We start from the raw sequence: 57,671 nt of genomic DNA, 5'->3' as shown, positions 1-57,671 counted from the left end.
CGCAACCGTACCGTTTGCCAAAGCTACGGCATATTGAGTTTCTGCAAAAGCGGCAAATTCTTTTTCAAATTCACGGCATTCTTGACCCGTCCAATAGTTTACTTTATTTGACAGTAATACTTTTGATACAGCATCTGCCTCTTCTTGCGTAAAGCTTGGCCACGGTTCAAATGCAGTGTTTAACATATCTCTTTCCTAAATTGATTTTTTAAAAATCTTTATTTCTTCTCTAAAATTCGGGCTGGATTACCTACAACAGTAACACCTGCGGGAACACTTTTAGTCACGACTGCCCCCATACCAACCACAGCACCTTTACCAATCACTAATGGTTTGTCTGGGGTACCTTGTTTGATCACCGCACCAGTACCAATATAGGCATGATCTTCAATGTGAATATTGCCATTACATTTTACACCAGGTGCAAATGTTACGTAATCACCAATGATGCAATCGTGTTCAACATAGCTATATAAATTTGCGTGAAAACATTTACCAATTTGAATATTTGAAGTCACTGTCACAAATGGACTTAATGCCGCCCCTTCAGCAATATCTATATTATCCATAAAGATCACGTTATCCGCTGAGATTGACCACAGAAAAACATTATCTTGAGCGAGTTTATTGGCAATTTTTTCACGAATAGCACTATTAGCAATCGCAATTTGTACGTACTTATGGGCAGCGGGTTGGCTTAGAAATTGTTGATAGTTCATTGCACGATGACCATTGACCAAAGTGATTTCTGTTAATGCATCATCAATAAATACAATTTCAGCATTATTGTTTTCACGCAGCAATTGTTGCCGCGCAACTGGTATAAGGCTACGCCCACAACCTGAAGCTCCATAAATGGCGTATAGCTTAGTCATGTTTGGAATCCGGTGTCCCTGTAAACTTGGTCATAGTTGCCTCACCTTCGGCACTAATATCATCTTTAGCAATGACTTTATGTACGGTTTTAAACATAATTTTAAAATCAAGCCATGTAGAACGATTTTCAACATACCATGTATCAAGTTTAAATTTTTCTTCCCAGCTAATGGCATTACGACCATTGACCTGAGCATGACCTGTCATACCGGGGCGTACATTATGACGTTTGGCTTGTTCTGTATTATATAAAGGTAAATATTCCATAAGTAATGGACGTGGCCCAACTACGCTCATATCACCTTTTATGACATTCCAAAGCTCTGGCATTTCGTCCAAACTTGTTGCACGCAGCATTTTGCCAAATGGGGTTAAACGCTCACTATCTGGCAAGGGGTTGCCATTGGCATCTACAGCATCTTTCATGGTACGAAACTTAATCATTTCAAACGGTTTACCATGTAAGCCTGGGCGTACTTGGCGAAATAGTACGGGAGAACCAAGATTTTTTTTCACTTTATAGGCAACAAAAGCATAAAGTGGTGAAAGTAGGATAAGGGCGATGGAGGCAATAATAATATCGAGAAGGCGTTTTAGCATTTAGATCAGACCCATTTCTTGCATCATATGTGCATTTACCTGATGTACATCATATTTATGAAGTGCGATTTCTCGGGAGCGACTTCCCATTTTAGCGATAAGCTCTGGCTGACCAATCAGTTTCTCCATTGCTTTTACTAAACTTTCCACGGATTTTACTTCAACCAGAAAGCCGTTATCGCCATCGGTAACAGTTTCACGACAACCTGGTGCATCCGTGGTAATAATTGCTCGGCCCATTGCCATAGCCTCTAAAACTGTACGGGGTGTGCCCTCGCGATACGATGGCAACACATACACCGAGCTTTCTGCAATTGCAGGACGAACATCGGATAGTTTCCCCCAGTAGTTTAATGTATTACTGACCACCCATTGATCCAATTCTTGCTGGCGAATGGCCGAAGGATTTTCATCAATCCAGCCCACCAGATTAAATTCCACATGCGGATACTTATATTTGATAATTTTTGCTGCTTCGGCATATTCACGGACACCTTTATCTCCGAGTAAACGTGCAATCAGCAAGAATGATATTTTAATTTTTTGATCAGCAGTTAGAGGCAAAGGCAATACATTAAAGTCGGCAACATTAACCCCAGAACCGTTCACTACTACTGTAGGCGTTTGAACGGTTAAAAGCTTTAAATCCTGAAAAAGTTTTAAGTCATCCGGATTTTGGAAAAATGCCTTATGACTGCGCGACAATGCCTGCTGGTATAAACCATGAACCAGTTTCTGGAAAATACTACGCTTAGTCTGAGTTTCTACATTTTGAAATGCATAGCCTAAACCTGTAATTAAGGCATACCGATTCGGTACTTTTGCGAGCCAAGCGGCCAGTGTTCCATAAATCACTGGCTTGATCGTATAAGACAGAACATAATCAGGTTTGATTTTTTTTATGAGCGTATACATGCTTCCTAAAGTTTTTAAGTCTGCTACAGGATTAGTGCCTGTGCGTTGCATGGAAACTTCATGTACGTAATAACCTAAATCTAGGAGTTTTTCATGTTCAGTAGGGAACGAAGGCAAATCAGGTGCAATAATATGGATTTCATAACCTTGCTGATGAATCGCTTCAAGTAACTTTCCACGAAAGTTTAAGACTGAAGGGAGAAAGCTAGATACTATTAAAAAGGTTTCTTTCATTACTTTCTTACCAGTTTTGTGTTAAAAACGAATAGCAAGGCTAATAAAAATAGAATATTAGGTATTCTATTTTGTAAGAATAAAGCAGGATCAGAATTAGACAACATATAGGTAAATGAAGTTACTAAAACTGCATAAAAACCTAATAATATAGGATTATTTTGATTTTTTGGATCAAAAATAACGTCAAAAAACTTAAAAAAACAACCCAAAATAAAACCATGAATAATAACGCCCAGAATACCAAATTGTATGTAACCAAAAGCTATCCCACCTGGAGGAATCTCACTATCCCAAACCCCATGAACAATAAATGTATTATAATAAGATATAGAATCAGGAATATCAAAACCTAGAAGCTTAAATGGTTTAAAAATCCAATAAGCATAATCACCAAAAAACCTAAAGCTATAATCATATTGCATAAAATTAACTAAAGATAAATATTGATGACTAAATTCAGAAACAATAATATTGTATGAATTACTGATGGTTAATAAAAAATTATTATCAATAAAATCATCTTTATCAAAGTTCTCATTATTTAATGCGAATAAAAAAGTCTTTCCAAACAAAATATACAAAAAAGAAAAAATAGAAAAAATAGAAACAGTTAATATAGGAATTTTTTTATAAACAGCTAAGTATATTACTAAAATAGAGATTAAAAATGTTATTCCTGCCTCACGTCCTGCACTTAAATAGATTGAAAATAAAGTTAATAAAGTAAAAATAAATAATAATAAATAATCAAAACTAGATATTTTCCTATTAATCATCCAGAAAGATAGCATAATAAAAAAAGATAAATTTATATACTTAGAAAAGCTACTTACAAAAGCTGCCAAATAGTTTTTATTATCATCTGTTCCACTTCTTATTTGGGACATATTAGATAATACATAATCTAAACCACCATAAGTGTATATAAAAAATGACAAAGAAATAAAACCAATTATGAACAAAAACAAAGTAGTCCTTCTAATCAAATTTTCATTAGCTTCTAATTTAAATTTAAAGTCCACTTTATCAAAAAGATTTAAACCAAAAAACATTGATATAAAAAAAATAATAATAACAAATAATGGAAATATAGATTCAATATCATAATAATTTCTTAAAAACCTAGGGCTTGCCACCTCATAATATGAAGTAACCAATGCTAAAGGAGCTAATACATATATGACTATAGACCATATAATAGTCATAAATGTTAAACTTATTCCATATTTTTTATACTCCTTAATAGACCAGGCAACTAAAAATATAAAAATAAAAATACTAATCAAAATAAACATTAAGTATAAATCCTATTTATTCTATTAATATACTCATCCATCGAAAATTTTCTAACTATATCTATGTTTCTTCTACCTTCTTCAACTAACAAAACTCTATCATTCAATAGAGTGATAATAGCTCTACAAAATCCATCAACTTCATTTTGAATAAATAATTTTTTTTGTATAAGATATTTACTATCACCAACATCTCTCACGATAGCAGTCAACCCCAATGCCATCGCTTCACCTAAAACATTAGGAAATCCTTCAGTCTTAGAATGTAAACAAAAAATGTCCATCGCTTTCAAACAATACGGAATATCTTCACGCTGCCCGAGCAACCTAAAACTATCAATTAAATTATATTCTCGAAGCCACCCCATTAATTCATGATTATCAACCGTGTTATCACGACCAACAAGCATAAATATTAACTCAGGATTAGTTTTAACTAATTCTCTTGCAACTTCTACAAAAAATTTTTGATTTTTTACAATATTAAAACGACCAACTGACCCTACTACTATAGCATCTTCTGGAATATTCACTTCCTGACGAATTCTATTTCGGTCTTCTTCTGTCGCAACTAGTTTGTCCAGCTCAAATCCATTTGGAATTACATACATTTTACTGGCATCATAACCCACTTTAATGTGAACATCTTTTGATACATGTGCCGCACATACAATATGAGTTGGAACCGAATAGGATAATTTCGCACAAATTCTACGTAAACCGACAGTTAACCGAGAACCGCCTTGCGTTACATCAGTCGTACGTATACCCCAGATAATTTTTTTTATGCCTTGTCTTTTGGCAGCCAATCCTCCTAAAAAATCTGCATGATACATCCAGGTTTGCACAACATCTGGTGTCAGTTTTTTTAATAACCGGCTTAACTTAAAATAGGTTTGAAGCAGTGAAAAAGCTGAACTCATGCCCAGCACATGTACAGGAATACCCTGTGCCTGTAAATCAGCACCAATAACACCCAGTTCTGTTAATGAAATAACCTCATGGTGAAAATTTCCTTTTTTTTGGCTATGCAAAACTAAACGCTTCAGCATTAATTCAGCGCCCCCCACATTCAAACCAATTATGATATGTACAATTTTTTTCATTGAATCTTCAACCAACTAGATACTTCAAGATCAGCTTCTTCGCTGCTAAATTGTTGAGTTGCGCCACCTGGGTAAAAAGTAATTTCACCGAATTTTATTTGACCATTTAAATTATAAAGATCTACACGGCAAAAAATAAAGGGATTTGAGATTTTTTCTGCATATTCAATCATTAAATCTAAATTATCAGGCTTTTGAACAAGATTCGTATCGAAGTTTTCTCTGCCAACGGTAAAGTTCATAAGATTGAAGTTTGTGTCATAAATATTTCTTTTAGCATGCGGATTATGACTGCCATCTTCAGATGCTGTATCTATATCCACAAAAATCATTTTGACTTTGCCATGGAAACAAAAAAATCTAAAATCTAATAATGGCTCTTCTGTTTCTAAAAAATTTTCAACTAATATTTTAGGCTTAATATTTTTATAATTCCATTCTCTAGATTGAAAATAATAGTTCATATGTAAAGCAGAATTAAACTTTTTATTAAATTTTTCTCTATTAAAATTTTGAGTATTATTACTGTCAAATATAGCATTAATACCAGAAACATGATTACACTTTATAAAAAACTTACCTTTCAGATTTTCAAAAGGAATATCTTCTGCTTTCCCATAAACTCCATAGATATCTGTCAGCAAATTGTCTAATTTTATAGAAGATAAATACTCTCTAACTTCCACTTTATCACTACATTGAGTCATTAATGTATTTCTATTATTAATTTTTAGCCACCATAGCTTTTCATTAAAGTACTTTGGATTATCTAAATTTAATTTTTTTCCAGTATTTTCTTTATATTTAACTTTAGCAAAAAATTCATCACTTATATTGTAAGTTAACTTTATTTTCAATGAATTGAAAAAGATATAAATACTTTTAAAAAAATCACTTTTATTAGATAAAGTTCTAATATACTTTTTAATGGTGAAATACATAAAATTACGCCTTAGAAATCAAAAAACTTTTAGAGCTTAAGTAACAAAAAATAAATCTAACCAACCAGGTCAACATAATTCCTAATAAAGCTCCAATTGCCATATAAAGATATGTTAAAACCGTCACAAAAACAAAACCAGCAATAGAGGTAATAACTGTTATATTTCTTAGTACTTTATCTTTCCCAAGAACACCTAAACAATTTATTCCATATGAAATCATTAGTGCGTAAATAAAGGGTGCTAGCAACTGAATATACATTAACTGCCTTGCTAAGTCTAAGTTAGCATCGAATACATATGATAAACCATATTGTATAAATACATAATTCAAAACTAATAAAGCCACACTCCCTACAATCATCACTCTCAAAAATTCTTTAAATTTATTTATATTTTTAGCTAAAACTGGGAAATAAACTTTAGAAATAATCCCTAAAGTTTGCTCTGAAACATTTAGTACTTTTCGGGCTATATCATAAATACCAACGTGTATTAACGTTCCAAAAAATCCCAATATTAAATATGAATATATGTTATAAAAATTTGGGAATAATATATTAATAAACATATCCCAGTCTTTATTTAACTTTGAATAAATATCTTTAAAACCAATAAAATTAACTTTAGAAAAATTTATATAACTTAAAATAAAATATATATATATTATTAAACTAAAGACTTGACCTACAAGATAAAAAACCGGTATTAGATAAATATCACTTTTATTTTCAACAAAGAATATAATTAATAAAAAAGAAATTACCTTACCTACCACCTCACCTATAGCAATTTTTTTCATATCTTCTAGTCCCTGGAAAAACCAAGATGGACATAAAGATAAAACAATCACATTAAATGAACTTAATAATATAAGGACAATATTTTCTTTTATAAAATCCGCAAAATTAGAGGAGATTAAAATAACTAAAACCCCCATTAAAGATAAAAATAATTTACATATAGTAATATCTACTAATAACTGTGTGTTTTTATATTTATTAAAATTATTTTGTGCAATTTCTCTAGTGCCAGTATATGCAAAACCATAGTCAATTAATGTATTTAAATAAGCACAAATTGCTGTTACTAACGCTAGAAGCCCCATAAGCTCCAAGCCAATTGTCTTTATTAAATGAGGAATAATTACTAAAGGCAGCAGTAAAGTTGTCCCTTTAACACACCCCAAAGAAAGAAAATTTTCTAAAATTTTCTTTCTTCCTGCTACACTTAAAAACTTAACTATTTTTTTTTTCATTTTAAGGTATTCACATACCAACCCATCGCTAATTTAATACCTTGATTAATTTTTTTGGTTGGCTCATAGCCTAATAGGCTTTGAATTTTGTTTATACTAGCTTGTGAATGTCGTACATCCCCAGCCCGAAAATCCCGATATACAGGATTTTTCGTATAAGTCACACCATTTTCTTTTAATGCAGCTTTAATGGCATTAAACAAATCATTGAGCGTGGTACGATCCCCTACTGCAACATTATAAACTTGATTTTTAGCTTCATCTTGCGATGTTGCTGCTAAAATATTGGCTTGTACGGTATTGTCGATAAAACAGAAATCACGACTCGTTTCACCATCACCATTAATGAAGACATCTTCATCATTGATCATCGCTGCTGTCCATTTTGGAATCACCGCTGCGTAAGCACCATTTGGATCTTGGCGTTTACCAAAAACATTAAAGTAACGTAAACCAATCGCTTTAAAGCCATATGCGCGTGCAAAAACATCAGCATATAGTTCATTGACATACTTGGTGACGGCATACGGTGACAATGGATTACCAATATTTTCTTCTACTTTTGGTAATGCAGGATGATCACCATAAGTTGAGCTACTTGCTGCATATGTAAAACTAGATACATTTGCATCACGTGCAGCAGTCAACATATTCAAAAAACCGCTAATATTGGTGTCATTGGTGGTGATCGGATCGGCAATTGAACGCGGTACAGAACCAAGGGCAGCTTGGTGTAGCACATAGTCCACACCTTGGCAGGCGTTTTGACAATCTGCAAACTCACGAATATCACCTTCAATGAATCTGAATTTCGCCCATTGCTCAGCAGTGACCAAGCTTTGCACCTCATCAAGGTTATGCTGATGACCCGTGGCAAAGTTATCCAAACCCACCACAGTTTGGTTGAGCTTAAGTAAAGTCTCTAAAAGGTTTGAGCCAATAAAGCCAGCCACCCCCGTCACCAGCCATATTTTTGGCTGATTCTTAAGTTGTTCACAAACATTCTTATATTGGCTCATCTTTGTTACTCTATTAATTAAAGGCGGATATCAGATTCAGCTTGAGATAACACGTACTTCAAGTCATAGAGTACATGATCCTCTTTACCCAACGCACGGATCGTTTCTACACCCATGTCTTTAAATTGTTCATGCGCGACTGCCAAAATCACAGCATCATATTCACCTTGTGCTGGTGCTTGTACAGGCCGAATTCCATATTCATGTTCAGCTTCAGCGGCATCTACCCAAGGGTCATATACATCAACATTGACATGATATTCTTGCAGTTCTTTCACAATATCAATGATGCGGGTATTACGGATATCAGGGCAATTTTCTTTAAAACTTAAGCCTAAAATTAAGACTTTAGCCTCTTCTACTTGAATGCGTTTTTTCAGCATGGCTTTAACTAGCTGAGTGACCACATAAGCACCCATACCATCATTTAAACGGCGGCCCGCTAAAATAATTTCAGGGTTATAGCCAATCGCTTGCGCCTTATGGGTCAAGTAGTACGGGTCAACACCGATACAGTGACCACCAACTAAACCCGGACGGAATGGAAGGAAGTTCCATTTGGTACCTGCTGCTTGTAATACCGCTTCAGTATCAATGCCCATTTTATTGAAGATCAATGCCAATTCATTAATTAAGGCAATATTCACATCACGCTGGGTGTTTTCAATCACCTTCGCTGCTTCTGCAACCTTAATGCTGGCTGCTTTATGCGTGCCTGCTTCAATAATCAGGTTATAGACTTCATCAACATAATCAGCGATTTCAGGTGTTGAACCAGAGGTGATTTTTAAAATATTGGTGACGCGGTGCAGTTTATCGCCCGGGTTAATACGCTCAGGGCTATAGCCTGCAAAGAAATCTTGATTGAATGTTAAGCCTGAGTTTTTCTCTAAAACAGGAATACAGACTTCTTCAGTTGCACCTGGATATACCGTTGATTCGTACACCACGATATCGCCCTTTTTCAGCACTTTTGCAATGCTTTCTGAAGCTTTAACTAATGGAGTTAAATCCGGCTGCTTAAATTCATCAATTGGTGTTGGCACAGTAACAATAAAAAAGTTACAAGATTTAAGATCTTCTAAATTTGCGCTATATGTTAAATGTGTAGATTGTACTAATTCTTCCGGAGATACCTCGAGCGTATGGTCCTGCCCTGAACGCAGCTCATCAATTCGTTTTTGGTGAATATCAAAACCCACTACAGGTACTTTTTTACCAAATTCAACAGCTAGTGGTAAACCCACATAGCCCAACCCAATTACAGCAATTTTTAGTTCCGAGAGTTGCAACATTCCAGAGCCTTATAATTTATGATTTAATCATGTGAAAAACGCCTCATAATATAGCAGAAATCGCCCTTATATTTTTCGGGAATTATTATTTTTCGTAATCGAAAATTATAACTGCAAAATTAAACGTTTATTTTTTAACCAATATATTAATATTTGATTTTTAACACCAATTACTTAAATGAATTTATTATGCATTCATTAACAAATATGTGTTTTATTTCACACAATAATCATTACACTGTAGCAACACATTTTGACAGCAAATCCTAGGATGTTTACTTTACATAGTATAAAATATTCCGTTATATATTTTAAAAATCAGGCGATTGCCTTTTTTACAATTCAATTATTTTTATAAGTAGGATTTCGAGTGAGTTACTATCGTTATAGCTTCTTGTTAGCACTCAGTTTAGGTATGACGGGTTGTGCAATCACATCAGGTCTTCAAACATATGATTTACCAAAAGAAGGTGTTTTCCAAACAGATCTAGGTTCAACTGTAAATGTCATCAAATTATCACAAGACAATTTAGCAGCCGTTCAACCCGCACAGATTAATCAACAAAATTTTGCTCACCTTTTCAATCAACAACAACAACAATATCGATTAAATTCTGGTGATATTTTATCCATTTATTTATGGGCATATCCGGAAATAACGCCACCTACAAATACCATTAGTAATGAAGAGGCGATAAAATCAAACGGTTACCAAATCGACCAAAATGGTTATATTCAATTCCCTATTATTGGCCGATATAAAGCTGCCGGAAAATCCCTAACAAAAGTTAATCAGGAGTTACGTAGCCAACTTGCCCGCTATTTAAAAACCCCAGATGTGATTGTTCGCGTTCTTTCCTACCAAGGCCAGCGTTATTCTGTCCAAGGCAATGTAATGAAAGGTGGTCAATTTAATCTCACCGACCAACCTACCAGCGTATATACTGCACTTGGTCTTGCTGGCGGTGTGAATACGCAATTTGGCGATAATACGTCTATTACCTTGGTACGCCAAGGACAAACTTACAACTTAAATAGCATTCAGTTAGAAAAGGCTGGCTATTCACTACATAATCTACTCATACAGCCTAACGATACAATTTATGTCAATTCACGCGAAAATCAGAAAATTTATGTAATGGGTGAATCTGGTAAAAATCAATCCCTACCAATGCGTGATCAAGGAATGAGTTTAAGTGATGTCTTGGGCGAAAGTCTTGGGGTAAACTCGCTTTCTGCAAGTCGAGGCAAAATCTACGTAGTACGTAGTGATATGAATAGTCCGATGACCGAAATTTATCATTTGGATTTAACCAGTATTGGTGACTTTGGACTCGCAAACCAGTTCAGAATGCGTAGCAACGATATTGTATATGTTGATGCATCTGGCTTGGCACGTTGGCAGCGCGTGATCAATCAGGTGATTCCTTTCTCAAATATGATCTATAACATCGACAGAATGGGTCAATAATGTTATTTAAAAATATTCTGGTGGTGTGTGTAGGTAATATTTGCCGAAGTCCTATGGCAGAATATCTTCTGAAAAAGAATCATCCCGATCTGAATATTTATTCAGCGGGAATCTCAGGCATGGTTGGACATCCAGCAGATGAAAAAGCTCAATACTGTATGCAAAAAATTGGCATCGATATGAGTGGACACATTGCGCAAAAATTAAATGCTGAACTGATCAAGAAATCAGATTTAATTTTAGTCATGAGTTCAAATCAACAAAAGCATATTGAACAAACATGGCCATTTGCAAAAGGAAAGACTTTTCGTTTAGGCCATTGGCAAGGTAAAAATGTGCCTGACCCATATCAGCACGATCAAGCTTTTTTTGACCAGACCTCAGAACTGATCCAATCTTGCGTTGCAGATTGGACTAAACAAATTTAACTTTTGATGTACGATTATGAGCCAAAATACCAATACAGAAGATACAATTGATTTAAAGGAATTATTTTTCTCTCTGATTGCACAGTGGAAGTTAATTGCATTATGTGTAATTTTAAGTCTTGTTTGTGCCTTACTTTATCTTAGAACTACCCCCGACACTTATGCAGTCAATGCTTTAGTACAGGTCGAAGAGAATAAAGGGGCTTCTGCTGCCTTATTAGGTGATCTTTCTAATATGATTGATCAAAAACAACCAGCGCAAGCAGAAATTGAGATTCTTAAATCACGTTTAGTTCTAGGCACCGTGATTCAAAACTTACATCTAGATTTAAAAATTTCGGGTACTGAAAACTCTTTCACTGATCGCTTATTTTCACCGCATGAATATGCCACCGAATATAAAAATAAATCTGTCATTTTCAAAGATAATGAGAAAAGTTTTGAAATACGCCAATTTGATATTCCTGCACAATATCGTGACAAGAACCTTGGTCTCCAATTTCAAGAAAATAAATTTTCTTTAATTGACCTTCAGACTGAACAAACAATTTTAACAGCACCATTGAACCAAAAAAGCTCTTTACGTACAGCAGAAGGTCTTTGGGAAATCTCAATTTATAGCAAAGATCAATTCAAAGATGACTATTTAATTCAAAAACAGTCTTTACCTGCTGCAGTTGACAGTATTTTGGCAAATTATTCTGTTGCTGAAAAAGGTAAAATGACGGGCGTGCTTGGCCTTAACTATCAGGGCCAAGATAAAGAACATATTACAAAAGTTTTAAATGCCATTTTAGCAGCCTACAGCCATCAAAATATTGAAAGACGTTCGGCTGAAAGTGCACAAACATTAAAATTCCTAGACGAACAACTCCCTGAATTAAAACAGCAGCTTGATGTCGCAGAACGTGAATTTAACAAATTCCGTCAAGAGTTTAATACCGTCGATGTAACCAAAGAATCTGAACTATATTTAACTCAAAGCATCACTCTTGAAACTCAAAAAGCTGAATTAGAGCAAAAAGTTGCTGAAGCTTCTGCGAAGTACACTAGTGAACATCCAGTGATGCAGCAAATGAATGCTCAATTGGGTGCAATCAATAGCAAAATTGGTGAACTAAATACCACCTTAAAAAAATTACCAGACTTACAACGTCGTTATTTACAGCTCTATCGTGAAGTTGAAGTGAAACAACAACTTTATACAGCGTTGTTGAATTCTTACCAACAGCTTCGTATTGCCAAAGCTGGTGAAATTGGTAATGTCCGTATTGTGGATACTGCCGTAGAGCCTATTGAACCAATTGCACCAAAAAAACTACAAATCTTGATACTTTCAATTTTTCTTGGTGGTTTCCTCGGTACATTACTTGCACTACTACGTAACATGCTACGCTCAGGAATCAAAGATTCTTCAGAAATTGAGAACACCCTTGATCTTCCGGTTTATGCCACTGTGCCACGTTCCCCTATTCAGGAAAGTCGCATCAAGTTACTGAAGAAGAAAAAGACCATTCCTGTACTTGCTGTTAAAAATAGCGATGACATTGCGATTGAAAGCCTACGCAGTATGCGGACTGCCATTCACTTTGCACTGACATCCGCAAAAAATAACCTGATCATGATTTCAGGGCCTGCACCAGAAGTCGGTAAATCATTTATTTCAACCAACTTGGCAACAATTCTTGCACAAAGTAATAAACGCGTTTTAATTATTGATGCTGATTTACGTCGTGGTTATTTAAACAAATATTTCAATCATGACAACCAACCAGGTCTTTCTGAATATTTAAATGGTCAGCGTGATCTAGACAGCATCATTAAAACCACTGAAATTCCAAATTTAAGTGTGATTACCCGTGGTAAGAGCCCTTCTAATCCATCTGAACTTTTAAGCTCTGGGAAATTCAAAGAATTCTTAGATTTAATTTCACCGATGTTTGATCATGTGATCATTGATACCCCTCCTGTACTTGCGGTGACAGACGGTATCATTATTTCGCAATTTGCTGGCGTGAATTTGGTGATTGCTCGTTATGCGAAAACGCAGTTGAAAGAGTTAGAGTTAACCGTTAATCGCTTTGAACAAGTGGGTGTGAAGGTCAATGGTATTATTCTAAACGACATTCAACGTAGCTCAGCAGGCTATGGTTATGGCTATAACTATTCCTATGGTTATAAAGCTTCAAAAGACCAAGACTGATTCAGCGCGTTGTAAAAAAAGCCACCGAATACGGTGGCTTTTTTATGTGCGAAATTTATGTTGCATGCCTCTTTCTGTATAAAAAATGTTTTATATATTCATACCGTTATAGTATAAAAATAAGAACATGACTATGATAATCTTTCCTGCACCTTACCTGATCATAGAGATAGGTAAGCGCTGAACAGGAAAAGTCTGCTAGAATTTCAGCAACTTTTTACATATAAAATAATTGTGGGAAAATATATGAGTAAGGCCCTACCTATCGCTGTCGCTGTATTACTCGGCGGTGCCGCACTTGTTCCTGTTTACTATGCAACTAAAACACCTGCTACGCAATCAGCAACATCAACTCAACCAGCTGCAAACGCTTCGGCTGTCGCTAAAATCAGCTATGCTCTAGGTTATGAAGTTGCCCATCAAACGCCTCCAGAATTAGATATTGATAGCTTTGTCACTGGCGTTCGTGCAGGCCATGCTCGTGCAAAACCTGCATATACTGAAGAAGAATTACAAAAAGCATATGCTGAGTTCCAGCAAGAAATGCAAAACAAGCAGCTCGAAAGCAATAAGCAAGCACAAAGTAGCAGCGATAATTTCTTAACAGAAAACAAAAGCAAAGCTGGGGTTAAAACTACAGCTTCTGGTTTACAGTACCTAACAACGAAAGAAGGTACAGGTAAACAACCGCAAGCCACATCAGTTGTTAAAGTCCACTACACAGGTAAGTTAGTAGATGGCACAGTATTTGATAGTTCAGTACAGCGCGGCGAGCCAATTGAATTTCCGTTGAACCAAGTAATTCCGGGTTGGACTGAAGGTCTGCAGTTAATGAAGGAAGGTGGCAAAGCTACTTTATATATTCCCTCAAACCTAGGTTATGGTGCTCAAGGTGTTCCAGGAACGATTCCACCGAACAGTACTTTAATTTTTGATGTAGAACTCATTGAAGTTAAATAATAAAACCGGTACAGGAGAGCTTTTCGCTCTCCTGCTTTATTTTGAGACTCGGTCATGAAATTACAGATCAGTATGTTGTGTTTGGCACTCTGCTCAAGCACTGTATTTGCCAAAGATGTCAGTAATAAAAGTAGTGCTGCAGAACAAGTCGGTTATAGTTTTGGTTATTTAATGGGACGCAGTAATGCTGAATCCATTAAGGATTTGGATATTGATGCATTTGTTGCAGGTTTAAAGGCAGCTTCTAAAGGTCAAGCTTCGTCATTAACAGATGAAGAAATGACTCGTGCTTTAACTCAATATAAAAAGCAAACCGAAGCGAAACAACTGATTGAATTGAAGCAAAAAGCGGACGCAAATGCGACTATTGGCACTGCGTTTCTTGCTGAGAATGCCAAAAAACCAGGTATTCAGGTCACGAAATCTGGCCTGCAGTATCAAGTCATTCAAGCCGGCAAAGGTAAGTCACCCAAAGCCAATTCAACAGTGAAAGTTCACTATGAAGGGCGCTTAATTGATGGCACTATTTTTGATAGTTCAATTGCACGCAACCAACCTGCGATGTTCCAAGTGAGCCAAGTCATTCAGGGTTGGACAGAAGGTCTACAGTTGATGAAAGAAGGTGCAAAATATCGCTTCTTCATTCCTGCCAATTTGGGCTATGGTCAAATTGGTTCAGCAGACGTCATTGAGCCAAACAGCACACTGATTTTTGATGTAGAGCTCATCGAAGTTCTCCCTAAATAACAACACTCCCTTCAGGAGCATCGACAAATCTCGTTGCTCCTCAATATTTCCTCGTACCATTATTTTCTTTTACAATTTTTTTGATTGATTTGACTTAAAATTCACATTGATATCTTATATTTATTTCACAAAACCAATTTCCATTTATTTTAAATCTTCATTAACTGCGTAGCCGCACATAAGGATTTGACCATGACCGTTAAAATTAAGACTCGCGAAATTCAATATACAGCAGCGGATGGAACTCAACTTTTTGGCTATTTTGCCGCACCAGAGTCAGACACTGCGATCGCAGGTGTGTTAGTTGCCCCGGAATGGTGGGGACGCAATGAATATACCGAACAACGTGCGCGCGAATTGGCAGAACAAGGCTATGCTGCTTTCGCTTTGGATATGTATGGTGACAAAAAAGTCACCACTGATGCCAAACAAGCTTATGAATGGATGATGCAGACTTTTGATCATGCTGACACCATCGTGACCCGTGCGTCTGCTGCATTAAACACTTTGGCACAGCAAAAGGAAGTAAATGCAGATAAACTCGCAGCTATAGGCTTTTGCTATGGCGGAAAAGTCGTGCTGGATTTAGCGCGTTCAGGTGCTGCATTAAAAGCTGTGGTGACCTTCCATGCAACACTTGCTACAGCGACTCCTGCACAAACAGGACAAGTTCAAGCAGAGATTTTAGTGCAACATGGTGAGCTCGACTCGATGGTGAGCTTAGAAGATGTTGCGACCTTTAGAAATGAAATGGATGCTGCCCAAGTGAAGTATCAAATCAATATTTTTGAAGGTGCAAAACATGGCTTTAGCAACCCGATGGCGGATGAACGCGCCAAAGCCAACGGCGTAGATTTAGCTTATAACGCTACTGCAGAACAACAAAGCTTAGCGGCCATGTATGCCTTGTTAGCACGCCAGCTTGGTTCTTAAAGCGCTAAGAACCAATACCAATATTTAATTTATAAAAATGAGGAGAGCACAATGACAGATCTCAATTGTCCATATTGCAATTTTGACGAATATGACGTTATTGCAAAAAATGATTTTGGAGTTGTACTTCCTGAACCACACACACTGTCTAAAGGACATGCTGTCATTGTCCCGCTACGTCACGTTGGTTCTTTTTTTGAAATTACTGATAAAGAACGTAAAAGTTTAATGTCCTTACTTGAACAAGCGCGTAATGAATTAAATTTACGCTATCAACCTACTGGCTTTCATATTGGGTTTAATGATGGACAAGTTTTTGGCGAAGCTACTGAACATGTGCACATTCACATTATTCCACGTTATGAAAACCAAACGTTGGCGCTTGATTCCCGCTGGGGCTTTAAAAGCTAAAATTTAAAAATTGACCCTCACTAAGGAGCTTCGGCTCCTTTTTTGATAGCTGCTATTTTGGCATTTCCCCTGATATACAGATTTCGTTTTGAACAAAAAGAATACCTATAGAAAGATGTATACTAGGCAGGTTTTTTCAATTTTGACTGTATTGCATGTTTAACTTTTCTGATGCCCTTCTCGACTGGTTTGATGTCCATGGTCGTCATGACTTACCGTGGCAAGTGAAGGATGACCCTTACAAAGTATGGGTTTCAGAAATTATGCTACAACAGACTCAAGTCAAAACCGTCTTACAATACTTTGATCGATTTATTCAACGGTTTCCGACTGTTGAAGATTTAGGCCATGCCTCTTGGGATGATGTGGCACCCTATTGGGCTGGCTTAGGCTACTATGCACGGGCTCGGAACTTACACAAAGCCGCAGGCATTGTTGCACGTCAGGGACATTTTCCAAGCAATCTTGAGCAGTGGATGGAACTACCCGGCATCGGCCCATCTACCGCAGGTGCGCTGATGTCTTTGGGTTTAAGACAATATGGCGTGATTATGGACGGCAACGTCAAGCGAGTATTGTCTCGATTCTTTGCTATTGAAGATGATTTATCGAAACCTGTACATGAAAGGTCCATGTGGCAACTGGCGAGTGAGCTTTGCCCCACGGTACGTAACCACGATTATACCCAAGCAATTATGGATCTGGGTGCAACCATTTGTACGCCGAAAAAGCCGCTCTGTTTATATTGTCCTATGCAGCAGCACTGCAAAGCACATGCTCAGGGTTTAGAGACTGAATTACCTTATAAAAAGCCTAAAAAGCCTGTTCCAGTGAGAGAGGCCCAAGTCATGCTGATTCAATCTGCAGGAGAATGGCTTTGGATACAACGTCCGAATAGCGGTCTATGGGGCGGTCTGTGGTGTTTACCTATTTTTGATCAACCCCATGAGTTTCAATCCCACACTCAGCAGCTTGGACTGAAACCTACCACTACTCAAGTGCAAATATCTCATAGTTTTACCCACTTCACTTGGCTTTTAGAAGCTACTGTATTTACTGTTGCTGCCGATCAAAAAGAGCATTTAGCCATTGAATGCAACGCACAGTGGTATACCCCGATACAAGCCACTGCACTCGGTATTCCAACCGCCATGAAAAAACTCATTTCTACGCTAGAACTCGAAAGCCATTCTATGCCATAGTTTTTAACTGCTCATCAATTGTATAGGGACAAATGTGACTCAAGGATTTTTTCAGCTTCGCAAAGGATTGTTCGGCGGTATTGGTTTTATTTTGCTTTTACTCAGCGCCTGTACGTCGACTCCACCCAAACCATCAGGCAGTACATTGCCTGCTCATGAAGTGAAAAAATTACAAAACATGCGTTTATCCAATCAATTGCCTGTTCCTGTTCATCAAGTCAAACGAAGTGCGCTCAAGGATACTTGGGGCGCAGCGCGTAGCCAAGGACGAAGCCACGAAGGCATTGATATTATTGTTCCACGTGGAACAAAAGTTCTCAGTACTACAGAAGGTTTAGTTGCTGACTTACGTAATAACAATTTGGGTGGTAAAGTGATATGGATTATGGGGCCCGCAGGTTCTTGGCATTATTATGCGCATCTTGATGGTCATAAACGTGGCTTAAACGTCGGCGACTATGTCAAAAAAGGTGATGTCATTGGCTATGTAGGTAATACTGGCAATGCTCGACATACTGCACCACATTTGCATTATGGCATTTACTTGGGTGGTAAAGGTCGCAATGCCGTTAACCCCTATCCGTATTTACGTTAATTTTAGGAAACATACATGTCAGAAGCGTTGATCAATCGTCTGGTGGAATTTGCAGAATCTGGTAATCAACAAAAAATCAGCCTCAATGGACAGTCTTATCAGGGCTGGATCATGGAGATCACTGAAGAAGCATTACTCATCAGCACCGGCTACGCAGACAAATCAGGTAAAGATGTATGGATCCAATTTGCCGATCTCGATCAAGCGGAACTGTTGTATTGGGACAATAAAAACGATCAATGGACTGTCTTTAAAATTTAAGTCAAAAGGAGCATTCAACATGACGATACAACGCTGTGCTTGGTGCTCCGAAGATCCTTTGTATATTGCCTACCACGACACTGAGTGGGCTAAACCTAGTTTTGATGAGCAGCATCTCTTTGAAATGCTGTGTCTTGAAGGACAACAAGCGGGGCTGTCTTGGATCACTGTGCTGAAAAAGCGGGCCTGCTATCAGCAGCATTTTTTTCAATATCCCATTGCCGAAATCGCAGCGTTGAGTGACCTACAATTACAAGAAAAATTACAAGATTCAGGTTTGATTCGCCATATCGGCAAACTCACTGCCATTCGTGATAATGCAAAAGCATGGCAACAGTTAAAAGCCCAAGGGATTCATCCTGTGGAATTTCTTTGGAATTTTGTCGAAGGACACATTGCCAATAATGATGTCATTGAATATCGTAGCGCCCCTGCACAAACCGCTCAAAGTCAGGCCATGTCCAAAGCATTAAAAAAGCATGGTTTTAAATTTGTAGGCCCAACGACTTGCTATGCTCTGATGCAAGCCATCGGCATGGTCAATGATCATGAAAATCACTGTGACTTTAAATACACGCACGCAGAATGACCTCAAAACATAAAGGATAGAATAATGAGTGACAATACAATCCACGCCTATGCAGCAATGAACAGTGGTGAAGCCCTTGTTCCCTACCAATTTGATGCAGGTGAATTACAAGCCCATCAGGTTGAAGTCAAAGTCGAGTATTGCGGTCTTTGTCACTCAGATATTTCTATTATCCAAAATGATTGGAAATCTTCGGTTTATCCTGTGGTCCCAGGACATGAAGTGATTGGAACCATTACCCAACTCGGCAGCGAAGCAAAAGGACTCAAAGTCGGACAACGTGTAGGCATTGGCTGGACAGCAGAAAGTTGTCAACACTGTGACTCGTGTATCGATGGTCGCCAAGTCCAATGTACCGGAACCAAGACAGCGACGATCGTCGGTCATGCAGGTGGCTTTGCCGACAAAGTCCGTGCTGGCTGGCAATGGGTTATTCCGCTTCCAGATGATCTCGACCCAACCAGTGCTGGCCCTCTGCTCTGCGGCGGGATTACGGTATTTGATCCCATCTTACAGCACCAAATTCAGGCCATTCACCATGTTGCCGTGATCGGCATTGGTGGTTTAGGTCATATGGCGATTAAATTGCTCAAAGCTTGGGGCTGTGAAATTACCGCATTCAGTTCAAACTTAGATAAAACCGATGAACTTAAAGCCATGGGTGCTGACCATGTGGTGAATAGTCGTGATCTTGCCGCGATTAAAGCGCAGCGTGGGAAATTCAATTTGATTTTAAGCACGGTCAATGTGACGTTGGATTGGCAAGCCTATCTTTCAACTTTGGCACCGAATGGAAGCGTTCACATGCTTGGCCTAGCACTTGAGCCGATGCAAATTCCCGCAGGTATGCTGATCAGTGGTGCTAAATCAGTTACAGGCTCATCAACTGGCTCTCCTGCGGCACTGCGTGAATTACTTCGATTCGCTGCACGTCAAAATATTGCACCTCAAATTGAAATTTATCCCATGTCTCAGGTGAATGAAGCGATTGAACGTTTGCATTCAGGAAACGTGCGTTATCGAATTGTGCTGAAAGCTGATTTTTAACGGCAAAAATCTAAGCCAAGAAAGCCTGCCGCATGCAGGCTTTTTTGTGTCCTTTATACACTCATCAAAATTAGACGGTATTTGAGTTTATGCATTCCTTACGTACCCAATCTGCAAGCAACAAAATGGCCTGCTGAATATCTACAGACAACTCATGCCCGGCATTTAGACGAATACAGTTGTTATAACGATTGTCCTCACCAAAAATTAAACCTGGCACAATATTGATACCATGTTTTTGCGCATGGTAATACAGCGCCAAACTGTCTATTTGTTCAGGCATCTGCAACCACAGTGCATAACTGCCTTGAGGCCGATTTAGACGGATATCAACCCCTTGAAAAGCATCGTAAATAAACTGACGATACTGCTCGACTTGCACCATTAATTTAGGACGCAATTCAGCAAGATGTTGGCGATACGCACGACTAAAAATCAAATCGGCAAGTCCTAACTGCAAAGGCGTATTCACCGAATCATTTTGCAAAAGTAATTTGGGACGTAAATGTTGCAAATGTGGTGGAAGACAAAACCACCCCACCCGATAAGAAGGCGATAAAGATTTTGAAATCGACCCACAATAGATCACATAGCCCGCCCGATCCCAATATTTGATAGGCAATGGTCGCTTTGCATTGAAACTACACTCAGCATAAATATCATCTTCAATCACATAACATTGATATTTTTCAGCCAGTTGTGCAATTCGTTTCTTATCTTCATTACTTAAACAAAAACCCAAAGGATTTTGAAAATTTGCAGTCAATAAGCATACTTTCGCGCCTGAATCCCGCATCGCCTGCTCTAAACGATCTAAATCAAAACCTTCCGTATTGGCAGGAATTTCAACAATTTTCCGCTTCAATAAAGCCAATAATTGCAATTGCCCGTTATAGTTCGGCGTCGGGACAATGACACTCTCCCCTTCCGCACTCAGATTTTGTAACATCACTGACAAAGCCGGCATACAACCATTGCTGATGTAAATATCATCCTTAGGCATATAAAAACCATCTTCAGCCCAATGTGCCGACAAAGCTTCACGCAATTGTGGATGTCCTTGCCGATTGTTATATAAAAAATCTTCTGGTTTACAATGCTTTAATGCCCTTTGGATTGAACGTCTGATTGCTTCAACAGGAACAAAATTGGGGGACAACTGAATTGAACCCAAATGAATCAGGCGACTATTTGCAGATGCTTCATGGATCTGAATTTGTAATTCTAAATTCGAAATTTCACGAGGTCGGGAATCAAAATCAGGATGATTCGGCACGGCAATTTGCTGGGCTTTCTGTGAGGATTGTACAAAATAACCAGACTTTTCTTTGACATAAATGAGGCCTTTGGCTTCAAGTAATTCATAGCAGCGTTTCGCGGTATTTAAACTGATCTGATGCTGCTGTGAAAATTGACGTAGCGCATACAGACGCTGCCCTGCGGCCAATTCACCACTATAAATTTTCTGTGCCAACTGCTGCGCAAGCTGCTGATATTGAAAAGCCATCTGTACCCTTTTTTTAATCATTCTTGTATCTGTACCCATTAAGTTAACAGATTTAAGCTGAATGCATCAGGTTGATATCTCAAAAATAACGATAGGGGGAAAATTAAATGAATGACTTCACACAGCTTCGAGCGGGTCTAATCATCATCAGTACACTCACGCTTATGGCGTGCCAACCCGAACAGCACACTCAAGCTCAAAGCCAGCAAAATTTTATCTGTAAATCTTTAATTCAAGGCTTTTTAAGTGCCCAAAAACTGACGCAATATGAGCTTGAGCAGATCCAACCGATCACCAGCGGCGGGTTACATCAGACGCTATATATTTATAAAGCCAAATCTGAAAACGGTATGAATATGATGCCGCAGCAAGCCAAACTTCGCTTTGCCTGTGAACAAATGACCGCGCGGCAATTTCAAATCAAGTTACATCCGCATCCATTTCTAGAACAAACCTTACTCAGTATCGAACTTCCAGAAGCACAGCACATGCAGCAGTTGACGGCATTTCGTCTGCCTGATCAGCAAAGTCATTGATCGTTCATATTGAACTAAATCATTGCTAAGGCTTATTTTAAAATTTCGGGAAAGGTCGCAACAGTTTTGCTTTTACCCAGCTGCACTTTCATTTTTTGTAGCATTTGATAAGGCTGTTGCTGCACAAACATATTCACGAAACTGAGCGGAATGGAGCCTTCCGGATTTGCATAGCCATAGGTCGACACTTTAACTTTTTGATTGCCTAAACGCTGGAAGGTCCAATCGCCCTCATAGTCGGTTAGGCGTACATAATTGGGATTGATCGGATAACCTTTTTTAACTGCTTTATTTTGGATGCTAATGATGCCTTGTGCATCTTTACGCATTTTGCCTTGTACCACTAAATCACGGTCTTTCAAGGGAAAAGGAAAATCCAGCACCATATATAAACTGAATTCACCTTTCTGGTCATCGCGGGATAAGACTTTGACACTGCCCATATAAGGGACCCAATTCACTGCATTTTCCACATCTAAAATCAGGGAAACCGCTTTTTCGATGGGCACATCAAAACTGGTTTCAGCTTTGTATTGAAAGACAGGATTTTGAGCATTTTGGTAGGTCCAAACCTTAATATTATTTTTATTAATCGTGAGTTTGGCATTATCCATAGTTTTCGCTTGTACTGCCGCAGTGAATGCGACAGCACAGGCCATAAAGATGACTTTTTTCATTCCATTGATCGTCTTATTTTAATTTTATGCTGTTGTTATAACGGATTTTAACGCGCTTTTATACGTCAATATCGTTAAAACCCAGTACATCTTTCATATCGTACTTACGTGCTTCACGACCAACTACCCATGCAGCTGCACGTACTGCACCAGAGGCAAAGTTCATACGGTTGGTCGCTTTATGGGTAATTTCAACACGTTCGCCATCCGCAATAAACATCGCAGTATGTTCACCGACAATGTCACCACCACGAATCGTTTGGAAACCAATGGTTTGACGTTCACGTGGACCCGTATGACCTTCACGGCAATACACAGCATCTTGTTTTAAGTCACGTCCTAAAGCACCGGCAATGGCTTCGCCCCACATTAGCGCTGTACCTGATGGTGCATCAACTTTATGGCGATGATGAGCTTCAATCACTTCAATATCTACAGTATCGCCAAACACTTTTGATGCCAATTCAAGAAGTTTGATTGAAACGTTTACACCGACAGAATAGTTCGCTGCATAGACCACTGGAGTTTCTGTTGCTGTTTCATCGAGATAAGCTTTTTGCTCATCATTCATACCTGTGGTACCAATGACAATCGCAACGCCTGCTTCACGGCAAAGTTTAAGATGCTGTGCCGTTGCTGCAGGTGCAGTAAAGTCGATCACGACATCACAATCTTTTAAAACTTCAGCAAGGTTACCAACAACCTTTACGCCAACCGCGCCAATCCCTGCAAGTTCACCGGCATCCGCACCAACCAAACTACTTTCAGGACGTTCTACCGCAGCAGCCAATTGATAACCAGCTTGCTGAACCGCCTGAATTAAGATGCGTCCCATACGACCGCCTGCGCCCAAGATACCAATACGTGGAGCTGCTGACATAACATTTTCCTAATGTTGATTCGAAATTGGTCTTACTATATCAAAACTCCATGCGCAGGCTAAGTTACAAACAAAAAAATCCTGTATTTTCCGAAAGACTTTTGCAAATCAAGCTCTTCGACAGACGCTGACTATTCCCTCACCAAGTTTGGGCATTTTCACGGTATGATAGGCGCGTTCTATTGATCTTGAATATTCATGAAAACCCTATTGTATCTTTGTGCGGCAGTCTGTATTGCACTGGCATGGCTGATTCCGATTCATTACCGACCTTGGGCCACGTATACCGGTGAGCTTTATACCTTTTTTGCCCTGTTTGCCTTAGCGGCAACGTTCTTTAAAGAAAAGCTCATGGTGGCAAAAATTTCCTTGCCCCTGTTGCTCTTAGCGCTGATTCCCTTCGTCCAATTGGCTTTTGGGCAGGTGTATTATTTTAGTATTGCCTTGCTCTGTATGCTGTTTGTGTTCAGCTTCTGGCTGTGTATCAATCTTGGTTTCAGCCTCTCGCAAGGTACGGAAAAACGCGAAAAAACCTTCCTATACCTAAGCTATACCTTTGTTGCATCTGGGGTCATGACGGGACTCATCGCAATATGTCAGTGGTTAGATTTCGACTCGTTTCTTCCTTTTGTGATGAAAATTAGTGGAACTACGCGCCCATTTGCAAACTTTGCTCAGCCAAATAACATGGCCACGTTTCTGCTCATGTCCTTGTTAGCCTGCTTATATGTTTATGAACAGCAAAAAGTTAAAACCCGCTATTTGGTCGCTTGTGCAATTCCTATTTTAATTGGGGTCGCGCTCAGCCAATCTCGCACCTCTTGGGTGGCAAGTATCTGTGTCCTAGTCTATTTGGCTTATGCACAGTACAAAGATTATATCCGTCTTCGCTGGTTTTACAGCTTGGCCTGGTTTATCGGCTTTGTGGCACTGATTGTATTGATGCCAAAATTAAGTCAAATCATGAGCCAAATATCCGACATGAATATTCAAGAAAGTCGTGACGTAGCTGAACGTGCTGGTGGCGATATGTCTCGTTTAGCCATTTGGCAACAAATGGCGCATGCCGTAGCTGCACAGCCTTGGTTTGGCTATGGTTGGCATCAAACCAGTAGCGCTTTTGTCTCGATCTCTGACACGGTACAAGGGCCTGTATGGATTCGTAGTTCACACAATTTTATTTTGGATTTCTTATTGTGGAATGGCGCTATTATTGGTGTGCCGTTCTTGGCCTATTTCGCCTATTGGGGCATCCAATTACAAAAGTTAGCTAAGTCTGCATTATCTGTCATTGGCCTATTGATGGTCGGTGTCTTCGTTATTCATGCCATGTTAGAGTTTCCGCAAAACTACGCATATTTCTTACTGCCTGCGGGCTTTATTATCGGGATTCTTCAAGCGGCCAAGCCACAGGCGGCTACTTTGAATCTGTCTCCGTGGTTTATCCGCATTGTTTTCGGGATTGGCGCCGTGCTGATTACGGTGATTTATCGTGATTATGCCAATGCAGCGATTCAGCTGGGTCAGGCATCAAAATATGAAAAAACGCCAGAGAAAATCACCAACCATGAGCCGATCTATTTGCTGACGGAATTTAGGCATCGGGTGGCGATTATTCGTTTAAATCCGTACTCCATCGTTTCTGAACAAACCATTCAGGATACTGAAAAATTGGTTCGCAGCTACCCAGCGAAATATCACATCATTAAATATGCACGTTTATTGGCATTTAATGGTCGCGAGGCTGAAGCACGTCATCAGCTACAGCGTCTTAAAAATATTTATCGGCTCGACATGAGCTATGAGAGTTTATTAGCGCCTATAGCACAGCCGAAACCTTAAAACGCTCAATAAAAAAGCCTGCAATTATGCAGGCTTTTTTATAGCTAAGTTCACATCACAGCGAACTCAAGCAAATCATTTCAATTAATCAAACAAACGGTCGAAGAATGATTTTTTCTTCGGAGATGATTTATTGTCATCGCCATCCATCGTGTCTTGTAACTCTTTCAACAATTCACGTTGACGAGCCGTTAAGTTCACAGGCGTTTCCACCACAATACGGCAGAGTAAGTCACCGGTCATGCTGGTACGTACAGGTTTCACACCTTTACCACGTAAGCGGAACAACTTACCAGTTTGAGTCCCTTCAGGTACTTTCAAGCTCACACGACCATCGAGAGTCGGAATTTGAATTTCTTTACCCAATGCAGCATCTGCAATGCTTACAGGCACATCCATATACAGGTCAGCGCCATCACGTTGGAAGATTTCGTGTTCACGTACCACCACTTCTACATATAAGTCGCCTGCTTGGCCATCACGGATCGCCTCACCTTTGCCACTTAAACGTACGCGGTCGCCATTGTCCACACCTGCAGGAATGGTCACTTCTAAAGTTTGCTGACGGTCAGAAACCCCTGAACCATGACATTTATTACATGGGTTCTTAATAATTTTACCTTGACCACGACAGGTGCTACAGGTTTGCTGCACAGAGAAGAAGCCCTGTTGCATACGCACTTGACCTGCACCATGACAGGTTTTACACGTTTCGACGTCGTTTGGATTTTTAGATCCTTTACCATCACAGGCATCACATGGCGCTGGCGCAGTAAAGGTAATGGTTTTTTTCACGCCTTTTACAGCTTCCTCAAGGGTAAGCTCCATAACATAGCGTAAGTCTGAACCACGGCGTGCACGTTGCTGACCACCACGGCCACCACCGCCAAATGCGCCACCGAATATGTCACCAAACTGACTAAAAATATCTTCTGCGCTAAAACCACCACCGAAGCCACCGCCGCCGCCCATGCCGCCTTCAAAAGCTTGATGTCCCATACGGTCATACATACTACGTTTTTCGCTGTCCGATAAAACTTCATATGCTTCTGCAGCTTCTTTGAATTTTTCTTCAGCTTCTGGGTTATCTGGATTACGGTCAGGGTGATACTTCATCGCCAACTTACGGTAGGCTTTTTTAATTTCATCATCACTTGCGGTTTTAGATACACCTAAAACCTCATAATAATCACGTTTAGCCATGTCTGGCGATGCTCCTCACGGAATTTAATTTAATACTTAACTGTGGTCTGAAATTGGGGAATCAAACCATTTTTTCAAGGGGTAGGCAGGAAAAAAATAAATCGACTTAGAAAACAGCCTTATTTTTAACGAATTTGGATAGACCTTGGATCCATGCATTTAATAAATACAAAAAGGCAATCGCAGCAAAGACCACACCAATTACCGTGCATGCAGTCACCCAAAGATAGGTGTCCCAATAATAGAAAAATAAAGGAATAAACCACAGTGCGGCAAAAATGGCCATCATGGAATAAATCACGACGGTGCGCATGACCCAAAGCGCTTGGGCTTGTAGCCAAACTTCTGCAGAATCGATTTGAGTGACTTTGCGTGCAAAGCCGTAGGCAAATACACCACTAATCAGGGTAAATAAAGCGAAAAACATGAAGACATAAGAAATCGCAACATAACGGCGATACTTAGCTAAACTCTCTGCTGTCATCTGTGATTCAACCCCGTACACCACAATATGCCGCGCTGCACTTGTGGTTGTTTTACTTTTTAAAAATGTCTTTGTAGATCAGGTGCTACTATAGAGAAAAATTCAATATTTCGCACCCAATATTATGACACTTTTAAGGATTCTGCTGAGTTTTTTTCACTTTAAACCACTGTGCATATAGCGCAGGTAAAAAGAACAAGGTCAGCAGGGTCGCCACGATCAATCCACCCATAATCGCCACGGCCATTGGACCGAAGAAAATACTGCGAGAAAGTGGAATCATCGCCAATACAGCAGCCAATGCAGTCAACACAATTGGACGGCAACGACGCACAGTTGCATTGATAATCGCATCCCAAGCCGACTCCCCAGACTGAATATCTTGTTCAATCTGATCAATCAAAATCAGTGAATTGCGCATAATCATTCCTGACAGTGCAATCGTGCCGAGCATTGCCACAAAACCAAAGGGTTTATTGAACAATAACAGGAATAACACCACGCCAATAATGCCCAAAGGTGCTGTTAAAAATACGATCATCGCCCGTGACATGCTGCGTAATTGAATCATCAACAAAGTCATGACAACTGCGAGAAATAATGGCATGCCTGCATTTACAGAAGTTTGGCCTCGTGCTGACTCTTCCACAGTGCCGCCTACTTCGAGTAGATAACCATTCGGCATCTCTGCACGTAAATGATCAAATGAATCTTTTAACTCACCCACCACCGTTGCAGGTTGCAATTTACTGCGAATATCCGCGCGCACAGTAATGGTCGGTAAACGGTTACGATGCCAAATCAAACCTTCTTCAAAGCTATACTCAATTTTCGCAATCTGCGCCAATGGCACTGAACCACCATTGCTGGTCGGTACAGCCAAACTGCTGAGAGAACCGACATCCAATCGCTCCGCTTGATCACCACGCATCCGAATTTCAATCAGCTCTCGTTTCTCACGATACTGATTAATCACCGCACCACTGATTGAACTATTCAGGAAATTGGACAGATCTAGACTGGAAACCCCCATTTGACGTGCGCGATCTTGGTCGATGTCCAGTTTAATGACTTTGCTTGGCTCACCCCAATCCAAATGCACATTGGTGGTGTTCGGGTTTTCACTGACTTTTGCAGACACACGTTGTGCCCACTCACGCACTAAGCTTAGATCTTCACCCGACACGCGGAACTGCAATGGATAACCCACAGGTGGCCCATTTTCTAAAAGTGAAACCCGTGTACGTACTTCAGGTAAAAGCTTACGGATTTCTTCTGCTAATGACTGGCGGATCTCATTACGATCATCTAAAGATGAAGCCAATACCACAAACTGAGCAAAACTGGCTTGAGGTAACTGCTGATCTAGAGGTAAATAAAACCGCGGTGAACCTGTCCCCACATAAGCCACAAAATTATCAATGCCCTGTTTTTTCGACAAGAACGCTTCGACTTTTTTTACGGCCGCTTCTGTGGCTTTCAGAGATGCACCTTCCTCGAGCTTTAAATCCACTAAAATTTCAGCACGGTTTGACGGTGGGAAGAACTGCTGTGGTACGGTTTTAAACATTAAAATCGATAACACAAAAATGCCAACCGTCGCTGCAATCACCGTCTTGCGATAAGTCACACAAGTGTCAACCCAACCACGGAAACGTTGATAAAACGGCGACTGATAAGGATCGTGATGTTCGCCGGCATGATGCACCATCGGCTGAGGTTCAGGTTGTTTGCGCAAACGTGCCCACAGGCGCTGATACCAAGGGGCTTTTTGTACCAAATCTTCGTTGAAGTCGGGTAGTAATGTATCCCCCAAATAGGGTACAAACAGCACTGCTGCAAACCATGACACCACCAATGCAATGGTGACCACTTGGAAAATCGAGCGGGTATATTCGCCTGTGCTCGATGCGGCTGTGGCAATCGGCAAAAATCCTGCAGCCGTAATTAGCGTGCCTGTCAGCATTGGAAATGCGGTGGTGCGCCATGCATGTCCGGCGGCTTGTAATCGGCTATAGCCCTGCTCCATTTTGATCGCCATCATTTCGACGGCAATAATCGCATCATCCACCAATAAACCGAGTGCGAGAATCAATGCTCCCAAAGAAATCTTGTGCAAACCGACATCAAACATCTGCATGCCAGCAAAAGTCATGGCCAAGACTAAGGGAATGGAAAATGCCACAACCAATCCTGTACGGAAACCCAAGGAGAAGAAGCTCACCAATAGGACGATAATCACCGCCTCAGCGAGGACTTTCATAAACTCATTGACGCTGCGCTTCACGGCTACAGGCTGATCAGAAACTTTTTTCAGTTCCATACCCAAGGGCAAAGTTTTTTGCAAGCGGGCAAATTCTGTTTCTAGGTTTTTACCCAAAGCCAAAATGTCGCCACCTTTACGCATCGACACGGCAATACCTAAACCATTTTCGCCCATAAAACGCATACGCGGCTGTGGTGGATCACTAAAGCCCCGATGTACATCAGCCACATCACCCAATTGAATCGTTCGTCCATTCACCAATAAGGGCATCTGACGCAGTTCATCAATGTTTTGTAAATTGCCGCTGACACGCACCTGAATACGGTCTGAATTGGTTTCAAAAAAGCCGGCACTGGCAACCGTATTTTGCTGCTGCAAGGCTTGTTGAATCGCCGTCACGGGTATGCCCATTTGCGTGGCTTTGGTGTTGGAAATTTCAATCCAAACTTTTTGATCTTGTAGACCAATTAAATCCACTTTCGCAACGTCTTTGACTCGTTGTAACTGGAGCTGTAAACGGTCGGCATATTCCTTCATGGTGGCATAGTCAAAGTCTTTACCGGTGAGCACATAGATATTGCCAAAGGTGTCACCAAACTCATCATTAAAGAAAGGACCTTGCACCCCAGCTGGTAATTGATAGCGAATATCATTGACCTTTTTACGCACGGTGTACCAAACATCAGGGACTTGCTGCGAACGTAAACTGTCCTTGGCCACAAAGGTCACCATGGATTCACCCGGACGTGAATACGCCATGATGCGTTCATACTGCCCCGTAGTCATCAGTTCTTTTTCAATTCGATCGGTGACCTGTAGCGAAACTTCTTTGGCTGTTGCACCAGGCCAATAGGTTTGAATCACCATGACTTTAAAGGTAAATGGCGGGTCTTCACTCTGCGACAATTTGGAATAGGAAAATATCCCAACGATGCCCAGCAGAATCATAAAATAAAGGATTAAACCTTTATTTTTCAGTGCCCACTCAGACAAGTTAAAATGCATTATTTAACTCCTGTCTGAATGTTTACCGCACGATTTTCACGATCAACGGGTTGTATTTTTTGTTTTTCGCGGAGCAAATGCACGCCGCCAACCACAACAAAATCCCCTGCTTGCAGACCACTAAGTACGGGCACGCTGTCACGTCCGTATTCGCCTAAACTTACTGGAACTTTACGTACCGTATTATCTGCATTGACCACCATCACATACGCCTGCTGACCACTCGCAGACACACTCGATAACGGCACATGCAAAACATTCTGCTGTGCTTTGGTTAAAAATACCCGTGCACTTTGCCCCAGTTGAATGGCACTATTGCCTTCACGCAATGCCACTTTGACACTATATGTACGAGACTGATCGGCTGCAGGACTAATTTCACGCACATAGCCTGCAAATTTTTCCTGTGGTTTCGACCACAAAGTGACCCATGCATCCTGCCCTGTTTTAATTTCAGTAACCGCTTGTTCAGGCACACCAATGACCACTTCACGTTCACCTGCAATCGCCAATTGAAATGCCGGTTGTCCTGCTGCAATCACTTGACCAATCTCAATATTACGCTCAGTAATGACCCCATTTTTATTGGCAATTAATTGGTTATAACCGGTCTGATTACGACTCACATCATAATTTGATTGGGCTTGCTTTAAGTTCGACTGTGCTGCTTTATATTGGTTTTCCACTGCATCATACTGCGAACGACTCACGGCATTGACTGGCAATAATTGCTTAAAGCGTTTTAGTTCATCTTCAGCAATTTGTACAGCGGAACGCGCACTTTCAAGCTGCGCTTGTGCTGCATTCAGTTGCAACTGTGCATCTTTGACATCTAATTTTGCCAAGACTTGCCCGACTCGGACTTGGTCTCCAACATCGACATAGCGCTCAGTGATTTGGCCGCCAACCCGAAACGCCAAAGCCGTTTGCTGGCGTGCTTGTACATCACCCGCATAACTTTTTTGTTCAAAATGTGTGGCGCCCGGCTGAGTCACCATCACAAATGGCACTTCCTGTTCCGTTTGGGCTTTATCCTTGCTGCATCCCCATAAGGTCACACTACAAACGATAATCATGCTGACAACTGTGGTCTTAATCGTACTCATGAAGTTCGCTCTTAATAAAAAGTCTTTTTTAGGGCAGAATATTATTCAATTAATTTGGTTATTTTTTAATTAATAAACCATGCGGTACATTAATTAGATTAATTATCCGAAATCAATGACCTTTTCGCCTTTTTTGGAATTTTTTCAGCAAATGAATGTCGGCCGCCCGAAAGACTTAGAAAAACGACAACGGATTTTAGAGTCTGCAAAACAATTATTTTTAGAAATGGGCTATCACGGTTGCAGCATGAATCAGATTGCGCAACATGCAGGGGTCACCAAACTGACGGTCTATAATCATTTTCAGGACAAAGCCACCTTATTTACCAGTGCAATTGAAGATACCTGTGAATATATTTTAAATACTCGCCCGCGACATCTGCACAGCGAAAGTCATTTTATGCAGGCTTTCGTTGAAATTTGTGAGTTGGGGCTGAACATCATGAATTTGCCAGAAGCCATTAAACTGGATTTATTACTTTTGGAGTTGGCTGCCGAACACAGTCCCTTGGTCGACCAGTTTTTCCGTGCCTCACATTTGAAAATGCGCCAAGTCTGGGAGAATTTCTTTCAAGACGCAGCGGCTTTAAATTTCATTCAGCAGGATAATCCTGCCCGACAAACTGAACTGATTGTGTCTCTACTGATGGGACTACGCCATCAAGAAGTCTTATTGGGCATGCGCCCAGTACCTGAAGCAGCAGAGCGACAGGCCATTATTCACTCTGCCATCGACATCTTTATGTTGAAATATCAACTCGGCACGCAGAGCTAAGCATTTTCTGAAATATTTCAACGCTAAACTGAAACAAATGGCATAGCTATTGCTCATTTACCTAGAAAAGTCATCCGACTTTTGTCTGTACCCCCTTTTGCCACGGCACTTTCGGGGTATAGTCGAGACAGGAATACGCGGAGAAATAACAAATGATTCAACAAATTGATGCTCCATTACGTGAAGACGTGCGCTTACTGGGCAATTTATTGGGTGAAACCCTAAAACAGCATGCAGGACAAGATTTGTTTAATCAGGTAGAGCAAATTCGTGCTTTGTCTAAAGGCGCGCGCGATGGACAAGTTGAAGCTGAAAAACAGTTAGAACAATTATTTTTAAATTTAAAAGATGAAGAAATTCTGCCACTGACCCGTGCATTTACGCACTTTCTCAACTTTGCCAATATTGCCGAACAGTACAATGTGGTGCGCAGCCGTCGCCAAAGTGAGTTTGATGAGCAAGCACCTTCACCGAATCCACTCGATCATTTATTTGAAAAATTTAAAAGCAATAACATCAGTTCGGACCAACTGTTCCAACAAATTTGTGAATTAAAAATTGAATTGGTACTGACTGCACATCCAACCGAAGTCAGCCGCCGTACCTTGATCCAAAAATATGATGGTATTAATGATTGCCTGTTTAAAATGGATCAACAAAAACTTACGCCACGCGAACGCAAAGCCGTACTGGATGATTTAAAACAACTGATTTGCTCGGCATGGCAAACGGATGAAATTCGTCAACATCGCCCGACGCCTGTCGACGAAGCCAAATGGGGCTTCACGACCATTGAACAGACCTTGTGGAATGCTGTACCCAAATTCATGCGTGAATTGGATGGCATGGTTCAAGATCATTGTGGCAAGACCTTGCCTTTAAATGTTGCCCCTGTGCGCTTTGCGTCATGGATGGGCGGTGACCGTGATGGTAACCCAAACGTCACCCATAATATTACTCAAGAAGTGCTGTGGCTTTCACGTTGGAAAGCTGCCGACTTGTATTTACGCGATATCGAAGACCTGCGCTGGGAACTTTCGATTCAAGAATGCAGTAAAGAACTCAGTGATGCTTTGGGCCATTTCCACCCTGAACCCTATCGTGAATACCTGCGTGATGCACGTGAACGCCTCAAAGCCACTCGTCACTGGTTAGCACTAAAACTCCGTGGCGAAGATGCTGATGACAGTCAAGTCATTAAAAGCCGACATGAGCTGCTCGATCCACTGTTGGTTTGCTACCGTTCACTGATTGACAGCGGTTTACCTGAAATTGCCAATGGTCAGTTACTCGACTTTATTCATCGGGTGAATTGTTTCGGTATCGAATTACTCAAACTCGATATTCGTCAGGAATCCACGCGTCATCGCCAAGCGATTTCTGCCATTACTGAATATTTAGGTTTAGGCAATTTTGAAACATGGACGGAGCAAGCCCGTCAAAACTTCTTGATTCAGGAACTCCAAAGCAAACGTCCATTGCTACCGAAGTTTTTAAATGAGCCAAAACAAAGCCTGATTGAACATCCAGATGTACAAGAAGTCTTTGCGACCATGCGCACTTTGGCAGAACAGCCACCTGAAAGTTTAGGGGCTTATATTATTTCCATGGCCGAACATCCGAGTGATGTCTTGGCTGTATTGTTACTGCAAAAAGAAGCCGGCATCAAACAAGCGCTACGCGTCGTGCCACTGTTTGAAACTTTAAAAGATTTGGATGGTGCCGCCCGTACTATGAATACCCTATTCAATATGCATTGGTATAAGCAGCATATTCAGGGTAAACACGAGGTGATGATTGGCTATTCAGACTCAGCCAAAGATGCGGGCTTTATGTCGGCAAACTGGGCGCAGTATCGTGCACAGGAAGAATTAACCGCAGTTGCGAAAAAGCATGATGTACAACTGACATTATTCCATGGCCGTGGCGGTTCAATCAGCCGTGGTGGTGCGCCGACACAGCAAGCCCTATTTTCACAGCCGCCGGGTTCGATTTCAGGTGCAATCCGTGTCACAGAACAAGGGGAAATGATTCGCTTCAAGTTTGGATTAGAAGGCATTGCCTTACAAAACTTAGAAATTTACACCGCAGCGACCTTAGAAGCGACCTTATTACCACCGCCTGAACCGAAACAGGAATGGCGTCAGCTCATGCACAGCATGACGGATCTGTCGGTACAGGTGTATCGTCAAACCGTTCGTGAAAATCCGCATTTTGTAAAATACCTACGAACTGTAACGCCAGAACTGGAACTACAAATGTTACCGCTCGGCTCACGCCCAGCCAAACGTAAAGTTAGCGGTGGGATTGAGTCTTTACGTGCGATTCCTTGGGTGTTCGCATGGACGCAAATCCGTTTAATGCTACCTGCTTGGCTCGGTACAGGTGCTGCGATTAATCAGGTGATTGATCAGGGTCAAAAAGCAACCTTAGAAGAAATGCTACAACAGTGGCCTTATTTCCAAACGTTAATTGATATGTTGGAAATGGTCTTGTCTAAGGCTGATGGCCATGTGGCACTATATTATGAGTCTCATCTGACGGATGACGCAGACCTCAAACAGTTGGGCGAAGAGTTACGTCAGCGTCTACGTGATGCGGTACAAACACTATTAGCACTCAAAGGTGAATCGAAATTGCTTAGCAGTAACGATGTGCTTGACCAATCCATGAAGGTGCGTAAGCCTTATTTATTGCCACTTCATTTACTGCAAGCCGAGCTAATGAAACGCCGCCGTGCTTACCTTGCCGAGCGTCAGGCTGAAAATACCCCAGTTGACCATGCGTTGATGGTCAGCATCGCGGGTATTGCGGCAGGTTTGCGTAACACTGGCTAAATCTTCCAAGTTTTCAAAAAGCACACAGAACTGTGTGCTTTTTTTTTGACCAGTCATATTGGTTTTAATTTATTTTGGAATATATAAAATAAGAAAAATTTATGAAGTATTGACTCTTATCCTATTTGATTAATTGCATGATTTAATGCCTTTTTTACGCCCTTAAAACTTTTACCATTTGGTAAATTTACATGTAAAGTCATGTAATTAGTTTGAACAAAATATTTTTAAAAGAGATTAAATCTTCTAAAAAACAAGAGTATGATGTGCACAATTTATCTTTTGAGTGCTCATTTTATGTCCAATTGGTTTCCCAAATGGCGCCCGTACGAAGGCAATATTGATGCACGTCCTGTAGGTACAAATGAGTACCTACCTCCGGTGCAAAGTGTTGTATTGGGGATACAACATGCCTTTGCAATGTTTGGTGCAACTGTCCTTGCGCCATTTTTGATGGGCTTTGATGCCAACCTTGCGATTTTAATGTCGGGGATCTGTACCATCCTGTTCTTCTTTATGACAGGTGGTCGTGTACCAAGTTATTTAGGCTCTAGTTTTGCCTTTATTGGTGTGGTGATCGCGGCAACCGGTTATGCAGCATCAGGTACTGGCGCGCCAAATGCCAATATCGCGATGGCAGCAGGCGGGATTATGGCCTGCGGTATTTTATATGCCATTTTTGGTTTTATCGTGATGGCAACGGGTACCCGTTGGATTGAAAAACTTATGCCGCCTGTCGTTACAGGTGCAGTGGTGATGATCATTGGTCTCAACCTTGCCCCAGTGACCATTAAAGGGGTTGCCGGTAATAACTTTAATATGTGGATGGCTTTAGTAACCGTACTATGTATGGGTTCAATTGCTGTGTTCACCAAAGGTTTATTACAACGTCTATTACTCTTAGTTGGCCTTCTACTCGCTTACTTGGTGTATTACATCATTTCCAATGTCATGGGTCATGGCACACCAATCAACTTCGTTCCAGTACAAGATGCAGCTTGGTTTGGTGTTCCGCACTTCCATTCGCCTGTTTTTGATTTCAATGCCATGCTGATCATTGCACCGATTGCGTTGATTTTGGTTGCTGAAAACCTTGGCCACATCAAAGCTGTAGGTGCGATGACAGGTGAAAACCTCGATCCGCACATTGGTAAAGCCTTCGTTGCAGATGGTGTTGCAACCACACTATCAGGCGGTGTCGGCGGTCCGGGTATGACCACCTATGGCGAAAATATTGGTGTGATGGCAGTAACGCGTGTTTACTCGACCATCGTGTTTGTATTTGCAGGTGTATTCGCCATCTTCCTTGGTCTTTCTCCAAAGTTTGGTGCGATTATTCATACCATTCCGCAAGCCATTTTGACAGGTGCATCGATTGTTGTATTTGGTCTAATTACCATTGCAGGTGCGAAAATTTGGATTGAAAACAAAGTCGATTTCTCAAAAAATAAAAACCTGATGGTGGCAGCAGTCACGATTATTTTAGGTACAGGTGACTTTGCACTTCAATTCGGTAACTTCAACTTAGGCGGTATTGGTACTGCAACATTTGCAGCGCTGATTTTGAACTGGTTCTTTAGTTTGGGCGATAAATCAGAATAAGCCTCCAAAGCATTTAAAAAGAATACAATATTCATTTGAAAAGCGGCCGAAAGGTCGCTTTTTTTTATAGCTACACTTTCGGTAAGATAAGGCATTAGCCAAGGAATACACCCTATGCGACTGGATTTGTTCGACCTTCAATTGGTGCTGCACATTGTAGACAGCGGCAGTCTGACCAAAGGCGCTGCTCGTTCTGCCATCTCGCTACAAGCAGCCAGTGAACGGATTAAAAAACTCGAACAGCATTACCGCACAGCCCTGTTCACTCGCCAAGCCAAAGGGGTCAAACTGACTCTTGCCGGTCAAACCTTAGTTGTACATGCACAGCGCATCTTAGGTGAGGGGCAACAATTAGAACACGCGATGCTGCCCTTTGCCCATGGGCTAAGTTCCAATATGACCTTATGGTGTAATTCATCTGCACAAAGTGAATATTTGCCGGTCTTGCTGCCACGTTATTTACTGGAAAATCCCAATATACAAATTGAGCTGCATGAAGCAGAGTCTAAAGACATCATTGCAGCGATAGAGCAAGGTAATGCACAACTGGGCTTAATTTCAGGTTTCTTTAAATCTGCACAGTTACAAACACTTGAGTTTGCAAATGATCCTTTGGTACTGATTTGTCCTATAACTCATGAATTGGCCTCGATATCTAGCGTCAAACCCGCAGAGATTTTAAATTATCCCTTTGTCGGTTTGATGCAATATCATTCCTTACAACAATCGATCGAGGCTCAAGCCAAATTATTCGGCTGTGAAATTCAGTATCGGTTACGTTTGCCGAACTTTGCCGCGATCGCGCAAGTGGTGGCGAATGGTGTGGGCATTGCCATCATGCCAAAACGTGCGGCCCAACGATTACTCAGTTTGTATGCCTTTGCACAAGTTGAGCTCAGCGGTGAATGGGCCAATCGAAAACTGCTCCTTACCGCACGTAATTTTGATGATTTACCCTTAAATTATCAGCATTTCAGTCAGTTTCTACTGTCACAAAAATCTACTTTAGATGGCCAAGTCTAGGCTTTAAATCACGCCAAACTGGTGCAACATCATATAGCCACCGAGGGCAATCAACCCGATAAAAAACACCTTACGGAATTTTTGTTCTGGAATGCGGTAACGAATTTTTTTCCCTGCCCACATCCCAATGAGCGCTGGAATCAGTGCTATGGCTGACATGGCATAATCAATCGGGAGATCTTCCACTGGATTTTGCTGTAAGAACACTGCCAAACAAATGGTTGATGTGGTAAAGGCTAAACCGAGTGACTGTACGAGGTCATCACGTTTGAGCTGCAAACCTTGCAAATATGGCACCACAGGGATCACCACCACACCGGTCGCAACAGTCAGCGCTCCACCGAGATAACCGATCATTGGAGATAGCCATTTTTCATGTGGTGCAAAGTTCGGCAAGCTCTTGGCACAAAGCCCATACAGTCCGTATAGTGCCAACATGCCCCCCAGTAAAGCTTCACTTTTAAATTCACCATGTCCTAAAGTTGGAAAAATACTCCAAATTGAACCGACGATAATCCCAAGTAACAAGGACCAAAAGCGTTGAATTAGGCGCAGCACCTGCCCTTCGGCAAATAGTTGCCAAAAGTTGGTGACCATAGATGGAATAATCAATAACGTCGCTGCCTGAAATGGACTGATCACCATGGTGAGGAGGCCCATCGATACCGCAGGCAGGCCTAACCCAATCGTGCCTTTAATTAGACCTGCGATTGCAAAAACTGTGATGACGAACCAAATCATGGCGAAACTCGCAAAAGAATTGGCTCTATGCTATGCAATTCAGACACTTTGAAAAATCAGTGTTTTTGGAATAGAGCCTCAATAAAAAGTTGAGGCTAGGTTATAGCGTCTAAAGCAGATAGCGTAGATGGGCTAAACAAACTCTTTTGATTTCGAATAAGTTATAAGCGTATTGGTGGAATAGTGATATAAAAACCGTTCCAATATGCTGTTTACTAGAACGGTTTTTAATAAAATATTGATACTTATAGGAAAATTTCAAGAATTTCGCATAACGTGTATTATGTTAATTTTAGGAAAGCTTAATAAATCCGTGTTTAAAAATTAAACTAGAAAGATTTTGTATTACTATCAATTTAGAATTCCTCTCTTATAAATCTTATTTAATGACGCTATCTTTTTGTATTGATGAAGCTATTTTATCAATGGTAGTACGAACACGTATTGGTAAGAAATTTGATCTTTTCCATACAATTTGAATAGGATAGTTAGTACTTGAATAGTTAGTAAGTAGGTGTATTAATTGACCACTTTGTATATATTCTTGAATCAACCAGGAAGGTAACCAACCAATTCCTCCATGCATTAGTACATAATCTAATATGCTTTTTATGTCATCCATTTGAACTTTATTTTTTGGCAAATATTTCATAGTTTTATGATGAGAACTTTGAAATATCCACTTTTCAAGCTGCCCATTTTTCAAATATCCAATAGTCTGATGGTTATCTAAATCTTTGATGCTCTCAGGAACCTGGTATCTTTTTAAATATTCAGGTGTGGCACAGAGCCACATTGCATGCTCAGAAATCTTTTTAACCATTAATTGACTATTATCTTCTAAATTACCAATTCTTATCACTAGGTCATAATTATCTTCAATTAAATCAATATAACGATCATTAAAAGAAAGAACCATATTCAAATTTTGATGTTCATCTGCTAAGTCTCTTAATATCGGAACTATGAACTTTTGTCCAAATAATACAGGCATAGAGATACGTATCATTCCCTGAATATTTTGATTATTACTTTCAAATAATGTCTCAGCTATTAATAATTCTTGTACAGCCCGCTGGCTATGTTCATAGAAAATACTACCTTCTTCTGTGAGAGCTAAATGACGTGTATCTCTGTTAAAAAGTACTACTCCGAGCTGTACCTCAAGCTTTGAAATCATCTTACTGACAGCGGAACGAGTCAGATGTAATTTTTCTGATGCTTTAGTAAAACTTCCTTGTTCAACAACACTAATAAATGCCATCAAACTTTTCAGATCATTAACACGCATATTAGTTCCAATTGGGAATCAATGAGTTGATTTATTATCACTTTTGTATCCAATTTATCAATGATAATCTAATTAAAATTCATATTAGGAACCTTACTATGAACAGAATTTTAGTTATCAAATCTAGTTTTATGCAGGAAAAATCTCTAAGTAATCAGCTCATTAATAAATATTTATATAGACGTAAGCAAAGTGGTTATGTTGACCAAATAATTGAACATGATCTAGGAGCTATGAACTTACCAGTATTAAACTTAGAGATATTTAATGCCTTACGTGGAGAGGCGAATGAAAAACCTGAGGCAAAAGCAGCAGTAGCTCTCTCTGATCAATTTATTCAAGAGCTGAAAGATTGTGATCTATTATTGATTGCAGCACCAATGTATAACTTAAATGTACCAACCCAATTAAAAAACTGGTTCGACTTAATTGCACGAGCACGGGTAACTTTTCAATATACAGAAACCGCACCCGTAGGATTAATTAAAGGTGTTAAATCAATTATCTTTAGTTCACGTGGTGGTTTTCATCAAGATCTTCCAACAGATGCTGTTACGGCATATTTAATAGCAGTATTAGGATTAATTGGTATTGATAAGGTAGATTTTATATATGCTGAAGGCACTGATATTAAACCATTAGGGAAATCTAAAGCACTTGAATTAGCTTCACAGCAAATTGCTTTACAAACGAACGTAGGATTGTAAGTATATTCTTCCTTATGGAAATGAAATTATAATTTTCTATTGTTCTAAGGTTTCTATTTAACATAATAGAGCTTATACGAAATGAAAATGTTAGAACCCATTTAAAGTGTCTATATTCTCACCAATAAAAATGTCTAGTTTATGATGGTTTAACCATCATGGGCTGGATATAAAATATAGATGCTGATCACTATGTCTGATAAAGAGATTCAACGTCTTGCTGTACTGCAAGATGTTCGAGATCATCGTATTACCCAAGTCCGTGCTTCTGAAATCCTCAATCTTTCTCCCCCCCAAATTACCCTATTATTACAGAAGCTAAAGCAAGACGGTGTTTCACGCCTGACACATGCCAGTCGTGGTCAACCTGGCCATCGTCGCCATGATGAAGCCGTAAAGTCTGAATGCCTTTCCATTATTTCTGAACATCTGCTGGGCTTTGGCCCAACCTTGGCTCATGAGAAGCTGATGAGCATGTTTGGTCTGAATATTCCTGTGGAAACGGTTCGTCGCTGGATGACTGCCAATGAGCTCTGGATTCCGCGCTCCAAGCGTCTGAAACGGCCATATCAGCCTCGATATAACCGGGATTGCTTCGGTGAGTTGATCCAGATTGATGGTTCATATCATGACTGGTTTGAAGGACGAGCCGCCAAATGCTGCTTGCTGGTTTATATCGATGATGCCACTGGAAAGCTGTTGCATCTGCGCTTTTGTGAGGCTGAAACAACCTTTGATTATATGCTTTCAACCCGAGCCTACATTGAGCAATACGGCAAGCCGTTGGCCTTTTATAGCGATAAACACTCGGTATTCCGAGTCAATCAGAAATCCTGCCAAGACAGCAAGATCACGCAATTTGGGCGGATCCTCAACGAGTTAAACATTGATATTATCTTTGCCAACTCACCGCAGGCCAAAGGTCGTGTGGAACGTGCCAACAGGACACTTCAGGATCGTCTGATCAAGGAGATGCGTCTGGAAGGCATCAGTTCGATTGCCGAAGCCAATGCCTGGCTACCCTGCTTCATTGAGCAGTTCAATCAGAAGTTTGTCAAGTGTGCGAGAAATTCCAAGAACTTACATCGCCCTTTAACAGAGTTTGATGCTGAACTGGAGGATATTTTCACCTGGCAAGAAGCGCGTAAGGTCACGAAGAACCTGACCATCACGTATGACAAGTGTATTTATATACTTGAGCCAACAGCACTGAATCATAAGCTTGTTGGGCAATACATTTCATTTCTGGAGTATCCGGATGGCACTGTAGCGATCATGCATGAAGGACGGAAGATCAACTATAGCGCCTTCAATAAACTGGCTGGACTACAGCAAAATGCAGTTGTTGAGAATAAAAGATTAGGCTCGGTTCTAGCCCATATCCAGCAGCAACATGAAGATTTGGAGAAACAGAATAAACGTTCCCGTCTCAAGAAAAGTATGCCGAGTCGTAAAGCTCAGAAAGCCATCATTGAACAAAGAAATTTAAATCCTGTGCTTGACTCTTGTAGTTAAAAACAGGACATTTTAAATGGTTTATCGCATAGACATTTTAATTGGGGAATAACATAAATCCGTCCCAACTATGGGCGGATTTCTTTCAACTCACGTTGAATAAAATGCTGAATCATATCGCGGTATAAACGTTCCACAATATCTGCATTTACACCGTGCTCTGTGGCTTGTAGACGAATTTTACTTATTACCGCTTCGACACGCTCTGGTGATTGAACATCCTGTACTGAACGCTTAAAACGCACCGCTTGATCGACATAAAACTGACGTGCAGCAATGAGCTCAATAATCCCCTGATCAATCACATCAATCTGTGCGCGGGCTTGCTCTAATGACTCAACTTTTTCTTTCTTCATCTTCTCTGGCTTCACTTTCAGCGGTGTTTTCACTTTTATACTTCTCTTCTAACACATTACTGAAAATACTTTCAATCATCCATACGCGGTATAAGCTATTAAATACATAGCTTTGACCTGCAATACGTAATTCTAAAACAGGAAAATCAGGCTGTGACTTCATTTCACAGTGCATATCATTTTCTTTTAATTTTTCAGCAATATCGTTAGTAGTCAGTTCAGAAATCTCTAACTCATACTGTAAAGCCTGAAAATGTGCTTTAAAGGATAAATCACGCCCTTTGGTCCATACGGCTTCCAAAATGCGATGCATCACATCGACACGTTGCTCTTCAGGCGCACTGTAGTAAAGCTGTGACATAGCTAAAGTCGCAGCTTCTGTAGGTCGGCAAAATGGCGTGAACTTAACTTCCGTCCGTTTAGACAGACGAGTTGCCAAACTCCAGTCAAACAGATCACGACCGTGATACGACAATGGATACACATTCAGCTGAATATTATAATAGTCCGCCAATTCCTCACGAATATAAGCCAACAGTAACCATGAAATCGGATCTTCCATCGCGATGTAGAGATCAAGCTCAGGATCGAGTCCCTGAATTTCATTCAACTCTTCTGCATCACTGATCAGGTGCTCACGCCATTCAATATGATTGATCATAAAGATCGGGTTATCTGTCAGGAGTTTTTGTTGTTTTAAACGGCGCGTTAAACGAAGTAAATCATCTACAGCATGGTACTTACGTTCGCCAAATTCAAAATAACCCGTCAAAATTGGTAAGTCAGAAAAGATCCGTTCTGGAAAATCTTGCGCTTTATGATGACGGCTGGCCATCGCGTACAGTGTTCTCAGCTTGCCATACTGTTTTTGCCACAGCATGTGGAACACATCTTCAAGTAAATAGAGAAAGTCTTGGCCGCGTAATGGCGTATTTTTTAGAATAATTTCGGCTTGTTCTAAAGCTTCAGCGGTCGGTTGTTCAGGTGTTTCATGAAAACTAAAACGATGCTGCCGCGCTAAAATTTGGGCATCATTCAGACAATATTGTTGCCATTCTATCGAGGACATTTGATTAGGAGGTTCTGCACTCTGACGACAAATAATCACTTTTAGTGGTTTAATTTCATCACTGAGAATTTCTTCTAATTGAGGCAGCTGCTGCGCAGCCAAATAGCTATAGACATCATCCAGTCGAAGATAAACACTCAGACCTTGTTCCGTGGGTAACACCGCTTGTCGGGTCGGTTTCTGATAAAACCAACTCGATCGGATTGGATCGAACCAACGGCGTAACAGTGACATGCGTTTTTTGCCTCAAAATGATGGATTGTGCCGAACCTGCCAGCACATGCTTAAAATTCAACTTCTATTATGAAGCTGTTTTAAATGAGATATAAGCCTTGTGCAAAACTTATATCAAGTCAGGGCTGAATGTTCAATGTTTAACAATGGATTAGACGTCTAGATTTAGGTCAGTCACCGCACCTTTTTCCGCACCAGAGGTCAACTTGGCAAATTTAGCCAATGCGCCGTGGGTATAGTTTGGTTTCGGTTTGACCCAGGCCGCACGACGTGCAGAAATTTCATCCTCTGCCACATGCCAAGTCATTTCACGCGTTTCAGCGTTAATTGATATTTTATCGCCGTTTTTGACCAAGCCAATTGGGCCGCCTTCATAGGCTTCTGGTGTCACATGCCCGATCACAAAACCATGGCTGCCGCCCGAGAAACGCCCATCAGTCAACAGTGCAACAGATTGGCCTAGACCTTTACCAATAATCGCTGAAGTCGGTTTTAACATTTCCGGCATACCCGGCCCGCCTTTCGGCCCAACACCGCGGATCACCACTACTTCACCTTCTCGTACTTCGCCATCTAAAATACCGCGCATGGCACCCTGCTCACCCTCAAATACCCGCGCAGGCCCCTCAAAATACAGCCCTTCTTTACCGGTAATTTTAGCCACAGCACCTGTCGGTGATAAATTGCCTTTGAGCACTACTAAGTGCGAATCCTTTTTGATCGGTGCATCAAACGGCAGAATAATTTGTTGACCTGCAGGATAGTCTGCTACCTCCGCTAAGTTTTCCGCCAAAGTTTTGCCCGTAACGGTTAAGCAAGAACCATCGAGCATACCTGCATCCAGCATGCGCTTCATCAGCGGCTGAATACCACCAATGGCGATCAGTTCCGACATTAAATATTTACCCGATGGCCGCACATCGGCCACCACAGGAATATCTTTACCGATGCGCACAAAATCATCCAAAGACAGTTCCACGCCTGCGGTATGCGCCATGGCAATCAAATGCAGCACGCCATTGGTTGACCCACCTAAGGCAATTAGCACTTTAATCGAGTTTTCAAAAGCAGCTTTGGTCATAATGTCGCGCGGCTTAATATCGAGACGCAGTAGATTCATCACCGCCTCACCTGCACGCTGGCAATCGGCAATTTTATCCGCGGATACCGCTTCCTGTGCTGAAGACCCCGGCAAGCTCATGCCCAGTGCTTCAATCGCTGAAGCCATTGAATTGGCCGTGTACATACCACCGCATGAACCCGGCCCCGGCAGCGCGACTTCTTCAATCTGCTTCACTTGAATTTCATTGATTTCGCCTTTGGCATGCTGACCCACTGCTTCAAATACCGAGATCATATCGGTATGACCTGCTCCGGGTTTAATGGTGCCACCATAAATAAACAGACCCGGACGGTTTAAACGCGCCAAGCCCATGATGCAACCCGGCATGTTCTTGTCACAGCCGCCTATGGCAATTACGCCATCATAGGCCTGACAGCCCACCACAGCTTCAATAGAGTCGGCAATGATTTCCCGCGACAGCAGTGAATACTTCATACCTTCAGTACCATTGGAAATGCCGTCAGAAATCGTAATGGTATTGAAAATAATGCCTTTCCCGCCTGCAGCATTGACCCCGTTCTCAGCTTCACGCGCCAATCCATCAATATGCATATTACACGGCGTGACATTGGCCCAAGTCGAGGCGATGCCTATAAATGGGCGCTTAAAGTCAGCATCTTGGAAGCCCGTGGCACGCATCATGGAACGTGCAGGCGCATTTTCTATGCCGTCATAAACAGGTGCAGAATGTTCGCGGATATTATTTTTACTCATTGTTGTTCCTTGGCGATGGCTGATTTTGGCTTCAGCTTTGGCGGGTTCTTTTAAATTTATTGTATAGAAAGCGCTCGGCATGTAAAAGAAATTACATCTCAACAAAAGAGATTTTTAGCGCATGCAATACCATTCAATCACATGACAAAGCGACATGGATGTCGCTGTTTTCCTGTATGGCAGGGATGCAATATCAGGAGAACAAAAGATTTTTGTTACTTTTGATCTTTCAAAAGTAAGGGATTGCCTACACTAAGCCATATAAATTATAGCTACTATTCGAGGCTGTCTTTTTAGAATTTTAATGACATCCACTAATTATTAAATTTTATTTAGTTGCTTCAAGAAACATTATTTTCAATCAGATTAAGAAATCTATAACTTAGAATTATTGTCCCATTATTTCATTTAAAAGCTGATTACAGCGGAGTCTTACCTCTATAAAAGCTAATTTTCGGAGCTCGTATGTTACTTTTGTTTCGGCAAAAGCAACCAAAACCATTTGTCATCCGCAAAACTCGGCAACTGTTTGCAACTAAAAAAATGATCGCAGAAACATTCACTTTTAAATTACCGTTTGCCTCAGACAGTTGCGGATGACATTTCCTCGTATCCAATGCAAGTTATGTGGATGTAAATTAAAAAAGCACCCCATGTGGAGTGCTTTTTTATTTGGAGATCTAAAATTTAGATTTCACGTACTGCGCCTTTCGCCGCACTCGTGGTATGCATTGCATACGCTTTCAATGCTTTCGAAATTTTGCGTGGACGCTCTTCAACTGGATGCCAACCTTTGGCTTCTTGCGCTGCACGGCGAGCCGCCATCGTAGCGTCATCAACAGCTAAGTTGATGGTACGGTTTGGAATATCGATTTCGATTAAATCACCATCTTCCACCAAACCAATTGCACCGCCTTCTGCTGCTTCTGGAGATACGTGACCAATTGAAAGGCCTGATGAACCGCCAGAGAAACGACCGTCAGTCAATAACGCACATTCTTTGCCTAGACCTTTCGATTTCAGGTAGCTGGTTGGGTACAACATTTCTTGCATACCCGGACCACCACGTGGGCCTTCATAGCGAATCACAACCACATCACCGGCTTTGATTTCATTACCCAAGATCGCCTCTACTGCTGAATCTTGGCTTTCAAACACACGTGCAGTACCGTTGAATTTCAAGATTGAATCATCTACACCCGCAGTTTTTACGATACAACCATCGAGCGCAATGTTGCCATAAAGCACAGCTAAGCCACCGTCTTTCGAGAACGCATGTTCAGCATTACGGATCACGCCATTTTCACGGTCACCATCTAGTCGTTGGTAATATCGATCTTGTGAGAATGCAGTTTGCGTTGGTACACCGCCCGGCGCTGAACGGAAGAATTGGTAAACGTCTTCATTTTCAGTACGGATAATGTCCCATTTATCTAAAGCATCTTTTAAGCTTGCTTCGTGAACAGTACCCACAGATGTGTCCAATAAGCCTGCACGGTCTAATTCACCGAGAATGGACATGATACCGCCAGCACGGTGTACATCTTCCATATGTACGTCGTTTTTCGCAGGTGCAACTTTACAGAGTACAGGCACTTTACGAGATAAACGGTCAATGTCGTCCATCGTGAAATCAACGCCAGCTTCATTGGCTGCAGCCAACAAGTGTAGAACGGTATTGGTTGAACCACCCATCGCGATGTCTAAAGTCATTGCATTTTCATACGAGGCTTTGGTCACCATTTCACGTGGCAATACGCTGTAATCATCTTGTTCATAATGACGTTTAGCCAATTCAACAATTAAAGAGCCTGCGCGTTCGAATAATTTTTTACGGTTTGCATGTGTTGCCAGTGTAGAACCGTTACCCGGTAAAGACAGACCCAATGCTTCTGTTAAGCAGTTCATTGAGTTTGCGGTGAACATACCTGAGCATGAACCGCAAGTTGGGCATGCAGAACGTTCGTATTCAGCAACTTCTTCATCGGTATAGTTGTCATCTGCAGCTACAATCATGGCATCAATCAAGTCGATCGCTTTGTCATTGCCACGAATTTTGACTTTACCCGCTTCCATTGGGCCGCCAGACACAAACACCACTGGAATGTTCAAGCGCATTGCCGCCATCAACATCCCTGGGGTAATTTTGTCACAGTTGGAAATACATACCATGGCATCGGCACAGTGCGCGCTTACCATGTATTCCACAGAGTCTGCAATTAAGTCTCGTGAAGGTAATGAATACAGCATCCCGTCATGGCCCATCGCAATACCGTCATCGACTGCGATAGTATTGAACTCTTTGGCTACACCGCCTGCTTGCTCAATTTGACGCGCCACGAGTTGACCAAGGTCTTTAAGATGAACGTGACCCGGTACAAATTGAGTAAATGAGTTCACGACGGCAATAATTGGTTTACCGAAGTCTTCATCTTTCATACCAGTTGCGCGCCATAAGCCGCGCGCACCCGCCATATTTCTTCCGTGTGTCGATGTTTTTGAACGATAGTCAGGCATTTTATATTTCCAACAAAGTTTGAGCTTGAAATGAATCCTACAGATTCACTCTGGCTAAATCATACTGACAATGATGTAAAATCAGTCGAATTTTAAACCTATCATACACCAAGCCATTGTTTTTAAAGATGGCTTTTTAAGCTGAGATTTGGGCAGATGGGTCTATCAATAAAAACGAGTGATTTGACGACAAAAATCTTTTAACTGAAATCTACTATACCGTCATCAATGGCTGCACAATACAAAACTTTCATGAATAATTTTTAAATTTTATATAAATATAATTTATTTAAAAATTGCAAATTTGCGATTTTGGGTTATGAAATCATTGAGCTTGGACAGCTTCAAAGTTGCAAAAATCAATTTCTAATGTTCTAAATTACGCATTAATCATTTGCTATAATCCACATATTCAACACAGATTCGGTTCATTCATTTTGAAAATCATCTTTGCCGGTACGCCAGAATTTGCCGCAACAGCACTAGCTGCATTGCTCAACACACAACATGAAATTGTTGCGGTATACACTCAACCTGACCGCAAAGCTGGACGTGGACAAAAACTCACAGCTTCTGCCGTAAAGCAATTGGCTTTAAAGCACCATATTCCTGTTTACCAACCCCTTCATTTCAAATCATCGACTGAAGAAGGTTTAGCCGCACAAGCTGAATTAGCCGCTTTAAATGCCGATGTTATGGTGGTTGCAGCCTATGGTTTGATCTTGCCGCAAGTCGTGCTAGATACCCCGAAATATGGTTGTCTGAATATTCATGGTTCATTGCTGCCACGTTGGCGCGGTGCAGCACCGATTCAACGTGCCATCGCAACAGGTGATATTGAAACAGGTGTCACCATTATGAAAATGGCAGCCGGACTCGATACTGGCGACATGATGTATAAAACCATCTGCCCGATTGAAGCAACGGATACCTCTGCAACTTTGCATGACAAACTTGCAGAGCAAGGTGCAACTGCAATTGCTGCCGTTTTAGACACTGAACAAACATTGCAGCAATATTTAGACAGCCGTGAAGTCCAAGACGAAGCATTAACAGTTTATGCACATAAGCTTTCAAAAGCCGAAGCAAAAATTGATTGGTCCATCGATGCCGTACAAATCGATCGTAATATTCGCGCCTTTAATCCGTGGCCGGTAGCATTTATTCAGTTAGATGAACAAAACAACTTACGTGTTTGGCATTCTGAACTTTCTGCTGTGTCTGCACCGAACGCTCAAGCAGGTGAAATCATCGCTATCGATAAAAAAGGCATACACGTTGCCTGTGCCAATGGCAGCGTGATTATTTTGACCTCTTTACAATGGCCAGGCGCTAAACCACTCAACCCTGTACAAATTTTACAAACCCAAAAATTGACTATTGGACAAATTTTATAATGAAGCAATCTCCCAACGCCTCGACCCGAGACCTTAATTTACGTGCTCAGGTAGTGAAGACGTTATTGGCTGTCCAAAATGGTCAATCGCTGCAATCTGTCCTCGCGCAGCAAATGAATATCGTGTCAGATAAAGACCGTGCGTTATTCCATGAATTGGTGCTTGGTTGTTTACGTCAATGGTACGCATTGAAACAACTGACTTTACCGCTTCTGTCTAAACCGGTAGATAACCAAGTGGTTGAAACCTGTTTATACCTTGGTTTATACCAATTGTTGTGTACCCGTGTCGCAGCTCATGCTGCAATTTCTGAAACGGTGGAAGCTGCAAAACAATTGGGTATGGGAAGTCTAAGTGGCTTAATCAACGCAATTTTGCGCCGTGCAACACGTGAAACAGAACAGTTCTACGATGTACTTGAACAAGCCACAAATCTACCAAGTTGGTTATCTAAACGTTTGAAAAAAGACTGGGGCGAACAATTTGATGAACTTAGTTATGAGCTTAAGCAAATTGCACCACTGACTTTACGTGTTAATACACGCCAAGTCAGCCGTGACGAATACCTCGATATTTTGCAAGATGAAGGCATCGATGCACATCGCTGTGAACTCTCTAATGTCGGTATTGTGATGGACGAAAGCCTGCATATTCCAAGCTTACCGGGCTTTGAAGCAGGTGGTTTCTCGGTACAAGATGAACATGCTCAACTGTGTGCAACACTATTACCAAATCTCGATGGTAAATTTGTGATTGATGCTTGTGCTGCGCCGGGTGGTAAAACCGCACATATTTTAGAGACTTTCCAACCGAAGAAACTCATTGCACTGGATCAAGATGAAAAGCGTCTAAAACGTGTGGTTGAAAACCTTGATCGTTTGGATCTCGATGGTAAACATGTTGAAATTCAGACTGCCGATGCCATCACCTATACTGCTCCTGAACTTGCTGATTGTATCGTGCTCGATGCCCCATGTACTGCTGTCGGTGTAATGCGTCGTCATCCTGATATACGTTTACTACGTCAATCGGGCGACATTGCAAAAACTGTAGTGTTACAAAAACAAATTTTGGAAAACATGTGGAAGCAGCTTAAAGTCGGCGGCACGCTGCTTTATATCACATGCTCGATTTTAAAAGCTGAAAATGAACAGCAAATGGTTGAGTTCTTTGCCAATCATGCCGATGCCCAAGAAATTAAAATTGAAGCGGATTGGGGTGTTGAACAAATCCATGGTCGTCAATTGTTCCCGAAAGTGGGTTATGGCGATGGCTTCTTCTACTGCCGCATTCAAAAAACAGCTTAATCTACAATAGAATTTGCTTTTTAGTACCACATAAAAAAGGAACCCGAGGGTTCCTTTTTTATCAACGATGAAGCTTAATCTTCTTCATCTGGATGTTTTGCTAAATGGATCGACGCTAAGATCAAACCGCCCCAAAGCAAAACAATTGAAATGATCATCATGATTAATGCAGATGTATTCATGTTATTTCTCCTCAGGGTTTTTGTCTTTCATGCAACTAAATACAATGGCACCAAGCACAAAGATCGCAATGACTAAACCGGCTACAGGCAATAACACGTCAACTGGATAACCACCATAGCCTTTAGATGCAACGTCTTTAATGGTTAAGCCTAAAGCTACTAATAATGAAAGCGGAGTAACAACCGTTAATAAGAAGTTCCAACCAAAGCCCAATTTGATACTTGAATATTGATTCACATGATCACGTAATTGCGCAAGCAATGGACGACGGAACCAAGACACCAAGATAATCGAGAACAAACCACCCGCTACGATACCAATGTTATTGGCGAAGTAGTCAATGATGTCAACGAAAGTAATCGCACTGTGGGTTGAGAAAATTAAGGTCGATACAATGGCAGAACCACCCGCAACAATCGTTACAGCTTTTTTACGTGACCAGCCGAATTTATCTTGGAACGACGCAATTGGCACTTCCAAAATACTCACCATTGACGTGATACCCGCAACAGCAAGTGATGAGAAGAACAAGAAACCAAATAAATCACCGCCCGTACCCAAGCTCGAAATGATTTTCGGGAAAGCAATAAACGCAAGACCAATACCGCCTGAAACCACTTCATTTACAGGTACGCCCGCACTATGCGCCATAAAGCCCAATGCCGCAAAAATACCAATACCCGCTAAAATTTCAAATGATGAGTTGGCTAATGCAACGACTACACCTGAACCGGTCAAGTTGGTTTTTGCTTTTAAGTAAGACGCATAGGTCAACATGATCCCGAAACCAATCGATAACGAGAAGAAGATATGACCAAAGGCTGCTAACCATACTTTATAGTCAGTCATCGCTTCCCAGTTTGGTGTAAAGAATGCATTTAGACCTTCTGTAGCCCCAGGTAAACGCACCGCTTGAATCACCAAAATCGAGAATAAAATCACCAACAATGGAATAAAGATTTTATTCGAAAGCTCAACACCCTTCTTCACACCACCATATAAGATGAACATAGTAATCGCCCAAACAATCACCAATCCAAAAAATAAGGTCGGTACAAAACCAAAGGCAATTCCATCGGCATTTTGCAAGTAGGTATTAAAGAAGAAGCCTTGCGTATCTTCACCCCATTTTTGACCAATTGAGTAGAAAATATAACTGCCGGCCCATGACAATACGCTGGCATAGTAGATTCCGATGATGAGTGTCACCATCACTTGCCACCAGCCTAATGCCTCACTGTTCATAAGTTTTTTATATGCAGTAGGCGGTGCTTTTCGGAATTTATGCCCCACTGCATAATCTAAGAATAATAAAGGCAAACCCGCTGCAAAAATTGCAATTAAATAGGGAATTAAAAATGCACCGCCACCATTTTCATATGCCACGTAAGGGAAACGCCAAATGTTTCCCAAACCTACAGCGGAACCAATAGCGGCAATGATAAATCCTGATCGTGCCGACCAGTTTTCACGATTATCTGACATAGAACACCTAAACCTCAGGCATCTTTAACTGCTGCTTGTTATGGTTATATCGCGAGCAAAAAAAGAACCATAAAAATAAAATTCTGGGTGTTTGATCTGGTGAGATACCTTGTGAGCGTCTATACCAAATTGCAAACAGAAAAATCACATGCGCATTTTGGTTAAAAACACCACAAATAACTTTCCCTTTGTATGAATTAACAATACTCACTTTTTTTAAGTTTTTCTGTAATTTCTACGGCAAATATTCCATTTTTATAATGTGTTTAGGCTTAAATGTTCATTTAATCAGCTTATTTTTCATACAATTTAAGTTATCAATAATATAACTTTTAGGAATATTTTATTTCCAATTAAATTTTTAAAGTTATTTCACTCGATAATGTCCGGTAATTTGATAGGCATGTAAAATATCTTCTTCCTGTGTGCCCTCTCCTATATTATGGATGATGAGCGGAACATCGCTACCTTTCATTTTACGATCTGAAACCACACCGATATGCACTAAACCACGCCCTAAGTCCCAAGTGACAATATCACCTGCCAAATACTGCTTATCTTTGGCTACATAGCCCTGACGTTGCATCCAGGTTTGAATATTGGGAACACGCCGATGATCAATATTTTTATCTGTTCCTTTTAAGCCCCATTTTTGTGGATACTGCTTAAAATTGGCTTTCATATCTTCATGAATGGCTTGTTGTAAATCAATCCCTTGCTGTCGCAATGCACGAATAATTACATCGGTACAAACACCCTTGATTAAAGGGACATCTCCCATCGGATAACGCAGTGCAGTATATGCAGGATCATAATATAAGGTTTTCCCAATTTGACTGCGTGCATCGGTCACCATTTGAGTGGCGTTAAAGGCAAAGACAGCCATATTCACGGTCATCAAACTGACCAATAATAAAATTCGTTTCATTTTTACTTATTCTCTTTAGATTTTTGAAATGATTCAAAAACTGGGCTTCGAACAGATCCATACTGAACCAAGCCCATGTTTAAACAGCTACAGTTTTATCGCCAATACGCGTTCTTCTTGCATATCTCGAATGGCAGACTGAATCCCTTCACGGCCTAAGCCAGAATCTTTTACGCCACCATATGGCATGTTATCGACACGGAAAGATGGAATGTCATTAATAATCACTCCACCGACATCTAAGTGATTCCACGCATACAGCATTTTATTCAAATTTTGCGTATAGATGCCCGCTTGTAAACCAAAACGGCTGCTATTAATTTTGGCGATGCCTTTTTCAAAATTTTTGTATTTCTCTAAAATCGCTACAGGGCCAAAGATTTCATCTTTATACACTTCTAGTGATTCATCGACATTTTCCAATAAAATTGGATCGAGCAAAGCCCCCTGATGTTCACCACGAACCAATGCTTTAGCACCTTTTTTTACTGCTTTATCGACCCATTTATGCACGCGTGTTGCTTCAGCTTCTTTAATCATTGGACCGACCATGGTACTTTCTAAATGAGGATCAGCGGCTTTAAGCTGCTTCATTCTCGCCACGAGTTTTTTCTTCACATCGGCATAGATATCGGCGTGCACCAAGATGCGTTGTACGCTGATACACACCTGCCCTGCATGGTTATACGCCCCACCGACTAAGCGTTCAATAAATGCCGCTGAAATTTCAGTATCAGGCTCAACCAATACCGCAGCATTACCACCAAGTTCCAAAGTCACTTTTTTACGTCCCGCACGCGCTTTCATATCCCAGCCGACAACATCGGAACCGGTAAAGCTGAGCAGTTTAAATCGGTCGTCTGTGACCAAGACATCTGCGTGTTCACGTGGACAAGGTAAAACTGAAAAAGCACCTTTAGGTAAATCCGTTTCTGCCAAAACTTCCGCAATTTTTAAAGCTGAAATAGGCGTCAAACTTGCAGGCTTCAAAACAAATGGACAGCCTGCGGCAATGGCAGGTGCAATTTTATGCGCAGTCAGATTGATCGGAAAATTAAACGGGCTGATCAACGATACAGGACCAATTGGCACATGTTTGACCATGCCTTGATAGCCAGATGCCGCTGCGGTAACCGCCAATGGGATCATGCGACCATCATCCATCTGTGTGACAGCATCGGCAGCAATTTGAAAGGTATTAATTAAACGTTCAACTTCAGCAGCTGCGGCTTTACGCGGTTTTCCACCTTCCGCAATTAAAATTTCAGTCAATTCTGCACGCATTTCATTAAAACGTTTAACACAGTGCAGTAAGATTTTTTGTTTTTGAAAAGGTTCCAATGCCGCCATTGCAGCGCTAGATTTAACCGCTGAATCAATGGCTTTTTCAATGGTTGCAGCATCTGCGAGTGCAACGCGTGCATATACGTCTTGGGTATATTTTTGATCCACTTCTAACCACTGATCGGTAGTCGCTGCTTTACCTGCAACATAGAGCGGATAGTCTTTTATATCTTGTACGGCTTTGGACATGACGATATTTCCATGATCTTGAGACATTATTGATAAATGTGAATAAATCTATGCCCTCTATCATGCGCTGACTGAACACAGAGTTCACTATATTTAAGTAACAAAATGAACCACAAGCCTCAAACTCAGCTACCTAATTGCCCTGAATACCATCCCTATTTTCAGATCTATGCTTGCACTGAAAAAATGATGATCGAGTCTCTATATAACAATGACATTAAATTAGAAAAGGTGTGTAAAATAAAAAAATCTCATTATTTATCAATTTTTTAATCAATCATTTAACCTAAATTCAATGATAAAATTATAAGTACAACATAAAAAAGCCCATCAAATGACGGGCTTTTTAAATCTATGATTTAGCTATACGAACGCTGTGTTTTCACTGAAGCCTTATTCACATTTTCTAAAGCGGCAACTTCTTCATCCGTTTGCGCTTTGCGAATAAAGAACACTGCAATTGCTGCGATGACTACTGGAATTCCCACAGCCATAAAATTAATTTGATGTGGCAGTTCTTGTGATAATAAATAGCCGATCAGAATCGGGCCAACAATCGCACCTGTACGCCCCACAGCAGATGCCCAACCAATACCTGTAGAACGAACAGACAGCGGATAATACTGTGCAACATAGCTATAGAGTAAGATTTGAGAACCAATTGCTGATGCACCTGCGACTGCAACCAACAGGTAGATCACAGGCTGTGGAGAATTAAAGCCGAGTAAAGATAATGCCACAGCACCTGCCAGACATAATGTAATGATCACCGGTTTTAAATGGAACTTATCCGCTAAGATACCTCCCCCAATCGTACCAATTACCGCACCAATGTTCATCGCCAATAGGAACGTCAAACTGCTACCTAATGAATAACCTGCGGCCATCATTAGTTTTGGTAACCAACTACCTAATGCATACAGGGTTAATAGACACATAAAGAAGCATAGCCAAAACAACATCGTACTTATGCCACGACCTTGCTTATACAATGCTCTAACAGACGCTCCACCCGGAACAGCAACTTCAGTCAGTTCAAGTTGAGTATTTGCAGTCACCGTTTGCTCTGGTGCAATGGTTTGAATCATCCTACGAGCTTCATCGTGACGATTCACCTTCACCAAAAATGTGAGCGATTCAGGTAAAAACTTCCAAGCAAACGGCAACAGTAACAGTGGGATACCCGCAATGAAGAACATGATTTGCCAGCCATAATCCGCAGTAAACCATGAACCAAATAAAGCGGCCATGATGCCACCCATTGCATAACCACTGAACATAGTGGTCACTAAAGTACTGCGTAGATGCTTAGGTGCATATTCAGACGTCAATGCCACAAGGTTCGGTAATACTCCACCAATGCCAAGTCCAGCAATAAAACGTAAAGCACCAAATTCAGTAGGATTTGATGCAAAACCGCCTAGAAATGTGAATGTACTGAATAAAAATACACAGATCATGATGACTTTCTTACGGCCAATCTTATCAGCCAAAGTACCAAACATCATGGCACCAAACATCATCCCTGCAAGTGCTGTACTCGCAAGCATGCCTGCCTGAACAGCTGTTAATCCCCAATCTTTCATCAATAAAGGCAGCGCAACACCATTGATCGCTAAGTCATAACCATCAAATAAAATAAGAATTAGACACCACATCATGATGCTGAAATGCGATTTTGTGAACTTAGCGTTATCGACAACGCTATTCACATTCATTGTGCTTGCAGACATTGAACCTCACCTCCAATTGTGAGTTTTATTTTTCGCTACAATGCCGTTTTTCAATGTAAATTGTCCAAAATTACAAAGGTATAGATCCATACCTTTCAGATATATCCATGTTGTTTGGGAATAAAATGTCATAAAAACTTAGATATTTTTGAAATATTTATACATAAAAAAGTCGATGGACTGCGGGTCTAGTTTTTATAATGATTAATTATCAATGTGTTATTAGAAGCTAAATCACAATCAGACGATAGATTATTTGATATGAAAATTGTCAGAATAAAACTCAAATTTTATAGAAAAAAATCGCAGTTCTACGATCTAAGTCGTAGATTTCTAAATCATAAGTCATCAGCCATCACTTAAGTCGATAATTAGACATTTAAACTGTTGTTTTAGCTGACTTACATTCAGGTTTTCCGACATTTTTAAGCTGAGAATTCCCTCAATTGATGATTTTTAAATGCGTTTATTGTCTAATAATTATCCATGTTTAGATAATTCAAGCCACAATCTATCAATATTTTTATCATCTCCCTGTTTTGTGCTTCTGCTTTTCTTCTTATTTACCTTTCCCTCACGCATAAAAAAACACCCCCTGACGTATCAGGGGGTGTTTCGAATAATGAGCTGGCGATGACTTACTCTCACATGGGTAACCCCACACTACCATCAGCGCTAAGAGGTTTCACTTCTGAGTTCGGGAAGG

The 57,671-nt window shown here is 40.7% G+C and carries 50 protein-coding genes (1 of these 50 running past the window's edge); 22 read left to right on the top strand and 28 right to left on the bottom strand.

What is annotated here, in order from left to right:
- The 10 genes in view from FTU29_RS12385 to tviB are tightly spaced (at most 32 nt apart) and all read right to left on the bottom strand, a layout consistent with a single transcriptional unit that may run on beyond the window.
- On the bottom strand, window positions 1–186 hold the 5' end (the start) of the coding sequence (locus tag FTU29_RS12385; protein ID WP_180122119.1) for a DegT/DnrJ/EryC1/StrS aminotransferase family protein. 984 nt of this gene lie to the left of the window's left edge; 186 of the gene's 1,170 nt are visible here — the first part of the coding sequence; its start codon is at window positions 184–186; its stop codon lies beyond the left edge, outside the window.
- 32 nt (window positions 187–218) lie between these two features.
- The gene (locus FTU29_RS12380) at window positions 219–875 is read right to left on the bottom strand and encodes a NeuD/PglB/VioB family sugar acetyltransferase (protein WP_180122118.1); all 657 of its coding nucleotides are present in this window, start codon (window positions 873–875) and stop codon (window positions 219–221) included.
- A complete protein-coding gene (locus tag FTU29_RS12375; RefSeq protein WP_180122117.1) occupies window positions 868–1,476 on the bottom strand; it encodes a sugar transferase in 609 nt (202 codons plus the stop codon). Before FTU29_RS12375 ends, FTU29_RS12380 begins: the two co-directional genes overlap by 8 nt.
- The gene (locus FTU29_RS12370; protein WP_180122116.1) at window positions 1,477–2,625 is read right to left on the bottom strand and encodes a glycosyltransferase family 4 protein; all 1,149 of its coding nucleotides are present in this window, start codon (window positions 2,623–2,625) and stop codon (window positions 1,477–1,479) included. It lies immediately after the preceding gene.
- Window positions 2,625–3,923: an O-antigen polymerase gene (locus tag FTU29_RS12365; RefSeq protein ID WP_180122115.1), complete on the bottom strand. Its 1,299-nt coding sequence runs from the start codon at window positions 3,921–3,923 to the stop codon at window positions 2,625–2,627. Before FTU29_RS12365 ends, FTU29_RS12370 begins: the two co-directional genes overlap by 1 nt.
- Window positions 3,923–5,029, bottom strand: a complete 1,107-nt coding sequence (locus FTU29_RS12360; RefSeq protein ID WP_180122114.1) for a glycosyltransferase — start codon at window positions 5,027–5,029, stop codon at window positions 3,923–3,925. Before FTU29_RS12360 ends, FTU29_RS12365 begins: the two co-directional genes overlap by 1 nt.
- Window positions 5,026–5,970: an ATP-grasp fold amidoligase family protein gene (locus FTU29_RS12355; protein ID WP_180122113.1), complete on the bottom strand. Its 945-nt coding sequence runs from the start codon at window positions 5,968–5,970 to the stop codon at window positions 5,026–5,028. The genes FTU29_RS12360 and FTU29_RS12355 overlap by 4 nt, the downstream gene beginning before the upstream one ends.
- A gap of 4 nt (window positions 5,971–5,974) precedes the next feature.
- Complete coding sequence (locus FTU29_RS12350) at window positions 5,975–7,228, bottom strand: oligosaccharide flippase family protein (protein ID WP_180122111.1); 1,254 nt, start codon at window positions 7,226–7,228, stop codon at window positions 5,975–5,977.
- Complete coding sequence (locus FTU29_RS12345; protein WP_180122109.1) at window positions 7,225–8,247, bottom strand: NAD-dependent epimerase/dehydratase family protein; 1,023 nt, start codon at window positions 8,245–8,247, stop codon at window positions 7,225–7,227. Before FTU29_RS12345 ends, FTU29_RS12350 begins: the two co-directional genes overlap by 4 nt.
- A gap of 17 nt (window positions 8,248–8,264) precedes the next feature.
- Window positions 8,265–9,542 (bottom strand): Vi polysaccharide biosynthesis UDP-N-acetylglucosamine C-6 dehydrogenase TviB, encoded by a 1,278-nt coding sequence (gene tviB, locus FTU29_RS12340; RefSeq protein ID WP_180122106.1) that lies wholly within the window; start codon window positions 9,540–9,542, stop codon window positions 8,265–8,267.
- Window positions 9,543–9,957: 415 nt separating this feature from the next.
- Here tviB and FTU29_RS12335 point away from each other — a divergent pair, with 415 nt between their 5' ends.
- The 12 genes from FTU29_RS12335 to FTU29_RS12280 all read left to right on the top strand — a co-directional run bounded on the left by FTU29_RS12335 (window position 9,958) and on the right by FTU29_RS12280 (window position 20,389).
- Window positions 9,958–11,013 carry a polysaccharide biosynthesis/export family protein gene (locus tag FTU29_RS12335; protein WP_180022948.1) on the top strand — a complete coding sequence of 352 codons (1,056 nt, stop codon included), beginning with the start codon at window positions 9,958–9,960 and terminating at the stop codon, window positions 11,011–11,013.
- Window positions 11,013–11,441, top strand: a complete 429-nt coding sequence (locus FTU29_RS12330) for a low molecular weight protein-tyrosine-phosphatase (protein ID WP_180024801.1) — start codon at window positions 11,013–11,015, stop codon at window positions 11,439–11,441. The genes FTU29_RS12335 and FTU29_RS12330 overlap by 1 nt, the downstream gene beginning before the upstream one ends.
- A gap of 16 nt (window positions 11,442–11,457) precedes the next feature.
- Entirely contained in the window at window positions 11,458–13,644 is a 2,187-nt protein-coding gene (locus FTU29_RS12325) for a polysaccharide biosynthesis tyrosine autokinase (protein WP_180122104.1), read from the top strand.
- Between the two features lie 246 nt (window positions 13,645–13,890).
- Window positions 13,891–14,604 carry an FKBP-type peptidyl-prolyl cis-trans isomerase gene (locus FTU29_RS12320; RefSeq protein WP_078191625.1) on the top strand — a complete coding sequence of 238 codons (714 nt, stop codon included), beginning with the start codon at window positions 13,891–13,893 and terminating at the stop codon, window positions 14,602–14,604.
- 54 nt (window positions 14,605–14,658) lie between these two features.
- The gene (locus FTU29_RS12315) at window positions 14,659–15,351 is read left to right on the top strand and encodes an FKBP-type peptidyl-prolyl cis-trans isomerase (RefSeq protein ID WP_180122102.1); all 693 of its coding nucleotides are present in this window, start codon (window positions 14,659–14,661) and stop codon (window positions 15,349–15,351) included.
- A 192-nt stretch (window positions 15,352–15,543) separates the two neighbouring features.
- Window positions 15,544–16,284: a dienelactone hydrolase family protein gene (locus FTU29_RS12310; RefSeq protein ID WP_180110858.1), complete on the top strand. Its 741-nt coding sequence runs from the start codon at window positions 15,544–15,546 to the stop codon at window positions 16,282–16,284.
- A 51-nt stretch (window positions 16,285–16,335) separates the two neighbouring features.
- Window positions 16,336–16,695 (top strand): HIT family protein, encoded by a 360-nt coding sequence (locus tag FTU29_RS12305; RefSeq protein WP_078194095.1) that lies wholly within the window; start codon window positions 16,336–16,338, stop codon window positions 16,693–16,695.
- A 155-nt stretch (window positions 16,696–16,850) separates the two neighbouring features.
- Window positions 16,851–17,897 (top strand): A/G-specific adenine glycosylase, encoded by a 1,047-nt coding sequence (gene mutY / locus FTU29_RS12300; RefSeq protein ID WP_180122099.1) that lies wholly within the window; start codon window positions 16,851–16,853, stop codon window positions 17,895–17,897.
- Window positions 17,898–17,964: 67 nt separating this feature from the next.
- Entirely contained in the window at window positions 17,965–18,492 is a 528-nt protein-coding gene (locus FTU29_RS12295) for a M23 family metallopeptidase (protein ID WP_180122184.1), read from the top strand.
- Window positions 18,493–18,507: 15 nt separating this feature from the next.
- Complete coding sequence (locus FTU29_RS12290; protein WP_078191630.1) at window positions 18,508–18,753, top strand: hypothetical protein; 246 nt, start codon at window positions 18,508–18,510, stop codon at window positions 18,751–18,753.
- A gap of 19 nt (window positions 18,754–18,772) precedes the next feature.
- Window positions 18,773–19,342 carry a DNA-3-methyladenine glycosylase I gene (locus tag FTU29_RS12285; protein ID WP_180122097.1) on the top strand — a complete coding sequence of 190 codons (570 nt, stop codon included), beginning with the start codon at window positions 18,773–18,775 and terminating at the stop codon, window positions 19,340–19,342.
- Between the two features lie 24 nt (window positions 19,343–19,366).
- Entirely contained in the window at window positions 19,367–20,389 is a 1,023-nt protein-coding gene (locus FTU29_RS12280) for an NAD(P)-dependent alcohol dehydrogenase (protein WP_180122095.1), read from the top strand.
- A 70-nt stretch (window positions 20,390–20,459) separates the two neighbouring features.
- On the opposite strand, the gene FTU29_RS12275 is transcribed toward FTU29_RS12280, so the two are convergent.
- Entirely contained in the window at window positions 20,460–21,896 is a 1,437-nt protein-coding gene (locus tag FTU29_RS12275; RefSeq protein ID WP_180122093.1) for a PLP-dependent aminotransferase family protein, read from the bottom strand.
- A 107-nt stretch (window positions 21,897–22,003) separates the two neighbouring features.
- Here FTU29_RS12275 and FTU29_RS12270 point away from each other — a divergent pair, with 107 nt between their 5' ends.
- Window positions 22,004–22,432, top strand: a complete 429-nt coding sequence (locus FTU29_RS12270; RefSeq protein ID WP_257226929.1) for a hypothetical protein — start codon at window positions 22,004–22,006, stop codon at window positions 22,430–22,432.
- A gap of 32 nt (window positions 22,433–22,464) precedes the next feature.
- On the opposite strand, the gene FTU29_RS12265 is transcribed toward FTU29_RS12270, so the two are convergent.
- Window positions 22,465–23,109, bottom strand: a complete 645-nt coding sequence (locus FTU29_RS12265; protein WP_180066868.1) for an START domain-containing protein — start codon at window positions 23,107–23,109, stop codon at window positions 22,465–22,467.
- Window positions 23,110–23,167: 58 nt separating this feature from the next.
- Complete coding sequence (gene dapB, locus FTU29_RS12260; RefSeq protein WP_078194102.1) at window positions 23,168–23,989, bottom strand: 4-hydroxy-tetrahydrodipicolinate reductase; 822 nt, start codon at window positions 23,987–23,989, stop codon at window positions 23,168–23,170.
- A 198-nt stretch (window positions 23,990–24,187) separates the two neighbouring features.
- Between dapB and FTU29_RS12255 the strand changes: the two genes are divergently transcribed.
- Complete coding sequence (locus tag FTU29_RS12255; protein WP_180122091.1) at window positions 24,188–25,831, top strand: PglL family O-oligosaccharyltransferase; 1,644 nt, start codon at window positions 24,188–24,190, stop codon at window positions 25,829–25,831.
- Between the two features lie 84 nt (window positions 25,832–25,915).
- Here the strand turns inward: FTU29_RS12255 and dnaJ are convergent, their stop codons facing one another.
- The 4 genes from dnaJ to FTU29_RS12235 all read right to left on the bottom strand — a co-directional run bounded on the left by dnaJ (window position 25,916) and on the right by FTU29_RS12235 (window position 31,895).
- Window positions 25,916–27,034: a molecular chaperone DnaJ gene (dnaJ, locus tag FTU29_RS12250; RefSeq protein ID WP_111885156.1), complete on the bottom strand. Its 1,119-nt coding sequence runs from the start codon at window positions 27,032–27,034 to the stop codon at window positions 25,916–25,918.
- Between the two features lie 106 nt (window positions 27,035–27,140).
- Complete coding sequence (locus FTU29_RS12245; RefSeq protein WP_078194105.1) at window positions 27,141–27,518, bottom strand: hypothetical protein; 378 nt, start codon at window positions 27,516–27,518, stop codon at window positions 27,141–27,143.
- A gap of 133 nt (window positions 27,519–27,651) precedes the next feature.
- Entirely contained in the window at window positions 27,652–30,789 is a 3,138-nt protein-coding gene (locus tag FTU29_RS12240; RefSeq protein ID WP_180122089.1) for an efflux RND transporter permease subunit, read from the bottom strand.
- Window positions 30,789–31,895 carry an efflux RND transporter periplasmic adaptor subunit gene (locus tag FTU29_RS12235; RefSeq protein WP_180122087.1) on the bottom strand — a complete coding sequence of 369 codons (1,107 nt, stop codon included), beginning with the start codon at window positions 31,893–31,895 and terminating at the stop codon, window positions 30,789–30,791. The genes FTU29_RS12240 and FTU29_RS12235 overlap by 1 nt, the downstream gene beginning before the upstream one ends.
- Window positions 31,896–32,046: 151 nt before the next feature.
- On the opposite strand from FTU29_RS12235, the gene FTU29_RS12230 reads away from it, so the two are divergent.
- The 4 genes from FTU29_RS12230 (at window position 32,047) to FTU29_RS12215 (ending at window position 38,132) form a co-directional block, all read left to right on the top strand.
- The gene (locus FTU29_RS12230; RefSeq protein ID WP_180122085.1) at window positions 32,047–32,670 is read left to right on the top strand and encodes a TetR/AcrR family transcriptional regulator; all 624 of its coding nucleotides are present in this window, start codon (window positions 32,047–32,049) and stop codon (window positions 32,668–32,670) included.
- 152 nt (window positions 32,671–32,822) lie between these two features.
- Complete coding sequence (gene ppc / locus FTU29_RS12225; RefSeq protein ID WP_180122083.1) at window positions 32,823–35,507, top strand: phosphoenolpyruvate carboxylase; 2,685 nt, start codon at window positions 32,823–32,825, stop codon at window positions 35,505–35,507.
- A 297-nt stretch (window positions 35,508–35,804) separates the two neighbouring features.
- Window positions 35,805–37,109 (top strand): solute carrier family 23 protein, encoded by a 1,305-nt coding sequence (locus FTU29_RS12220; RefSeq protein WP_180041602.1) that lies wholly within the window; start codon window positions 35,805–35,807, stop codon window positions 37,107–37,109.
- Window positions 37,110–37,223: 114 nt separating this feature from the next.
- Window positions 37,224–38,132 carry a LysR family transcriptional regulator gene (locus tag FTU29_RS12215; protein WP_180122081.1) on the top strand — a complete coding sequence of 303 codons (909 nt, stop codon included), beginning with the start codon at window positions 37,224–37,226 and terminating at the stop codon, window positions 38,130–38,132.
- 3 nt (window positions 38,133–38,135) lie between these two features.
- Here FTU29_RS12215 and FTU29_RS12210 read toward each other — a convergent pair whose 3' ends face one another.
- The gene (locus tag FTU29_RS12210) at window positions 38,136–38,873 is read right to left on the bottom strand and encodes a sulfite exporter TauE/SafE family protein (protein WP_180122079.1); all 738 of its coding nucleotides are present in this window, start codon (window positions 38,871–38,873) and stop codon (window positions 38,136–38,138) included.
- A 379-nt stretch (window positions 38,874–39,252) separates the two neighbouring features.
- Window positions 39,253–40,164 (bottom strand): LysR family transcriptional regulator, encoded by a 912-nt coding sequence (locus tag FTU29_RS12205; RefSeq protein WP_078194112.1) that lies wholly within the window; start codon window positions 40,162–40,164, stop codon window positions 39,253–39,255.
- Between the two features lie 98 nt (window positions 40,165–40,262).
- On the opposite strand from FTU29_RS12205, the gene FTU29_RS12200 reads away from it, so the two are divergent.
- The gene (locus FTU29_RS12200; RefSeq protein ID WP_180122077.1) at window positions 40,263–40,871 is read left to right on the top strand and encodes an FMN-dependent NADH-azoreductase; all 609 of its coding nucleotides are present in this window, start codon (window positions 40,263–40,265) and stop codon (window positions 40,869–40,871) included.
- A gap of 180 nt (window positions 40,872–41,051) precedes the next feature.
- A complete protein-coding gene (locus FTU29_RS12195; protein ID WP_180122075.1) occupies window positions 41,052–42,386 on the top strand; it encodes an ISNCY family transposase in 1,335 nt (444 codons plus the stop codon).
- A gap of 68 nt (window positions 42,387–42,454) precedes the next feature.
- Here FTU29_RS12195 and FTU29_RS12190 read toward each other — a convergent pair whose 3' ends face one another.
- The 4 genes from FTU29_RS12190 to ilvD (FTU29_RS12175) all read right to left on the bottom strand — a co-directional run bounded on the left by FTU29_RS12190 (window position 42,455) and on the right by ilvD (FTU29_RS12175) (window position 48,399).
- Window positions 42,455–42,742 carry a chorismate mutase gene (locus FTU29_RS12190; protein ID WP_078191648.1) on the bottom strand — a complete coding sequence of 96 codons (288 nt, stop codon included), beginning with the start codon at window positions 42,740–42,742 and terminating at the stop codon, window positions 42,455–42,457.
- Entirely contained in the window at window positions 42,723–44,045 is a 1,323-nt protein-coding gene (locus FTU29_RS12185) for a hypothetical protein (protein ID WP_180122073.1), read from the bottom strand. Before FTU29_RS12185 ends, FTU29_RS12190 begins: the two co-directional genes overlap by 20 nt.
- Window positions 44,046–44,196: 151 nt before the next feature.
- Window positions 44,197–45,882, bottom strand: coding sequence for a dihydroxy-acid dehydratase (ilvD, locus tag FTU29_RS12180; RefSeq protein ID WP_180122071.1), 1,686 nt, complete (start codon window positions 45,880–45,882; stop codon window positions 44,197–44,199).
- 687 nt (window positions 45,883–46,569) lie between these two features.
- Window positions 46,570–48,399, bottom strand: coding sequence for a dihydroxy-acid dehydratase (ilvD, locus tag FTU29_RS12175; RefSeq protein ID WP_180107271.1), 1,830 nt, complete (start codon window positions 48,397–48,399; stop codon window positions 46,570–46,572).
- Between the two features lie 437 nt (window positions 48,400–48,836).
- Between ilvD (FTU29_RS12175) and fmt the strand changes: the two genes are divergently transcribed.
- Window positions 48,837–49,796 (top strand): methionyl-tRNA formyltransferase, encoded by a 960-nt coding sequence (gene fmt, locus FTU29_RS12170; protein ID WP_180122069.1) that lies wholly within the window; start codon window positions 48,837–48,839, stop codon window positions 49,794–49,796.
- Window positions 49,796–51,103 (top strand): 16S rRNA (cytosine(967)-C(5))-methyltransferase RsmB, encoded by a 1,308-nt coding sequence (gene rsmB, locus FTU29_RS12165; RefSeq protein WP_180122067.1) that lies wholly within the window; start codon window positions 49,796–49,798, stop codon window positions 51,101–51,103. The genes fmt and rsmB overlap by 1 nt, the downstream gene beginning before the upstream one ends.
- Window positions 51,104–51,177: 74 nt before the next feature.
- Here the strand turns inward: rsmB and FTU29_RS12160 are convergent, their stop codons facing one another.
- The 5 genes from FTU29_RS12160 to FTU29_RS12140 form a co-directional block, all read right to left on the bottom strand.
- The gene (locus tag FTU29_RS12160; protein WP_078191653.1) at window positions 51,178–51,285 is read right to left on the bottom strand and encodes a methionine/alanine import family NSS transporter small subunit; all 108 of its coding nucleotides are present in this window, start codon (window positions 51,283–51,285) and stop codon (window positions 51,178–51,180) included.
- 1 nt (window position 51,286) lies between these two features.
- Entirely contained in the window at window positions 51,287–52,771 is a 1,485-nt protein-coding gene (locus tag FTU29_RS12155) for a sodium-dependent transporter (protein WP_180122065.1), read from the bottom strand.
- A 367-nt stretch (window positions 52,772–53,138) separates the two neighbouring features.
- The gene (locus FTU29_RS12150) at window positions 53,139–53,669 is read right to left on the bottom strand and encodes a DUF1287 domain-containing protein (protein ID WP_373423621.1); all 531 of its coding nucleotides are present in this window, start codon (window positions 53,667–53,669) and stop codon (window positions 53,139–53,141) included.
- A gap of 117 nt (window positions 53,670–53,786) precedes the next feature.
- Window positions 53,787–55,232 carry an aldehyde dehydrogenase family protein gene (locus tag FTU29_RS12145; RefSeq protein ID WP_180122061.1) on the bottom strand — a complete coding sequence of 482 codons (1,446 nt, stop codon included), beginning with the start codon at window positions 55,230–55,232 and terminating at the stop codon, window positions 53,787–53,789.
- 359 nt (window positions 55,233–55,591) lie between these two features.
- A complete protein-coding gene (locus FTU29_RS12140; RefSeq protein WP_180066004.1) occupies window positions 55,592–56,965 on the bottom strand; it encodes an MFS transporter in 1,374 nt (457 codons plus the stop codon).
- Between the last annotated feature and the right edge of the window lie 706 nt (window positions 56,966–57,671).

The organism is Acinetobacter sp. YH12086 (genome assembly GCF_013419345.1).
Taxonomy (GTDB): Bacteria; Pseudomonadota; Gammaproteobacteria; order Pseudomonadales; family Moraxellaceae; genus Acinetobacter; species Acinetobacter amyesii.
This window is presented reverse-complemented; position numbering and strand designations above follow the sequence as displayed.

Excerpts from the sequence above, each read along its gene's own strand:
- FTU29_RS12380 (WP_180122118.1), bottom strand. The coding sequence starts at position 875 with ATGACTAAGCTATACGCCATTTATGGAGCTTCAGGTTGTGGGCGTAGC.
- FTU29_RS12375 (WP_180122117.1), bottom strand. The coding sequence starts at position 1,476 with ATGCTAAAACGCCTTCTCGATATTATTATTGCCTCCATCGCCCTTATC.
- FTU29_RS12370 (WP_180122116.1), bottom strand. The coding sequence starts at position 2,625 with ATGAAAGAAACCTTTTTAATAGTATCTAGCTTTCTCCCTTCAGTCTTA.
- FTU29_RS12365 (WP_180122115.1), bottom strand. The coding sequence starts at position 3,923 with ATGTTTATTTTGATTAGTATTTTTATTTTTATATTTTTAGTTGCCTGG.
- FTU29_RS12360 (WP_180122114.1), bottom strand. The coding sequence starts at position 5,029 with ATGAAAAAAATTGTACATATCATAATTGGTTTGAATGTGGGGGGCGCT.
- FTU29_RS12355 (WP_180122113.1), bottom strand. The coding sequence starts at position 5,970 with ATGTATTTCACCATTAAAAAGTATATTAGAACTTTATCTAATAAAAGT.
- FTU29_RS12350 (WP_180122111.1), bottom strand. The coding sequence starts at position 7,228 with ATGAAAAAAAAAATAGTTAAGTTTTTAAGTGTAGCAGGAAGAAAGAAA.
- FTU29_RS12345 (WP_180122109.1), bottom strand. The coding sequence starts at position 8,247 with ATGAGCCAATATAAGAATGTTTGTGAACAACTTAAGAATCAGCCAAAA.
- tviB (WP_180122106.1), bottom strand. The coding sequence starts at position 9,542 with ATGTTGCAACTCTCGGAACTAAAAATTGCTGTAATTGGGTTGGGCTAT.
- FTU29_RS12335 (WP_180022948.1), top strand. The coding sequence starts at position 9,958 with ATGACGGGTTGTGCAATCACATCAGGTCTTCAAACATATGATTTACCA.
- FTU29_RS12330 (WP_180024801.1), top strand. The coding sequence starts at position 11,013 with ATGTTATTTAAAAATATTCTGGTGGTGTGTGTAGGTAATATTTGCCGA.
- FTU29_RS12325 (WP_180122104.1), top strand. The coding sequence starts at position 11,458 with ATGAGCCAAAATACCAATACAGAAGATACAATTGATTTAAAGGAATTA.
- FTU29_RS12320 (WP_078191625.1), top strand. The coding sequence starts at position 13,891 with ATGAGTAAGGCCCTACCTATCGCTGTCGCTGTATTACTCGGCGGTGCC.
- FTU29_RS12315 (WP_180122102.1), top strand. The coding sequence starts at position 14,659 with ATGAAATTACAGATCAGTATGTTGTGTTTGGCACTCTGCTCAAGCACT.
- FTU29_RS12310 (WP_180110858.1), top strand. The coding sequence starts at position 15,544 with ATGACCGTTAAAATTAAGACTCGCGAAATTCAATATACAGCAGCGGAT.
- FTU29_RS12305 (WP_078194095.1), top strand. The coding sequence starts at position 16,336 with ATGACAGATCTCAATTGTCCATATTGCAATTTTGACGAATATGACGTT.
- mutY (WP_180122099.1), top strand. The coding sequence starts at position 16,851 with ATGTTTAACTTTTCTGATGCCCTTCTCGACTGGTTTGATGTCCATGGT.
- FTU29_RS12290 (WP_078191630.1), top strand. The coding sequence starts at position 18,508 with ATGTCAGAAGCGTTGATCAATCGTCTGGTGGAATTTGCAGAATCTGGT.
- FTU29_RS12285 (WP_180122097.1), top strand. The coding sequence starts at position 18,773 with ATGACGATACAACGCTGTGCTTGGTGCTCCGAAGATCCTTTGTATATT.
- FTU29_RS12280 (WP_180122095.1), top strand. The coding sequence starts at position 19,367 with ATGAGTGACAATACAATCCACGCCTATGCAGCAATGAACAGTGGTGAA.
- FTU29_RS12275 (WP_180122093.1), bottom strand. The coding sequence starts at position 21,896 with ATGGCTTTTCAATATCAGCAGCTTGCGCAGCAGTTGGCACAGAAAATT.
- FTU29_RS12270 (WP_257226929.1), top strand. The coding sequence starts at position 22,004 with ATGAATGACTTCACACAGCTTCGAGCGGGTCTAATCATCATCAGTACA.
- FTU29_RS12265 (WP_180066868.1), bottom strand. The coding sequence starts at position 23,109 with ATGAAAAAAGTCATCTTTATGGCCTGTGCTGTCGCATTCACTGCGGCA.
- dapB (WP_078194102.1), bottom strand. The coding sequence starts at position 23,989 with ATGTCAGCAGCTCCACGTATTGGTATCTTGGGCGCAGGCGGTCGTATG.
- FTU29_RS12255 (WP_180122091.1), top strand. The coding sequence starts at position 24,188 with ATGAAAACCCTATTGTATCTTTGTGCGGCAGTCTGTATTGCACTGGCA.
- dnaJ (WP_111885156.1), bottom strand. The coding sequence starts at position 27,034 with ATGGCTAAACGTGATTATTATGAGGTTTTAGGTGTATCTAAAACCGCA.
- FTU29_RS12245 (WP_078194105.1), bottom strand. The coding sequence starts at position 27,518 with ATGACAGCAGAGAGTTTAGCTAAGTATCGCCGTTATGTTGCGATTTCT.
- FTU29_RS12240 (WP_180122089.1), bottom strand. The coding sequence starts at position 30,789 with ATGCATTTTAACTTGTCTGAGTGGGCACTGAAAAATAAAGGTTTAATC.
- FTU29_RS12235 (WP_180122087.1), bottom strand. The coding sequence starts at position 31,895 with ATGAGTACGATTAAGACCACAGTTGTCAGCATGATTATCGTTTGTAGT.
- FTU29_RS12230 (WP_180122085.1), top strand. The coding sequence starts at position 32,047 with ATGAATGTCGGCCGCCCGAAAGACTTAGAAAAACGACAACGGATTTTA.
- ppc (WP_180122083.1), top strand. The coding sequence starts at position 32,823 with ATGATTCAACAAATTGATGCTCCATTACGTGAAGACGTGCGCTTACTG.
- FTU29_RS12220 (WP_180041602.1), top strand. The coding sequence starts at position 35,805 with ATGTCCAATTGGTTTCCCAAATGGCGCCCGTACGAAGGCAATATTGAT.
- FTU29_RS12215 (WP_180122081.1), top strand. The coding sequence starts at position 37,224 with ATGCGACTGGATTTGTTCGACCTTCAATTGGTGCTGCACATTGTAGAC.
- FTU29_RS12210 (WP_180122079.1), bottom strand. The coding sequence starts at position 38,873 with ATGATTTGGTTCGTCATCACAGTTTTTGCAATCGCAGGTCTAATTAAA.
- FTU29_RS12205 (WP_078194112.1), bottom strand. The coding sequence starts at position 40,164 with ATGCGTGTTAATGATCTGAAAAGTTTGATGGCATTTATTAGTGTTGTT.
- FTU29_RS12200 (WP_180122077.1), top strand. The coding sequence starts at position 40,263 with ATGAACAGAATTTTAGTTATCAAATCTAGTTTTATGCAGGAAAAATCT.
- FTU29_RS12195 (WP_180122075.1), top strand. The coding sequence starts at position 41,052 with ATGCTGATCACTATGTCTGATAAAGAGATTCAACGTCTTGCTGTACTG.
- FTU29_RS12190 (WP_078191648.1), bottom strand. The coding sequence starts at position 42,742 with ATGAAGAAAGAAAAAGTTGAGTCATTAGAGCAAGCCCGCGCACAGATT.
- FTU29_RS12185 (WP_180122073.1), bottom strand. The coding sequence starts at position 44,045 with ATGTCACTGTTACGCCGTTGGTTCGATCCAATCCGATCGAGTTGGTTT.
- ilvD (WP_180122071.1), bottom strand. The coding sequence starts at position 45,882 with ATGAGTAAAAATAATATCCGCGAACATTCTGCACCTGTTTATGACGGC.
- ilvD (WP_180107271.1), bottom strand. The coding sequence starts at position 48,399 with ATGCCTGACTATCGTTCAAAAACATCGACACACGGAAGAAATATGGCG.
- rsmB (WP_180122067.1), top strand. The coding sequence starts at position 49,796 with ATGAAGCAATCTCCCAACGCCTCGACCCGAGACCTTAATTTACGTGCT.
- FTU29_RS12160 (WP_078191653.1), bottom strand. The coding sequence starts at position 51,285 with ATGAATACATCTGCATTAATCATGATGATCATTTCAATTGTTTTGCTT.
- FTU29_RS12155 (WP_180122065.1), bottom strand. The coding sequence starts at position 52,771 with ATGTCAGATAATCGTGAAAACTGGTCGGCACGATCAGGATTTATCATT.
- FTU29_RS12150 (WP_373423621.1), bottom strand. The coding sequence starts at position 53,669 with ATGACCGTGAATATGGCTGTCTTTGCCTTTAACGCCACTCAAATGGTG.
- FTU29_RS12145 (WP_180122061.1), bottom strand. The coding sequence starts at position 55,232 with ATGTCCAAAGCCGTACAAGATATAAAAGACTATCCGCTCTATGTTGCA.
- FTU29_RS12140 (WP_180066004.1), bottom strand. The coding sequence starts at position 56,965 with ATGTCTGCAAGCACAATGAATGTGAATAGCGTTGTCGATAACGCTAAG.